Here is a 56,598-nt window from a genome sequence, read left to right on the forward strand (position 1 = left end):
AGAGCAGAGTGCCGCCACCAACGAAATCTCCCGCAACGTCCAGCAGGCCGCAGCCGGGACGCAGGAAGTGACTGGAAGCATCGTTCAGGTGACGCAGGCAGCCGGCGAGGCCGGCGACGCCGCCGGTCAGGTGCTGACCGCTGCCGGTGAGTTGTCCCGGCAGGCAGAACTGATGCGCCGGGATGTCGAATCCTTCCTGGGAGACATCAAGGCCGCCTGACCGCCGGCCTCGCAACCCCAAAAAAAAAGCCCCGCTTGAGCGGGGCTTTTCTTGTTCTGCAACAGACTGCCGAGATGGCGACCCCAGCTGGATTCGAACCAGCGACCTGCCGCTTAGAAGGCGGCTGCTCTATCCAACTGAGCTATGGGGCCTTATCCCGGTTTTCCAGCCGCTTGCCAGTGGCGACTCGAACCGACGCCGACTTCGCGCTGTCGATCAGAAGCGCGGACGGTCGGTGCGGAAGTTGTCGGCGTAATTGCGCGGACGGACGCGGCGGACAGCAGCCTCCTGCACGGTATAGCTCCAGCCCTCACGCTCCGCGAACGCAATGGCCTCTTCCTTCGTCTCGAAGGACAAGCGCACCTGGTTCAGCGTATCGCCCGAGCTGGTCCAGCCCATCAGCGGCTCCGGACGGCGCGGCGTCTCGATCTCGTAATCCAGCATCCAACGGTGAGTCTTGGCCCGGCCGGATTGCATGGCCGTCTTGCTCGGCTGATAGATCCGGACGTTCATGGCTCGCTCGTCTCCCCAAATGCCTGCCGTTGCGTCCTGGCACCATGGCTTGGACGCGGATTTGTCCTCTGGCGATGGTCGGGGCGCCCGGATTCGAACCGGGGGCCTCCAGTACCCAAAACTGGCGCGCTGACCAGACTGCGCTACGCCCCGTCGCCGCGTTGTGAGATACACGAACGCCACGCCCACGGCAAGCGGACGGGCACTGCTTTCGCGGTCTTTTCCATCCCGCCTGCCTTGTTGGTCGTTCAGTGCGGCATTCGGTCGCTCAACAGCCTGTCTTCAACACCGTTCCGGATCCGTTTCGTTGCCGTCACTCACCCCCGCACCGCTCGCCATCATCCTGTTCGTGCCGGACCTTGCCGACCGGCCGGACCGCCGCTCCGCCATCGGCCTCGCCCACGAACTGCTGCGAATGGGTGCGGCGGTGGATGTGGTGGCGCCGATGGGCGGCGGACCGCTCCGCGCGGAACTGGACCCCGCCGTCGGGCAGATCGACCTTGCCAAGCGCCATGCCTCCACATCCCCGCTCGCCCTGGCGCGCATGGTGGCGGAGCGGCAACCGGCGCTGCTGGCGGTTCCGCGGGAGGTGGGCTGGGTCGGCCGGCTGGCGTTGTGGCTGGCACGCAGCACGGTGCCGCTGGTCATATTGAAGGGCGAAGTTGAGGCCGACTTGGCGGCTATTCGTGCCGCAACGCCTCGATCGGGTTGAGGCGGGCAGCCCGTCGGGCGGGGTACAGGCCGAAGAACACGCCGACGATGCCGCTGACCACCACCGCCAGGACGACGGAGTCGATCTGGATCAGCGTCGGCCATCCGGCCAGAGTCGCGACGCCCATGGCGGTTCCGATGCCGAGCGCCACGCCGACGGCGGCGCCGATCAGCGACAGGGTGGTCGATTCGATCAGGAACTGCACCAGGATGTCGCGCCGCCGCGCCCCGATGGCAAGCCGCAGCCCGATCTCCCGCGTGCGCTCGGTCACCGACACTAGCATGATGTTCATGATGCCGATACCGCCGACCAGCAGCGAGACCGCCGCCACGGCGGCCAGCAGGAAGGACAGGGCGCGTGACGAGGCATCGCGGGTTGCCGACACCTCCGACAGGTCGCGCATCCAGAAATCGTCGTCCTGACCGGCAACCAGCCGGTGACGCTGGCGCAGCAGGTCTCGGATCTGCGCTTGGGCCTCGGCCATGTCGGTGCCGTCGCGCATCTTCACCACCATGGTGTGGATGAAGCGCGGGTTGCTTTTCGCCATGCCCGGAATGTTGCGCTTGGCGGTGGACAGCGGCACGAAGATGACATCGTCCTGGTCCTGGCCCTGCGTGTTCTGCCCTTTCTCCGCCAGCACGCCGACGACGGTCAGCGGGGTGGAAAAGACCCGCACCGGCTCCCCGATGGGATCGCCGCCGCCGAACAGGGTGCGCACCACCGTCTGGCCCAGCACCACCACCTTGTTGGCCTGCGCCACATCCTCGTCCGACAGGCCGCGCCCCGCCGCGACACTCCAGTCGCGGGCATCCATATAGTCGGGCGTGATGCCGAACAGCACGGTGCCCCAATTCTGGTTGCCGGCGACGATCTGCAATCCCCAGCGCACCGACGGCGCCGTCACCACCACCCCGGGGATATCCGCCAGCACCGCCAGCGCATCGTCCTCCGTCAGGGAAGAGGCGGTGCCGGCTCCCAGCTTGACCCCGCCGCGGGCGATGCTGCCCTGCCCCACCATGATCAGGTTGGTGCCCAGGCTGGCGATCTGGCGCAGCACCTGATCGCGCGCACCGGCCCCCACCGCGACCATGGCGATCACGGCGGCCACGCCGATGACGATGCCCAGCATGGTCAGCGCGCTGCGCAATGGATTGGCCCGCAGAGAATCGAGTGCTACACGCAAGGCATCCCAGGCGGTCATGCCGCGACCTCCGGCGTCTGGTTCAGGTCGTCGATCAGCCGGCCGTCACGGAAATGCAGGACTCGGGACGCGAAGCGCGCCACCTCCGGCTCATGCGTCACCAGCACGATTGTGATGCCGCGCCGGTTCAGACGCTGGAACAGGCCGATGATCTCCAGGCTGGTGGCAGTGTCGAGCGCGCCTGTCGGCTCGTCGGCCAGCAGCAGCAGAGGGTCGTTGACCAGCGCGCGGGCGATGGCGACACGCTGCTGCTGCCCGCCGGAGAGCTGGGTCGGCCGGTGCCTTGCCCGCTCGCGCAGCCCGACCGCCTCGAGGGCGGCGAGCGCCCGCTCGACCCGCTGGGCGTGGCCGACGCCGGCGTAGACCATCGGCAGCATGACGTTGTCGAGCGCCGTCTGGCGCGGCAGCAGGTTGAAGGATTGGAAGACGAAGCCGATGCTGCGGTTCCGCACCGCCGCCAGCGCGTCGGAAGATAGTCCGGCGACCTCTTGGCCCGCCACCTCCTGCCGATCCAGCCGGTAGGTGCCCGAATCCGGACGATCCAGGCAGCCCAGCAGGTTCATGAAGGTGGATTTGCCGGACCCCGACGGCCCCATCACCGCAATGAACTCGCCACGCTGGATGACGACGGAGACATCGTCCAGCGCATGGACGATCTGCGGCCCCATGCGGTAATGGCGGGTCAGGCGCTCGACCGCGATCAGAGGCACGACCTCAGGCTCGTCCGGTTCAGAAGCCAAGGCGCGGTCCCCGGCGGGTGTCGCGGTCGGCGGCGAGGATGCCGGTAATGACCTCCTGCCCCGCCCGCAGATCGCCGGACACCACCTCGGTGAAGCTGCCGTCGCCGATGCCGAGCCGAACCGGCACCCCGACAGGGCTCCCATTGCCGGGGCTGGGCACCCAGACGGTCCGCGTCGCTTCGGCTGCCCTGCCGGGATCGACCAGCGACTCGAAGCGGTCGCGCTGCGCCGGGTCGAGCAGTCCGGCCATCCGCTCGAGCGTCGCGGTGCGGATGGCGTTGGCCTCCACCCTGCGGCGTTCCGGATCGCCGCCGTCCGCATCCAGCGCCGCGAAGCGCTCGCGGGCCTCGGCGACCAGGGCGGCGATGTCGCGCCGCTTGGTCTCGTCCAGCTTCAGCCCGTCCGTCACCCGTTTGGCGGAAGCCTCCAGCGCCGCGGCGCCGCGCCCGCCATTCAGGCCGCCGGTGGTCGGTGCCGGCGCTTCGGCGGAAGACTCGACGCCCGGCGGACGAAAGCGCAGGGCGGCATTCGGCAGTTTCACCGCCGACGGCCGCTCGTCCACGGTGATGCGCAGGTTGGCGGTCATGCCCGGCAGCAGCCGCAGCTCCGGATTCTCCACCGTGATGACGACGATGTAGGTGACGACGGTCTGATCCTCCTTCGGCGCCAGCCGCACCTGCGCCACCCGGCCGGTGAAGCTGTCGCCGGGGAAGGCGTTGACGGTGAAGCGCACCGCCATGCCTTCGCGGACCCGGCCGATGTCCGCCTCGTCGATGTTGGCAAGCACCTCCATCTGCCGCAGATCCTGGGCGATGGTGAACAGGGTGGGCGCCGACAGGCTGGCCGCCACCGTCTGGCCGGTGCTGACCGCCCGGTTCACCACCACGCCGTCGATGGGCGAGCGGATGACCGAGCGGTTCAAATCGACACGGACCAGCTGCAAGGCCGCCTCGCGCTGGGCCACCTGGGCACGGGCGACATCCACCTGGGCGGCGGCAACCGCCAGCGATGCTTCGGCTGATGCCGCCGCCGCTTCCGCCTGCCGCTTCTGCGCGCGGGCGGCGATCAGCTGGGCCTGGGCGCTGTGGGCTGCGGTTTCCGCCTTTTCCAGATCGGCGGCGGCGACCACGCCACGGCCCTGCAGGTCACGCCGCCGACGCAGATCACGCTCCGCATCGCGCTGGGCAAGGTCGGCGCGGACGATCTGCGCATCGGCATTGGCGATGCTGGCCTCCGCATTGGCAAGATCGGCCCGTGCCTTGTCGAGCAGGGCCTGCTGCTGGATCAGCGCGGCCTTGGCGGAATCGACATCGGCACCGGCCTGGGCCAGCCGCGCGGCAAGCTGGTCGCCGTTCAGCCGGGCAAGGATCTGCCCGCTGGTGACCCGGCTGTTGAAATCGGCATAAAGCTCGGCGATCTGGCCGGAAAGTTGGGAGCTGACCTCCACCGTCACCAGGGCGCTCATGGTGCCGGTGGCGGTGATGGCACTGACCAGCGGGCCTTGCTCGACCCGCGCCAGACGATATGAGGGACTGGGCTCGGCCCGCGCCAGCACGACATAGGCGGACAGGCCGGCCGCGGCGCTGAGCGCCAGTCCGAGAAAAATCGCCGCCCGCCTGCCCATTGCGCCCCTCCGCACCGCGCCACCCACGCGATGAATCTGGGGGAGTTTACGCGAAAGTCATGGGCTGCGAGCCCTCTTTCAACGGCGGGGCTTTGGCCTCAAGGCTTGGCGATGTCCGGCGAGACCACCCGGTCGCCGGGACGGATGCCGAGCCGCGAGGCCATGCCGCCGTTCAGCTCCAGGATCGCCTTGACCGGACCGTCGGAGTTGACGGAGTCCAACGATTCCGGCACCGCCCGCTCATGGATGTTCACGATGCGGCCGTCGGCGGCGATGAACAGCATGTCGAGCGGGATCAGGGTGTTCTTCATCCAGAAGCTGGCGGGCTGCACCCGGTCGTAGATGAACAGCATGCCGGCATCGGCGGCCATCGACTGGCGGAACATCAGCCCCTGCGCCTGCTGGCCCGGTGTCAGCGCCAGCTCGATATCGAAGCGGAACTTGCCGCCGCCGGCCGTCTCGACGGTCAGCTTGGATTTCTGGAAGCTCTCCAATGCCAGGGCCGGAAAAGCGACCACCAGCAGCAGGAGTGCGGCAATCACACCCCGAAAACTCCGACCGACCATCATGCATGTCCCCGAAGGCTGACCCGACCCGTGGATGCGGGAGAGGCGCCAGTGAAGCACGGCGCTCCGCCCCAGCCAAATTAAGCCTGTTTAGGACTTCGCCAGACGGTCGAAGGCCTGGAGCTTCGCCAGCAGGGCCGGCATATCCTTAAGCGGGACCATGTTGGGGCCGTCGCTGGGGGCGCAGTCGGGGTTCTCGTGCGTCTCCATGAAGACGGCGGCGACGCCGACGGCGATGGCGGCACGGGCCAGGACCGGCACGAATTCCCGCTGGCCGCCCGAAGTAGTGCCCTGCCCGCCCGGCTGCTGGACGGAATGGGTGGCGTCGAACACCACCGGGAAGCCGGTCTCCGCCATGATCGGCAGCGACCGCATGTCCGACACCAGCGTGTTGTAGCCGAAGCTGGCGCCGCGCTCGCACAGCAGCACGCGCTCGTTGCCCGACGCGACCAACTTGGCGGCGACGTTCTTCATGTCCCACGGCGCCAGGAACTGGCCCTTCTTGACGTTCACCGCACGGCCGGTCTCCGCCGCGGCGATCAGCAGGTCGGTCTGGCGGCAGAGGAAGGCCGGGATCTGCAGCACGTCCACCGCCTCGGCGACCGGGGCGCACTGGGTCGATTCATGCACGTCGGTGATGACCGGGCAGCCGAACCGCTCGCGGATTTCCGCGAAGATCGGCAGGGCCTTGTCCATGCCCAGACCGCGCGCGGTGGTGATGGAGGTGCGGTTGGCCTTGTCAAAGCTCGACTTGTAGATCAGCCCCATGCCCAGCGCGCGGGTCATCTCCACCAGCGCGGACGCGGTCTCCATCGCATGGTCGCGGCTTTCCATCTGGCAGGGGCCGGCGATCAGGACGAAGGGACGGTCGTTGGCAATGGTCAGGTCGCCGACCTGAACGGCGCGCGGCGTGGTCATCGGAGTGCTCCAAAACAAATCGAGGCGAGAGGGCGCCGCCCTCCCGCGCTCACCCGACAGGGGTTCGGGCAAGGGTCGGAAGACCCTTGCATCCCACTATTCAGGAAATCGGTCAACGGCGCTGGCGTCAGGCCAGATGCGTCCGGAAGAACTCCACCGTCAGCCGGTTCGCCTCGTCGGCCGCATCCCGGTCGTAATGCTCGCCACCCGGCCGGGCAAAGGCATGGTCCATGCCCGGATAGACCTTGGCGGTCACCCACGTGTTGTCCTTCACCCCGGCGACCACCGCGTCGCGCTTCTCGGGGCTGGAGAACTTGTCGTTCTCGGCGATGTGCAGCAGCAGCGGCTTGGCGATCTTGTCGGCCTCACCCAGCAGCCCCTCCAGCCCGACGCCGTAATAGCCGACATTGGCATCGGCGTCCGACCGCGTCGCCATCATGAAGGCAAGCCGGCCGCCCAGGCAGTAGCCGACGCTGCCGGCCTTGCCGGTGCAGCCATCCTGCCCGCGCACCCAGGCCAGCGCTGCTTTGAGGTCGTCCACCGCCTTGTCCTGATCCATGCCGTTCAGCAGGGCGAAGGCCTGGTTCCACTCCTCTTGCGTCTTGTCGGTCAGTTGCACGCCCGGCTTCTGGCGCCAGAACAGGTCCGGGCACACCGCCAGGAAGCCCTGCGAGGCGTACCAGTCGCACATCTCGCGCATCACCGCGTTGACGCCGAAGATTTCCTGAATCACGACAAGCCCGCCGGCGGGGGCCACCGTGGGCTTGGCGACATAGGCTGAGAAACGGCCACCATCGGCGGCATCGATCATCACGTCTGACATGGCACTGCTATCCTCCCGTTGGCAAATCCGCCCCTGATATGGAGCGGACTTGTCCCCGGTCACCTGTCTTTCGTCAGAAACCGACGCTGACGCCGACGAAGCCGCCGTAATCGCGGCGGTTCTCCTCGCCCAGCCTGGCATTCAGGCCCAGCGTGCCGGTCACCGACTCCGCCAGCTTGAAGGAGGCGCCCGCCGTCAGGTCGACATAGCTGCGGTCCGGCTTCGCCACCGCCACATCATAGGCCAGCGTGGAAATGCTGCGGCTTTCCACCGTGATGGAGCGCTGGTCGTCCTTGAACTCCCGGTTCAGCGTCACCTTGGCATAGGGCAGGACGCTGCCGAAATCGTAGGCCGCCTGATAGCCGATGCTGCCGACCAGCGAATTGCGGGTCTGCGAGCGGTAGGTGAAGCCGAACAGGCTGTTGTCCTCACTGAATCCCTCGACCTCGACATGCTGGTATCGCAGGCCCAGCACCGGACCATGGGTCAGCCCGCCGGTCATGAACTCGTAGCCGCCCTCGGCACCGATGGACGCGTTGATCCCCTCGGTGTTGCCGCTGGTGGAATGGTCGGTGCCGTTGATGCTGACGCCGCGGCGCAGGTCGTAGTCGGCGAAGCCGATGGAGCCGACGCCGTTCACGAAGGCACCGCCCATGCGGTAGACGCCGTAGCCGCTCAGCACATACTCCCGCTGCTTGTAATCGCCGCCGGTGGAGAAGCTGCCGCGGTAATGCGACGCCGTGCCGGCCACGCCGAGCAGAAGATTCTCGGTGAAGCGCTTGTCGATGCCGACGCTGACCGACAGCGGCGTGCCGCGCACCTCCGCCTGACCGCCGGCCCCAGGGTCGCCAGTGCGGTCGCTGGTCAGCCGCCCGACTCCTCCGCTGATCCAGGCGCCGCTGGTGCCGGGCTTGCGGCTCCACAGGCTGGTCGCTGCCTGGGCCAGAATGGTGGAGGTCAGGCGGTCACGGGTATGGATCGGCGATTCGGCGAGCTGCGCGACATTGCCGGGAGCGGTCAGCGCGTTCAGCACGAAGTCCGATACCGCGCGATGCCCGGCGGTGGTCGGATGGACGCCATCGGCGAACAGATAGGTCTGCGCCGCGTTGGGCGCCACCAGAGTTCCGGAGGTACAGAGCAGCGAACTGCTGGTGGTGCAGGCGGTGCCGGTCACATTGGTGAAGCCGTAGGCCGCCGGATCGGCCACCGCCGCCCGCAGCAGGGAATAGGTGTCGATGGGAATGACCGATACGCCGGCATTCGCCAGCCCCAGCGTGACCAGCTGGTTATAGCCACTGACAAGTTGCGTGATCTGTGCCGCCGCGGCTGAGCCCTGCGCCCGCCCGAACGGCGTCGATCCAATGTCCGGCACCGTCGGTACCAAGATCGTGCGCGCCCCGGCGGCGCGCAGACGCGCCACCTGCGTCACCAGATCGCCGGCGGCCTGCGTCACCGTCGCCTGTGCGGTGGCGGGGTTGGTGAGTGCCGTGAAGATGTCGTTCGCTCCACCCCAGACGGTGTAGAGCGCATTCGGATCGGCCCGGCCGCCGCTGGAGGCCAGATAGCCGGAGATCTGTGTCGCCACGCTGGGGGCGAGCGCCGTCGGGCCGGTCGCTGGAAAGCCGACCGAGGTATTCACCCGCGCGCCGCCGACCGCATAGTCGGTGCCGCCCCGCGCCGCCGTGGTGGCTGAGGTCCCGAGCGTCCCGGCGACGGTCTCCGCCCACACCGGCCCCGGGTTGGTGGTGAACTTGCCGCCGACGGGCAGGAGCGACTGGAACACGCCGCTGTCGGTCAGGCTGTCGCCGAAGAAGATGGTGGAGGAGTAATCCGCCGCAACGGCCGGAACCGCGGCGACCGCGGTCAGACAGGTGGCGAGCGCGGCGATCCTGACGCGGTTCATAGCCCTTCCCCGATCATATTGTTTGATTGTCCGATTTTCAGACGATCGTCGCACAAGGGTACCGAACGCGCAAGAAACATGACGTATAGGGAAGGTTGCCGGCAGCAAAAAGCCCCGCCTGTGAGGACGGGGCTTTCCGTAACTGAGGACGGTCGATCTGAAACGGTCAGACCAGCCGGCTCTGATCGATGGCCGCCTTGATGAAGGCGGTGAACAGCGGGTGCGGCTCGAACGGCTTGGACTTCAGTTCCGGGTGGAACTGCACGCCGATGAACCAGGGATGGTCGGGGATCTCGACGATCTCCGGCAGTTCCCCGTCCGGCGACAGGCCGCTGAACCGCATGCCGCAGCGCTCCAGACGCTCCTTGTAGTACACGTTCACCTCATAGCGGTGACGGTGCCGTTCGGAGATATCGGTGGTGCCGTAGACCTCGGCGACCTTGCTGCCGTCCAGCAGCTTGGCCGGATAGGCGCCCAGACGCATGGTGCCGCCCAGATCGCCGACTTCGGCACGGCGTTCCAGCGTGTTGCCGCGCATCCACTCCGTCATCAGGCCGACGACCGGATTGCCCGGCTTGCCCAACTCGGTGGAGCCGGCATCCTCGATCTTCGCCATGTTGCGGGCGGCTTCGATCACCGCCATCTGCATGCCGAAGCAAATGCCGAAATAGGGCACCTTGCGCTCACGCGCAAACTGGGCAGCCCGGATCTTGCCTTCCGTGCCACGGGAGCCGAAACCGCCCGGCACCAGGATGCCGTGGACGTTTTCCAGCCGCTTCACCGCCGCGTCGTCATCCTCGAAGATCTCCGAATCGATCCAGTCAAGGTTGACCTTGACGTTGTTGGCGATGCCACCATGGGTCAGCGCCTCGGCCAGCGACTTGTAGCTGTCGAGCAGGCTGATGTACTTGCCGACCACCGCGATGGTGACCTCGCCCTGCGGCTTGCGCACCCGGTCCATGATGCGGGTCCAGCGCGACAGGTCCGGCTCCTTGTCGGTCGGCAGGCCGAAATAGCTCAGGACCTGGGTGTCGAAGCCTTCCTCGTGGTAGCTGATCGGCACCTGGTAGATCGAGTCGACGTCGAGCGCCGCGATCACCCGCTCCGGACGGATGTTGCAGAACAGCGCGATCTTCTTGCGCTCGTTCTCCGGAATTGGACGGTCGGCACGGCATAGCAGGATGTTGGCCTGGATGCCGACGCTCAGCAGTTCTTTGACCGAATGCTGGGTCGGCTTGGTCTTCAGCTCGCCGGCGGTCGGGATGTAGGGCAGCAGCGTCAGGTGGATGTAGAGCACATTCTCCTGGCCGACCTCGTTGCCGAACTGGCGGATCGCCTCCAGGAAGGGCAGCGATTCGATATCGCCCACCGTGCCGCCGATCTCGATGAGGACGAAGTCCTCGTCGGTGGCGTCGGCGCGGATGAACTCCTTGATCTCGTCGGTGATGTGCGGAATGACCTGGACGGTGCCGCCCAGGTAATCGCCGCGACGTTCCTTCGCGATCACGGTGGAGTAGATGCGGCCAGTGGTGATGTTGTCGCCCTTGCGGGCAGACACGCCGGTGAAGCGCTCGTAATGGCCGAGGTCAAGGTCCGTCTCGGCCCCGTCGTCGGTCACGAAGACCTCGCCGTGCTGATACGGGCTCATCGTGCCGGGATCGACGTTCAGGTACGGGTCCAGCTTGCGCAGCCGCACCTTGTAGCCGCGGGTCTGGAGAAGCGCCCCAAGCGCCGCCGATGCCAGACCTTTGCCCAGCGAAGAAACGACGCCACCGGTGATGAAGATGTAGCGAGTCATGTCCGTCCGAAGAGCTTGAGAGCTGTTCCATGTCCCCTGAGGGGACGGATTTGCCATGTCCCCTTAGGGGGCGGAGTTTTCACGCCCCCCGATGGAGGCGAATGTTCCAGTCCCCGGAGAGCCGCAGCGGCGCCAGCCGCAATCAGCCCTCAAAAGAAAGAGGCGGCTTCGGGGAGGCCGCCTCGCTGTCCGCTTCGCACCCGTGCGCTGGGAACTGTCCCGTTACTGGGACACCGGCGGCGCAGGTTGGGCCGGAGCGGCCGGCTGGGCCGGGGCCGTCGAAGCCGCCGGGCTCGCCGGCAGCGTGTCGATGATCGACGCCGGGCGCGAATGACCGCCGGCCAGGATCGCCAGCACGATGCTGGTGGCGAAGAAGCAGCCCGCCAGAATGCCGGTGGTCCGCGTCAGCAGGTTGGCCGTGCCGCGGGTGCTCATCATGCCGCCCATCGTGCCGCCGCCGATGCCGAGCCCGCCGCCTTCCGACCGCTGGATCAGGATCACACCGACCAGCCCGACGGCGATCAGCAGGTGAATGACCAGAATCACCGATTCCATGCGATGCTCACCCCACACCATCCCAAAAATCGAATAGCGCGCCACAGGCCGTCTTAAGGGCCCGTGGCGCGCGCCCATTGTTTGTACCGCGCCATCGCGCGATATGCCAGCGCCAAAATACCTGAGCCTTATCCGTTGGCGGCATGGCTGACACCGATGGGCGCCATGCCGACTGGAAAGGCCGGCATCAGCGGCAGGCGGTGCCGATGGCCCAGAAATCGTCGGCCTTCAGCGATGCACCGCCGACCAAGGCGCCGTCGACATTCTCCACCGCCATCAGCTCCGCCGCGTTGCCCGGCTTGACCGAGCCGCCATAGAGGATGCGGACCTTGGCGGACTCCGCGATCTTGCCGTCCAGTTCTGCGCGGATATGGGCGTGCATCGCCTTCACGTCGTCCGGGGTCGCGGTCTTGCCGGTGCCGATGGCCCAGACCGGCTCATAGGCGATGACAGTGTTGTCGGCCGTCGCATCGGCGGGGATGGAGCCGGCCAGTTGCCCCGACACCACGGCGTTGGCTTGGCCGGCATCGCGCTGCGCCTCGGTCTCGCCGACGCAGATGATGGTGACGAGTCCCTCCTTGTGGGCGGCCACCGCCTTGGCGTTCACCACGGCGTCGCTCTCGCCATGGTCGGCGCGGCGCTCCGAATGGCCGAGGATGACGAAGCGGCAGCCGGCGTCCTTCAGCATGGTCGGCGCGACGTCGCCGGTGTGGGCGCCGGACGTCTTCGGCGCGCAATCCTGACCGCCCAGCGCCAGCGGGCTGTCGGCGATCGCCTCGCCCACCGGGAACAGCAGTGGAAAGGGCGGGCAGACCAGCATGTCGAAAGCGACCGGCCCGGCGCCCTTCAGCCGCCCGGCGAGGTCGGAGGCGAGGTCCAGCCCGTCGGCCTTCAACCCGTTCATCTTCCAGTTTCCGGCGATCAGCTTCCGGTTGGCGGTCATGGTCGTTTCCTTCTTGTCTCGGCTTTATATGGGAACTTGTGGAACGTTCTTGGCCTCTCGTGGTCAAAGCCCATAGCAAGCCCGCCGCGGAATTTCCACTCACCCGACCGGCACATCTCCCCCCGAAAGCCATAAGAGACATCTTGTAGCAGTCCCCGGCGGAGGCCGGCCAGACGCCCTCCGGCAAGGCCGGATCACATCCTCGGCGGAGCCGCACCATACGAAGTGCCATGTTGCGGATGCCCCTTTCCGGAATAGCATCATTTGCAGCGCACCAACTCCCCGCGGCGAAGGCCTGACCACGATGAAGAACTTCTCGGACCTGACGGAAAAGGAACTGCTGGCACTCGCCATCGCGCTGGAGGAGGAGGACAGCCGCATCTACGACGAGTTCGCCCACGGTCTTGCCGACAAATACCCGGACACGGCGAAGCTGTTCCGCGCGATGGCGTCGGAGGAAAGCGGGCACCGTCATCGGCTGCTTGAACTGTTCCAGGCACGATTCGGTGACCACATCCCGCTGATCCGCCGCCAGGACGTGAAGGGCTTCGTCGAGCGCAAGCCGGTCTGGCTGACCCGCCCGCTGGGACTCGACACCGTGCGGCGGCAGGCCGAACTGATGGAGGCGGAAACCAAGCGCTTCTACACCCGCGCCGCCGAACGGTCGCAGGACACCGCAATCCGCCAGCTTCTGGGCGACCTGGCGGAAGAGGAACGGCGGCACGAGGCCAAGGCCGAGCGGCTGGAGGCGAAATACGTCTCGCCCCAGGTGCGGGAGCAGGAGCACGAATCGGAACGGCGTCTGTTCCTCCTGCAGATCGTGCAACCGGGTCTCGCCGGGCTGATGGACGGGTCGGTGTCCACGCTGGCCCCGCTGTTCGCCGCCGCCTTCGCCACCCAAAGCAGCCACGAGACCTTTCTGGTCGGCCTCGCCGCCTCCATCGGCGCCGGGATCTCAATGGGGTTCGCCGAGGCACTGTCCGACAACGGGTCGCTGACCGGGCGCGGCAGCCCCTGGCTGCGCGGGCTGGTCTGCGGCGCCATGACCACGCTTGGCGGGCTCGGCCACGCCCTGCCCTATCTGATCCCGCATTTCTGGACGGCGACCGCCGTCGCCATCGCCGTGGTGGCGGTGGAACTGGCCGTCATCGCCTGGATCCGCAACCGTTACATGGACACGCCGCTGTTGTCCGCCGCCTTCCAGGTGGTGGTCGGCGGGCTGCTCGTCTTCGGCACCGGCATCCTGATCGGCAGCGCCTGAGCGCGGGAGGAAAAGCCGTTTTCGGGAACGAGCTTGTTCTTGTAACCGGACGCACGATTGTTTATGTCTGAGTTGCTGTCCTAATTAGAACAAATCGAACCGACCGCGTCGCCATGGCTGACCTTAAAGCGGGTGTGAACCAGCTCTTTCTCCGTGAGGAGGAACTCCGAACCGGGATGGAGCTGCTTTTCTACGCCTATCGCGAATTCACCGCCGAGCCGGACGAAATTCTGGCAGAGATCGGCTTCGGCCGCGCGCATCACCGCGTGATCTACTTCGTCGGCCGTTATCCGAGGATCACGGTGTCGGAACTGCTGGCGATCCTGAAAATCACCAAGCAGAGCCTGTCGCGCGTGCTGGGCGAGCTGGTCCGCCAGGGCTTCATCGACCAGCAGACCGGTGCCCGCGACCGAAGGCAGCGGCTGCTGGAGTTGACTGAAAAGGGCGTGGAGCTGGAGCGCCAGCTGTCCGAGACCCAGCGTCAGCGCATCGCCCGCGCCTATCGCATGGCGGGGGCCGAGGCAGTGGAGGGGTTCCGCAAGGTGATGATGGGCATGCTGGACGAGGAGGACCGGGCGAAATTCGCGCCGCCCGTTCCCCCTGCCCGTCTTGCCGTCAAACGCTGATCCGGAAAACGTCGAAGCGGATCAGCCGGCTTTCGATTCGATGGTCTCCACCGGAGCTGCGGTTTGGGCCTCCGCCGGGGTTGCCTCGGTCGGCTTGGCTTCGGTTGCGCCGTCGGCCGGCTTTTCAGCGGCCGTCTTCGCCTCGTTGGGATTGCGGCGGCGGAAACCACCCTTGCGGTAAACCACGTTTTCGGAAGCGCCCGGTGGGCATTGAACGATATTCCCGCCCTTTGCCAGGAAGGCACGGGTCATGTCGGCGAGGTCTTGGGCGTCCAGGTCCCGGGGGTCGTTGGACCTGTTGTGGTCGGCCATCGTGATCGCTCCTCGTGTCTCTCGGCCCTCAGCGGAGGGCACATGGAGATTAACACGGATCAAGGCCAAAACGGCCAAGCGCTTACACGACTGCCCGCCATGCATACCCAAGATATGTTCCGCAGGCGCCTCTATGTCGATTGCGGGGAGCCGCGTTATAGTCCGGCCATGACCGAAGATCAGCCCCACATCCTGGTCGTCGACGACGACACCCGCCTGCGCGAACTCTTGCGCAAATACCTCGCCGGCAACGGCTTTCTGGTCAGCACCGCCCGCGATGCCGCCGACGCGCGGGCACAGCTGGGCGGGCTGGCCTTCGACCTGCTGGTGCTCGACATCATGATGCCGGGCGAATCGGGGCTGTCGCTGACCGAATCGCTCCGGCGCGAGCGGGACCTGCCGATCCTGCTGCTGACCGCGCGGGACGAGCCGGACGACCGCATCGCCGGACTGGAGGCCGGAGCCGACGACTATCTCGCCAAGCCCTTCAACCCGCGCGAGCTGCTGCTGCGCATCAACTCCATCCTGCGCCGGCAGGCGGCACGCCCGCCGGAACCGACGGCGCCGCCGGCTGCTCCGGTCCGGCTCGGTCCCCTCACCTACCTGCCCGACCGGGACGAGTTGCGCCAGGGCGACGAGGTGATCCGCCTGACCACGGCGGAGGCCAGCCTGCTGCGCATCCTCGCCACCTCGCCCGGCATCACCTTCACGCGCGACGAACTGACCGAACGCAGCAAGGTCGCCGGCAATGCCCGCACCGTCGACGTCCAGGTCACGCGTTTGCGCCGCAAGATCGAGGCCGACCCGCGCGAGCCGCGTTACCTCCACACCGTCCGCGGCGAGGGGTATGTGCTGAGGCCCGATCCGTGACCGCGAGCGGACAGGCCGGAGCCGACAATGCTGCGGCCAGGCGGGCGGCGGCCCGCCGGGCCGAGCGGCGGCGGCGTACACCGTTTCTGAAGAGGTTCCTGCCGCGCACCCTGTTCGGCCGGTCCCTGCTGATCATCGTCACGCCGGTGATATTGGCCCAGGCGGTGGCGACCTGGATCTTCTATGACCGCCATTGGGACACGGTGACGAACCGGCTTGCCTATGCGGTCGCCGGCGACATCGCCACCGTCATCGCCGTGCTGGAACACGACCCGACGCCGGAGGGTCGCGACTGGACGCTGGCCACCGCCGCCCGCACCACCGACCTGATCGTCACCCTGGAGCCTAGCCAGATCCTGCCGGAGCAGCGCCGCCAGCAGAGCGGCCTGCTCGGCGGCCTGCTGGAACGTACGCTGGGCAAGGCGCTGGAGGACCGGGTCGGCCGTCCCTTCACCATCAACACCCGCGTCGCCCATGAATGGTACGAGATCCGGGTGCAGATGGCCGACGGCGTGCTGTCGGTGATGTCGCCGGAGCGCCGGCTGTTCACGCCCACCAGCTACATCTTCATCCTGTGGATGGTCGGATCGGCCATCGTGCTGTTCGCCGTTGCCATCCTGTTCATGCGCAACCAGATCAGGCCGATCAAGCGGCTGGCAATCGCCGCCGATGCGCTGGGCAAGGGCCGCGACGTCTCGAACTTCAAGATGGAAGGGGCGACGGAGGTACGGCAGGCTGCATCCGCCTTCCTGCTGATGCGCGAGCGCATCCAGCGGCAGATCAACCAGCGCACCGAGATGCTGGCCGGCGTCAGCCATGACCTGCGCACGCCGCTGACCCGGATGAAGCTGGCGCTCGACATGATCGAGGATCCCGACCTCGACCCCGAGGTGGAGGAGTTGAAGGCCGACGTCGCCGAGATGGAGGAGATGATCGAGGGCTACCTCGCCTTCGCCCGCGGCGAGGGGACCGAAGCGGTGCAGCCGACCGACCTGACCCGCCTGCTGAACGAGGTCGCCGCCGGTGCCCGGCGCGAGGGAACCGAGGTGACGCTGACCGCACCGGAGGGACTGTCCCTTCCGCTGCGGCCCAATGCGGTCCGCCGCTGCATCGCCAACCTGCTGGTGAATGCCGGCCGCCATGCCGGCAGCGCCTGGGTCAAGGCGGACCGGAAGGATGGCGTGATCGAAATCACCGTGGACGACGACGGCCCCGGCATTCCCGCCTATCTGCGCGACGACGTGTTCAAGCCCTTCTTCCGCGTCGACAGCAGCCGCAATCTCGATACCGGCGGCTCTGGCCTGGGACTGACCATCGCACGCGACGTGGCGCGCAGCCACGGCGGCGACATCACGCTGGACGACAGCCCTTACGGTGGACTGCGCGCGGTCATCCGGCTGCCGATCTGATCCGATGAGGCGATGCCATGAAAAAGCCCGCCTTCATTCAGGCGGGCAATTCATGTCATGCAATGACTGCCTCGTCCCCCACCCTCCCTACGTGCAGTAATGCGCAGGCAGGAAAGGTGGGAACGGGGGCAATGGACGAGCGCGTGGTTACTGGTTCGCCGCCGCCGCGACGACATTGGCGCCGGCAAGCTCGCCGCCGATGCCGTTGTTCAGCGCCCAGATGGCGGCCTGGGTGCGGTTGGAGGCGTTGATCTTGCGCAGCAGGCTCTTCAGGTGAACCTTCACGGTGGCTTCCGTGATGTTCAGATGGTTGGCGATCATCTTGTTGCTGTTGCCATTCAGCAGGCAGCGCAGGATCTGCACCTCGCGCTGCGACAGGCCCTTGCGGCGGGTCGGCAGCTCGGCGCCCATGTCCTCGGTGCGGCCGCTGACCAGCAGCTCGGCGAGGTGGGTCGGGAACACCTTCTCGCCCATCATCACCAGCTTCAGCGACTGCATCAGCGCCTCGCAGGCGATGTCCTTCAGCAGGTAGCCGCCGGCGCCGGCGCCGAGCGCGGCCGACAGGCGGCGGGTTTCCAGGTCGTTGGTCAGGATCACGATCCGGATCGACGGGTGAGCTTCGCGCAGGCTGCGCATCGCCTCGACTTCCTCGTCGGCGCCGCTCGGCAGGTCGACGAGGATCAGGTCCGGGTTCCGGCCGGTCCCGAGCGTCGACAGACCCTCGCGCAGGCTGCCGGCCTCGCCGACGACGTTGAAGGGGGTGCCTTCGAACAGACGCTTCATGCCCTCACGGAAAAGCTTGTTGGCATCGATGAGGAAAACGTTGATGGCATCCATGGTCTCAGCCCGCCTTTTGTTCCGTTCCGATCAAAGTGGCGCCGGGTGGCGCTTCGGAGGCATCCCCGACCTTCCGCTCCTGCGTCCGGTCCGCTCCCCCTCAGGGTTCGGGGGTGCCTCCTTGTGATCCATAGATACCCCCGATTTGCGCCGCGCAAAATTTCGCTTAGGTAAATTTCGCGTCGAGCAATGGGCATATGCCGTAAGCCTGGATAAGACAAGAAGAGGACATAATGGAGTTTGCCCTGGTCGGGTGGAATAACTGTCTGTGACAGAAAAGGGGAAATCGTTAACGGTCATGCCGTGACTTCGTAAGGACACTGAATGATAGTGTTGGGTGACTTTCCTGACGAAGGGCCTCAGCCGGGCAGAACTACGTCATCGCCCGATGGTTGGAGTCCTATATCCCGGAAATTTGCCATTAGGCATAAGCCTGGCTGTGCCGCTCTCCGTCGCCGGGCGGGGTAGGCCGCCATCGACGGGGGTCGTGCCGGGGCGTTCTGTGCTGTATACGTTCCAGCCGCGACAGAGCATTCGCACGCTCGACCCGATTTTCCAGTCCATTCCCTTTCGTCCATCCCCAGGCCGGGACGCCATGTCAGACGCTTATGATGATGATCCGTTGAGCCACGCCGCTCCCGCCGCCGGTCCCGCTTCGGGATTCCCGGCGGCAGCGCAGCGCTTCGCCTATCTGGACGGGCTCAACCCGACACAGCGGGCGGCGGTCGAGGCTCTGGACGGACCGGTCCTGGTGCTGGCCGGCGCCGGCACCGGCAAGACCCGGGTGCTGACCACCCGGCTGGCCCATCTGCTGATGACGCGCCGCGCCGCCGCCTTCCAGATCCTGGCGGTGACCTTCACCAACAAGGCCGCCCGCGAGATGCGCGAGCGTGTCGGCCATCTGATGGGGATCGAACCGGAGGGCTGGTGGCTCGGCACCTTCCATGCGCTGGCCGCCCGAATCCTGCGCCGCCATGCCGAGCTGGTCGGGCTGAAGTCGAACTTCACCATCCTCGACACCGACGATCAGGTGCGCCTGATCAAGCAACTGCTGCAAGCCGAGAACATCGATTCCAAGAAGTGGCCGCCCCGCCAGGTGCTGGGCGCCATCGAGCGCTGGAAGGACCGCGGCCTGACGCCCGACCGGCTCGGCGACGCCGACGGCGGCGATGTGGCGGGCGGCCGGGTGGTGGCGATCTACCGCGCCTATCAGGAGCGCCTGCGCACCCTGAACGCCTGCGATTTCGGCGATCTGCTGCTGCACAACCTCGCCATCTTCCAGAACCATCCGGACGTGCTGGCGGAATATCACCGGAAGTTCAAATATCTGCTGGTCGACGAGTATCAGGATACCAACGTCGCGCAGTATCTGTGGCTGCGGATCCTGTCGCAGGCGCACAAGAACATCTGCTGCGTCGGCGACGAGGACCAGTCGATCTACGCCTGGCGTGGTGCCGAGATCGGCAACATCCTGCGCTTCGAGACCGACTTCCCCGGTGCGACCATCGTCAAGCTGGAACAGAACTACCGCTCCACCGGCCATATCCTGGCGGCGGCCTCCGGTCTGATCGCCAACAACCAGGGCCGTCTCGGCAAGACGCTGTGGACCGAGGCCGACGGCGGCGAGCCGGTCAAGGTCAAGGCAGTGTGGGACGGCGAGGAGGAGGCGCGCTGGGTCGGCGAGGAGATCGAGACCCTCCAGCGCAAGGGCACCTCCCTGGCGCAGATCGCCGTGCTGGTCCGCGCCGGCTTCCAGACCCGCGAGTTCGAGGAACGCTTCATCACGCTCGGCCTGCCTTACAAGGTGCTGGGCGGCCCGCGCTTCTACGAGCGGCAGGAAATCCGCGATGCGCTGGCCTATTTCCGTGTCGTCAATTCCGGCGACGACGATCTGGCCTTTGAGCGCATCGTCAATCTGCCCAAGCGCGGCGTCGGTCCAGCGGCGATGCAGAGCCTCTACACCGCCGCCCGCGCCCGCGGGCTGTCGCTGACCGAAGCCGGCTGGGCGCTGACCGAGACGGATGAGCTGAAGCCGAAGCTGCGCGCCACCCTGCGCGGGCTGTTGCAGGATGTCTTCCGCTGGCGGACGCTGATGGCGACGGTGCCGCACACCGAGCTTGCCCGCACCGTCCTGGACGAGTCCGGCTACACCCGCATGTGGCAGGAGGACAAGACACCGGAGGCTCCCGGCCGGCTGGAGAACCTGAAGGAACTGATCACCGCCATGGCGGAGTTCGAGAACCTGCCGGGCTTCCTGGAACATGTCGCGCTGGTGATGGAGAATGCCGAGGCCGCCGGCATCGAGCAGGTGACGGTGATGACCCTGCACGGCGCCAAGGGGCTGGAGTTCGACCATGTCTTCCTGCCGGGATGGGAGGAGGGCGTGTTCCCCAACCAGCGCGCGCTGGACGAGACCGGCATCGCCGGGCTGGAGGAGGAGCGGCGGCTGGCCTATGTCGGCCTGACCCGTGCGCGCCGCCGTGCCTATGTCAGCCATGCCGCCAACCGCCGGCTCTACGGTAACTGGGTCAGCGCCATCCCGTCCCGATTCGTCGAGGAGATCCCGCAAGACAATGTCGAGGCCGAGGCGGCCAACGGCCTGTTCGCCGGCAGCGGCGGCGGGCGCGGCGGTTTCGGTGGCGGGGCGGGGGGCTACGGGGCCGGCGGCTTCCAGTTCCGCGGCTCCACCCGCCAGGCGCCCGCGCCCAAGACGATCACGCTGGACCAGGGCGCCTATGCGGTGGCGCCGCGGCCGCGGCCCGATGCGCCCTTCGCCAAGGGCGCGCGTGTCTTCCACCAGAAATTCGGCTACGGCACCGTGGTCGGCGTGTCGGAGGACAAGCTGGAGATCGACTTCGACCATTCCGGCAACAAGAAGGTGATGGACAGCTTCGTCGTCCCCGCCGACAAGGCGGGCTGAGTCACAATGCCTGCCCGCCGACAAGGCGGGCCAGCCCTAGGCTGCGCCCGCCGGCAAGACGGGCTATGCCGGGACACGGCACTGTGGACGGCTTGCCGCACTGTGACGGCCGTCACAGCCGCAGCAGCCGCAGCCGCCCAAGATCGCAGCGGTGCAACGGAGCCGGAGGCCAACCACCGTGTTCGGAACGGGCAGCGTCAGTTACGAGGTTCAGAGCCGCCGCGAAGGCCGTTGGCGCATCGAGGGGGCCTATACCGACCAGGAGTCTGCGCTGTCGGCCGCCCGCTCGCAGCTGGCGGCGACGGGCGTGGAAGAGGCGAAGGTGGTGAAGTTCCGCACCGTCGCCGGCCTGTCGCTGGAAACGGTGATCCTGCACAAGACGGTGCCCCAGACCCAGTGCAAGGGCCTGACCCTGGGCGGCACTGCGGAGGGTGCGCCCTTCTGCCGCACGCCGGACGACCTGCGCGGGTTCGAGAGCCGGGTGGTGATCGGCCGGCTGCTGCGCCCCTATCTGGATGCCCAGCGCATCACCCCGACCGAGCTGCTGCATTCCTGGCCGCTGTTCCGCCGGCTGGAGGAGCAGGGGGCGTTGCTGGGCGCCGCCATCCATGCCGCCGCCCGTCACCATGCCGAGATCCATGGCGTTTCCCACGCCGCGCGTGCCCGCGAGTTGCGCCAACTGGTGGAGGCGGTAACCGGGGCTGCCCGCGACGCCCTGGCGGAACGGCGCCGGCTGCCGCACTTTAACGCCGCCGACCTGCCGGGCACCAGCAGCGCCATCGACGAAGCGGTCGGGCATGAGGGCCATGACACGCTGTTCCTCGTGCTGCTGGCCCAGCATCTGGAGGCCGGCGGTCCGCTCGCCGGGAAGCTGGACATACTGCTGGCGTTGATCGGCGACGATGTCGAGCCACGGCATCTGGTCCTGCTCGACGGCGTGATCGCCGACATCATGGGGTCCGCCGACACGGTCAAGGAACTGCTGGGCGCGCAGCCGAGCCTGCATGCCGGGCTCTGCGCCCTTGCCGACGCCCTGTTCGACCGCGATCCCGACCCGGCGCTGGCGACGATGGCCCCCTCGTTGCGCCGGGTCTGCCGCCTTGCCCTGGAGGGCCGCCTGCCGCAGAGCCGGGCCGTCCTTGTGGAGCGCCTGCGCCAGAGCATCGCCGGCGACCAGCCGCTCGACCGCCGCGATGCCAAGGTGGAGGCGGTGCTGACCCATGACCTTGCCGCCCGGTTGAAGGGGGCGGACGGCGCGACGCTCGGCGGAGCGGCCATGGAAAAGGCGCTGGAGCGCCGCCTGCTGCGCCATCGCCAGTCGGTCCTGCGCGCCCAGGGCATGCATGACATCGCCGACCGGCTGGCAGGTCGTTAGAAGGACTGTCGCTAAGGGTTTTCCTCGAAACGGGACGGGCTCCGGAATCCTTGGTCTCTTTCGGGCTTGATGCTAAAAACGCCGCTTCTGTTCTCGCGTCGTCGTCGGAAAGCCCCTGTCATGTCGCAAACCCCGCTCTGGCGCATCGCGCTGGTCGTTCCCGAAGCCCATGCGCCCGCCTTTGCCGAGGCCGTGGGCGACCATGCCGATGCGGTGTCGACCTTTGAACTTGAGGAAGGCGGCAACTGGCTGGTGGAGGCGACCCTGTACGGCGCCCCGGACGAGGCGCGGTTGCAGTCGCGCGTCGCCGTGCTGGCCAAGGCCCTGGGCATCGAGGAGCCGCGGCTGGCTGTCGAGAACCTGCCGCCGATCGACTGGGTGTCGCACAGCTACCAGGGCTTCCCGCCGATTCGTGCCGGGCGCTTCTTCGTCCACGGCTCCCACCATGAGGGCATCGTGCCGGCCGGCAGCATCCCGCTGCTGGTCGATGCCGCCACCGCTTTCGGCACCGGCGAGCATGGCTCGACCAATGGCTGCCTCCAGGCGCTCGACCGGCTGTCGCGCCACCTGAAGCTGCCGCGCGGCGGCCGGCGCGGCGCGCTCGACATGGGCTGCGGCTCGGGCATCCTGGCGCTGGCCGTTGCCAAGCGCTGGCGCGTGCCGGTGACGGCGGTCGACATCGACCCGGAGGCGGTGCGCGTCACCCGCATCAACGCGGCGCTGAACGGGCAGAAGGGCATGATCCGCTCACAGGGCGGCGACGGCTATCACACCCGCATCGTCGGCCAGCACAAGCCCTACACCCTGATCACTGCCAACATCCTGGCCCGCCCGCTGTCGCGCATGGCGCCGCAGCTGCGCCGCCACCTGAAGAAGGGTGGTTATGCCGTGCTGGCCGGCCTGCTGAACCGCCAGGAACGCCACGTCATCCAGGCCCACCGCAACCATGGCCTGCGGCTGGTCGCGCGCATCCCGGTTGGGGAATGGACCACTCTTGTGGTGAAGCGTTGAAACCAAAGGGCCGTGATGCGACTTCCCATAGGGACGATGTTCCGACACGTTTCTGGGGAGCCACCATGCTGAACCGCATCCGGTCCTTGTTCACGGGCGAGCATGACGGCGCCGAGCCGGGTGAGGACGCCCTGCAGGCCGCCGCCGCCGCCCTGATGGTCGAGGCCGCGCGTACCGACGACACCATCTCCGAGGCCGAGCGCGACCGCATCCTGTCGGTCGTCCGCCGCCATTTCAAACTGAGCGAGGAAGAGGCGCAGGACCTGCTGTCCGCCGCGGTGTTCGACACCGAGGACGTCTCGCCCTATCTCCGCTACGTCAGCGTCATCATGGACCGCTGCCCGCCCGGCCACCGCCTCTGGATCATCGAGATGCTGTGGGAGGTCGCCTACGCCGACGGCGTGCTGAACGATCTGGAATCGAGCCTGCTGCGCCGGATCGGCGGCCTGCTGCACATCTCCGACGTCGAGCGTGGCGAGGCCCGCAAGCGCGTGCTGGCGCGCCTGGGGCTGCCGGACGACGCCGGGCTGCCGGTGTGACGGATCGGGTGGAAGCCGGAACCGCGCTTCCATCCCAACCGGCCCACTCCAACCGGCATAGCCACCACCCCGCCGCTTGCACAGGGCCGGCGGGGTGCCTAGCCTGTGTCCACAGGATTCACTCTTCCGAGGAACAGGTTCCGTGCCCAGCGCGATTCCCTCCGCTGCCTATCGCGGCGACGACGCCCTTGCGACCCTGCTGACCGAGGCCGGGACCGGCCGGTCTCCCGCCGATGTCCGCGCGCTGCTGGCCGGCGTGCTGGCGGCGCCGGAGGGAGAGGAACCCGCCGCCTGGGCCGTCCTGGTTGGCGAAAACCTCCCGCCGGCCCTCAGTGAACAGCTCCAGGCGCTGAAAGCGCAGCTCGCCGCCGAGGCGCCGACGGCCAATCCCGGCCCGGCGCAGCGGCTGGACGATCTGCGCGCCGCGCTGAAGCGCCGCGACCTCGACGGCTTCATCGTGCCGCGCGGCGACGAGCATCAGGGCGAATATGTGCCGCCGCGCGCCCAGCGGCTGGGCTGGCTGACCGGCTTCACCGGATCGGCCGGCAACGCGGTGGTGACAGCCGACCGTGCCGCGATCTTCGTCGATGGCCGCTACACCCTGCAGGTCCGCAGCGAGGTGCCTGCCGACCTGTACGAGTACAGGCATCTGATCGAGGACCCTCTGGCCGACTGGATCGTCGCGGCGCTGCCCGAAGGCGGACGCTTCGGCTTCGATCCCTGGCTGCACACCATCGGCTGGGTGGAGAAGACCCGCGCCGCCCTGGAGCGCGCCGGCATCCTGCTGGTGGCGTGCGAGGACAACCCGCTCGATTCGGTGTGGCAGGGGCAGCCGCCGGCACCGCTTACCCCCGTGGTGCCGCAAGACGAGACGTTCGCCGGCGAAAGCTCCGCCGACAAGCGGGCGCGGCTGGCCGACGAGCTGGGGCAGAAGGGCATCGCCGCCGCCGTGCTGACCCAGCCGGACAGCATTGCCTGGCTGCTGAACATCCGCGGCGCCGACGTGCCCTGCACGCCGCTGCCGTTGTCCTTCGCCATCCTGTCCGCCGATGCGTCGGTGGAGCTGTTTCTCGACCCGCGCAAGCTGGCGCCGCAGACCCGCGCCCATCTGGGCAATCGGGTGCAGGTGCGGCCGGTCGAGGAGTTCGGCGCCGCGCTCGACGCCGTCGCCCGCGGTTCCGCCCGCGTGCTGGCCGACCCGACCTGCACCTCGGCCTGGATCGTCGACCGGCTGCATCTGGCCGGCGCCAGGGTGGAGCGCGACGGCGACCCCTGCGCCCTGCCCAAGGCCTGCAAGAACGCGGCGGAACTGGACGGCACCCGCGCCGCCCATGTCCGCGACGGCGCCGCCCTCGTCCGCTTCCTGCACTGGTTCTCGGAAGAGGCGCCGACCGGCCGCCTGACCGAGCTGGCCGTGGTGGAGCGGCTGCTGGCCTGCCGGCGCGAGAACGAGCGCTTCCGCGGCGTCAGCTTCGACACCATCGCCGGGGCCGGGCCGAACGGCGCCATCGTCCATTACCGGGTGACGCCGGAGACCGACCGCCGGCTGGAGCCGGGCAGCCTGTTCCTGCTGGACAGCGGCGCCCAGTATCTGGACGGCACCACCGACGTCACCCGCACGCTGGCGGTCGGCGAGCCCGACCCGGCGATGGCGGCGGAGATGCGCGACCGCTTCACCCGTGTGCTGAAGGGCCACATCGCCCTGTCCACCGCGCGCTTCCCGCGCGGCACCACCGGCTCGCAGCTGGACGTGCTGGCGCGGCTGCCGCTTTGGCAGGCGGGGCTGGACTACGACCACGGCACCGGCCACGGCGTCGGCAGCTTCCTGTCGGTGCATGAGGGGCCGCAGCGGGTGTCGAAGGTCGGCAACACCGTCGCCTTGCAGCCGGGCATGATCCTGTCCAACGAGCCCGGCTATTACAGGACCGGCGCCTATGGCATCCGCATCGAGAACCTGATCGTCGTCCAGCCGGTGGAGCCGGAAGGCGAATTGGCGGGCGCGGAGCGCCCGATGCTGGAGTTCGAGCCGCTGACCCTGGTGCCGATCGACCGTGCGCTGATCGAGCGGCCGCTGCTGAGCGATGCCGAGGCCGCCTGGGTCGATGCCTATCATGCAAAGGTGCGCGAGTCGCTGTCGCCGCTGCTCGACGATGCGGCCCGCCGCTGGCTGGATCGGGCGACCGCACCCCTGTGAACCGAGCGGGCGGCTGTATCAAATTGCGGCTTGGGGCTGGGGGCGCCCCTGATTCCGCAAGATGTTGCCGCCCGTGGTAACACGTTCTTTACTCAGCTGCTTCAGTGTGACCCAAGGGGATGACTTTTGGCGGCAGTTAGGGCACTACAGTCGGCATCACTTCCCGGATTACGGCGCAGCCCCCGCGCCGGGTGGGCGTAACGGCCGGTCAGACACCGGCAACGGATTATTGCGGAGACGTCTAGATGAAGATCCTCGTCGTCGATGATTACGCCACCATGCGGCGCATCGTGCGGAACCTGTTGACCCAGATCGGCTACACCGACATCGACGAGGCCGGCGACGGCGTGTCGGCGCTGGCGAAGCTGCGTGAGAGCAAGTTCGGCCTCATCATCTCCGACTGGAACATGGAGCCGATGACCGGCTTGCAGCTCCTGAAGGAAATCCGCGCGGACGCGAAGCTGGCGGCGACGCCCTTCATCATGGTCACCGCCGAGAGCAAGACCGAGAACGTCATCGCCGCCAAGCAGGCCGGCGTGAACAACTACATCGTCAAGCCCTTCAATGCCGACACGCTGAAGCAAAAGATCCAGGCCGTCATCGGCGGCTGATCTTCGGGCTTAGCGATGTGGGGTAGCAAGGACGGCACCCGCCGTCCGGCGCCCGGTTCGGCCGCCCGGGTCAGCAGGGCGGCCGGCTGATCCAGTTTGGGGAGTGGACCGGTTTGGAGCAGCTTCCGCAGCTGTCCGATGAAGAGTTCGAGCAGATCGAGGACGCCATTGCCCGATCGGCGAAGGGCAGGGCATTCCTGCGGCGGCTCCACCGGCGGTCCCTCGGGGCCGCGACGGAGGAAGTGCGCGCCATGCTGCAGGAGTTCCGCGACTCCTGGAGCCGGCAGAACGAAGCGGTGGAGGCCGGCAAGCATGTCGGCGTTCTGCGCCGCGAGCTGATGGAAATGGCCGCCTCGATCGAGCAGGCGAGGCGGGAGGTGGCGGCGCTGCGTCCCCCCGACGGATCGGGCGACAAGATTCTGTCGGCAACCAACGAGCTGGACGCCATCGTCATCTCCACCGAACGCGCGTCCTTTGAAATCCTGAACGCCGCCGAGCGGCTGATGGATCTGTCGGGCAAGCTGCGGGCCGGCGGCGCCGATCCGGCGATCTGCAGCGATATCGACACCCAGGTGAACGACATCTTCACCGCCTGTTCGTTCCAGGATCTGACCGGCCAGCGCACCAGCAAGGTCGTCAACGCGCTCCGCTACATCGAACAGCGCGTCATGGCCATGATCAGCATCTGGGGCGAGGACGGGCTGGCCGGCATCATGGTCAAGGAAGAGCAGACGGACACCCGTCCGGATGCCCATCTGCTGAACGGTCCGCAATTGGATGGCCATGGCGTCAGCCAGGCCGATGTCGACAGCATGTTCGACAGTCCGGCTCCGGCCGCTCCGCCGCCGCCGCCACCGCCGCCGCCGGCACCGGCGCCGGTGCAGTCGAGCCAGGCCGACATCGACAGCATGTTCGACGCGCCCACCCCCGCTGCGGCACCCGCGGCTGCTCCGGTCAAGGCCAGCCAGGCGGACATCGACAGCATGTTCGATGCTCCGGCGCCGGCAGCCGCCCCCGCGGTGGCGAGCCAGTCCGACATCGACAGCATGTTCGATGCGCCCGCTCCCGCGAAGAAGCCGGTTCCGAAGCCGCCGGGCGCCGCCCCGAAGGCAAAGGCCGCCTCCAAGCCCGCCCCGCCCCCGCCGCCCGCGGCGGCGGAACCGCCGCCCCCGCTGGATCAGGCGGCCATCGACGCCCTGTTCGGGTAAGGGCCGGCCGCAAGCCGGCGACTTACGAAACGACAGCCTGTGCCGACAGAACCTCATGGGTTTCCCGGATTGACCGTCCCGGCCCGCCGATGGCCGGATGGGGCACGGTCAGCCGATCAGAACGCAGAACCGACGCGCGACCAGACATCCATCACCACAGGCCACAAGGCGGCCGTTTCCGAGAGGCGGGACCGAGGATGAAGCAGATGACCAAGCCCTTCATGGCCGAGCTTCAGAAAGCCCGCAAATCCGGGCACCCGTTCCAGGCACTGATCGAAGATGGCGCCGCCGTGGCGGCGCTTCCGGTGCCGACGCAGGTGGTTCAGGCCGACAACACCGAGGTGCTGCGCGCCGTCAGCGACCTGGGCGCCAAGCTCGACCGCTTCCTGGCGATGGACGCGGCGCAGATCGACCAGATCCAGGTGGAGATCGCCGACATCTCCGGCCGGATCAAGGCGACCAAGGTGGAGATGGCCGCCATCCGCCACCCGCTGGCCGGCGACGACAAGTTCCAGCAGGCCAGCCAGGAACTGGGCGCCGTCGTCGCCGCGACGGAGGCCGCGACCAACACCATCATGGCCTGCGCCGAGGAACTGGAAGAGGTGGTGTCGGAGCTGAAGTCGTCCTTGCCGGAGGGCTATCACAACGACCGCGTCAACGACATGGTCGATGTGATCGTCCGCATCTATGAGGCCTGCAACTTCCAGGATCTGACCGGCCAGCGCATCACCAAGGTCGTGCGCGCCATGTCCTTCATCGAGGAACGCGTCGACGCGATGATGGGCCTGTGGAACAGGCGCGAGTTCGAGGCGATGCCTCTGCCGCCGTCCGTCACCAAGAAGGACGAGAACCTGGACCTGCACGGTCCGGCCGAGGCGACGCCCGACAGCGGCAACATCAGCCAGGCCGACATCGACGCGCTGTTCGGCTGAGGCGCTTCCGATCCGATTTCCGTCGCGGGCGGGGAGGGGCATATCGCCCACCCCCGCGTTACCGCTTGCGGCGCCCTTACCCCGGCGTGCTATACAGGGGCAACTTCGAAAGCGCCCAAGACGACGATGCTTCCTCGCCCGTACCGCCTGCCGCTGACGGCCATCCTCCTGTCCGCCGCCCTCTCCGCCTGCTCCTCCACCAAGGAGGACGCCTATGTCGAGCGTCCGGCCGACCAGCTCATGTCGGAAGCCGACGCGGCGATGCGCGAGGAGTCCTACAAGAAGGCCGCGAAGCTCTACGACGAGGTGGAGCGCCAGCATCCCTATGCGGATGCGGCCAGCAAGGCGCAGCTTCTTGCCGCCTACGCCCAATACCAGGATCTGAAGTACGACGACGCCATCCTGGCGCTCGACCGCTTCATCCAGCTTCATCCGGGCAGCCCGGATGTCGATTATGCCTATTACATGCGGGCTCTGTGCTATTACGAGCAGATCACCGACGTGCGCCGCGACCAGCGGATGACGCGCCGGGCGCTCGACGCCCTGCAGGAGGTGGTCCGCCGCTTCCCCGACAGCAAATATGCCCGCGACGCGAAGCTGAAGATCGACCTGACCAACGATCACCTTGCCGGCAAGGAGATGGAGGTCGGGCGCTTCTACCTGCGTCAGCATCAGTACACCGCCGCGATCAACCGGTTCCGCGCCGTCGTTGAAAACTACCAGACCACGTCCCATGTGCCTGAGGCGCTGCACCGTCTGGTGGAGTGTTATCTGGCGCTGGGCGTGACCGACGAGGCGAAGGCCGCCGCGGCCGTGCTCGGCCACAACTTCCCCGGCAGCGAATGGTACACGGACAGCTACGCACTGCTGGTGGACGCCAATCTGCGTCCCGAGCGAAACGAGAAGTCGTGGCTCAATCGAGCCTGGAACTCCCTGTTCTAGGACGCTCCATGCTCGTGTCGCTGACGATCCGGGACGTCGTCCTGATCGAGCGATTGAGCCTGTCCTTCCGCAAGGGCCTGTGCGCCCTGACCGGTGAGACCGGCGCCGGCAAGTCGATCCTGCTCGACGCGCTGGGGCTGGCCCTCGGTGCACGCGCGGATTCGGGCCTGGTGCGCCACGGCGCCGATCAGGCCGCCGTCACTGCGGAGTTCGAGCTTTCGGGCGACCACCCGGCCTTCGCCATCCTCAAGGAACAGGGGCTCGACTCCGATTCCGGCGATGGTGCACTGGTGATCCGCCGCACCGTCAACACCGATGGGCGCAGCCGCGCCTGGGTGAACGACCAGCCGGTCGGCGTCGGCCTGTTGAAGACGTTGGGCGCCGAACTGGTCGAGGTGCATGGGCAGTTCGACACCCATGGTCTGCTGAACCCGCAGACCCACCGCGGCGTGCTCGACGCCTATGCCGGCCTGTCGGCCCAGGCGGCGCAGGTCGCCGCGTCCCACCGTGCCTGGAGGCAGGTGGAGGATGCGCGCCATTCCGCCGCCGCCGACATCGCCCGCGCCCGCTCCGAAGAGGAATATCTCCGCCACGCCGTGGCCGAGCTGGACGCCCTCGCCCCCAAGGCCGGCGAGGAGGAGGAACTGTCGGAGACCCGCGCGGTGCTGATGCATCGCGAAAAGCTGGTCGACGGCATGAATGCCGCCTATGCCGAACTGTCGGGCGACCGTGGCGTCGAGCGCGCCCTGTCCTCGGCCATCCGCACGCTCAGCCGCATCGCCGACCGGGCCGGCGGCACGCTGGATCCGGTGATCGCCGCCCTCGACCGCGCGGCGACCGAGGCGGGGGAGGCGATTGCCGCCCTCCAGGCCGTCTCCAGCGGTGTCGACATGGACCCGCGGGCGCTGGAAAAACTGGAGGAGCGGCTCTTTGCATTGCGCGCTGCCGCCCGCAAGCATGGCGTGGATGTCGATGCGCTGGCCGCCCTCCGGGAGGAGATGGCCGGACGCCTGCTGCTGATCGAGGATCAGGGCGACCTGCTGGCCAAGCTGGCGAAGGAAGCCGAACAGGCCCGCGCCGTCTTCCACAAGGCGGCCGAAGCGCTGGGCGCCGCCCGCCGCGAGGCCGCCGGCCGGCTGGACGTGGCGGTCGCCGGCGAACTGGCGCCGCTGAAGATGGAGAAGGCGAAGTTCCGCACGCTGGTCGAGCCGGTCGACGAGTCGGAATGGAGCGCGTCGGGCATCGACCGCGTCGCCTTCCAGGTCGCGACCAACCCCGGCTCGCCGCCGGGGGCGCTCAACAAGATTGCGTCGGGCGGTGAGCTGGCGCGCTTCATGCTGGCGCTGAAGGTGGTGCTGGCCCAGACCTCCACCGTCGGCACGCTGGTGTTCGACGAGGTGGACACCGGCATCGGCGGCGCCGTCGCCGCCGCGGTGGGCGAACGGCTGGAAACGCTGGGCCATGGCCTGCAGGTGCTGGTCGTCACCCACAGCCCGCAGGTCGCGGCGCGCGGTGCCGTCCATCTGAAGGTGCAGAAGTCGCAGAAGGGTGAGCAGGTCACCACCGGCGTCGCCGAACTGGATGGTGACGAGCGGCGCGAGGAGATCGCCCGCATGCTGTCCGGCGCCACCGTCACCGCCGAGGCCCGCGCCGCCGCCGACAGCCTGATCGCCGGCCGCGGCTGATCCCTCAGAGCGTGCGCTCTTGAAAAGAAAGGCTATTCCGCTGCCAGCGCCTCGGCATGGCGGCGGAACAGCCGGACGAGGGCATCCACCACCGCGGCCACGGCCGGAGCATCGCGCCGGTCGCGGTGGACCAGCAGATGGACGTCTTCGCGAAGCTCGGCCGGCGGATCGACGACGCGGACCAGCGCCGGTTCGGCATCGCCCAGCACGCAGGGCAGCAGCGTCAGCCCCATCCCGCGCCGGGCGGCATCGAGCCGCATCGGCAGTTCGCTGAGCCGGGCGACGATGCGGGCGCCGCGCTCCCGGACCGTATCGTCCACCCATCCGGATTGCGATGGCCGCCGCCGTGTCTCCGGCAGCCCGACCACGGCCGCGCCGTCCCAACGTCCGGACCAGTCGTCGCGCAGCCCCCGCATCGCATAGAGGGTGAAGCCGAAGGCACCCAGCCGGCGGGTTACCAGGTCCCCTTCGGGCGGCACCCGGTCCATGCGCAACGCGATGTCGGCCTCGCGCTGGGCCAGATTCAGGGTGTTGCGGGTGCTGAGGATGGTCAGGTCGGCGCCGGTTTCCGCCAGCAGCTCGGCCAGATGCAGGGTAAGAAAGGCGGAGACGGAGGTCGTCGCCGTCACCCGCACCGGCTGTGCCGTCGCGGCCAGCCGGTCGGCGTTGCGGGCGAAGGCAGCGGCCGCATCGCCCATGGCCGTGGCGCTGTCCAGCACGGAGCGGCCGAGCGCCGTCAGCTCCAGCCGGTTGGGCAGCCGGTCGAACAGCGGACCGCCCACCGCGTCCTCCAGCCGTTTCAACCGGCGGCCCAGGGTCGGCGGGCTCAACCGCAGCCGCTGGGCGGCACCGGTCAGGCTGCCGCACCGTGCCGTGGCCAGGAAGGCGCGGATGTCCTCCCAGTCGAGGTCGCCGTCGTCGATCATCCAGTCCCCGTCCGAATCGCCTGGTCCCAATCCTTCCGGCCTGGCGGGGCGGGGGAATGCCGTCACCGCGGCAACAGGCCGTGAAGGGCGGCATATTGCAACAGCATGATGGTCTTGCCGTCCAGGATCGCCCCGCTGCCGACCATCGCAAGGGCATCGGCGAAGGTCAACTCGACCACCTCGATGTCCTCGCCCTCCTCGGCGAGCCCGCCCCCCTCGTTGCGGTCGGCGGCGCGGTATTCGGCGACGAAGAAGGCCAGCCGCTCCGTCACCGAGCCGGGGCTCATGAAGGCGTCGAACACCCGGCGCGGCGCCTGGACGGTCACGCCCAGCTCCTCTGCGGCCTCGGCCCGGATCGCCTCCTCGGGGCTGCGGTCGTCGAGCAGGCCGGCGCACACCTCCAGCAGCGGTTCCGGATGGCCGTTGACGTAAGCCGGGAAGCGGAATTGCCGGGTCAGCAGCACAGTGCCGCGGGTCGGATCGTAGAGCAGCAGGGCTGCCCCGTTGCCGCGGTCATACGTCTCCCGGCTTAGGGTCTGCCAGATGCCGTCACTCCGTCGATAGTCGAAGGTGGTTTTCTTCAGAACATACCAGTCGTCGGACAGCAGCGTGACGTTGCGGATGCGGATGCGCTCGTCCGAGGCAATGGAATCGTCGGCAGGGAAAAGGATTGTCATGGCGCATCCCGATGGTCATTGAACGACCGTTACCCTGCGTCATGAGCAGCTTGCGGGCAGCCCGCCGAAGATGAAAGGGACCCTTGCGGAAATTTATGGCTGCCGCCGACCTTCGGCAACGATGTTTATTTGCAGTTGAAGAAAAGTTGCGGCGAAGCGAGAGCGCTGCCGGTGCAGCCAAGCTCTGATGGTCATTATCATACGCAAGCACGTTGCAAATCTTATCCTATGTTAAGTTAACGGCCTTTAATTAGAACGTAGGAATAGCCATTTTGGAGCGTTGCAGCGTTCCAGACTCCTGCCTAAATTGTTGATGAATTCCCTCGGCTGCGCGTGACAAACGACGCCGGTCCAGCTTCCGCTAGAGGTCGCGTTTGTCTGAAGTCTTCGTTCGATGAGTGGGCCGGTTCCTATGGGGTCTGTCGACCTCACCGATTGCGACCGGGAGCCCATCCACCAGCTGGGCCTGATCCAACCGACCGGTTTCCTGATCGCCGTCACGGCCGATTGGATTGTCGTCCATGTCTCGGACAACATCGGACGCTGGCTGGGTGTCGAACCCGACGATCTGCTGGGGCATCCGCTGGCGGCCTTCATTTCAGGCGAGGCGTTGCACACCATCCGCGGCCGGTTGCAGGTCGCCCACATCAACGGCAGCGTCGAGCGCGCCTTCAGCGTCCATCTGTCGGACATCGCCCCGGTTTGCGACGTGGCGGTCCATCTGTCCGGCTCCACCATCGTCATCGAGGCGGAGCCGAGCGAGGGCGAGGGGCCGCAGGATTCGGGATCGCTGCTGCGCTCGATGATCGCACGGGTCCAGAACACCCGCGGCTTCGACGGTTTCTGCCGCGAGGCGGCGCGCCAGATGCGGGCGCTGACCGGATTCGACCGGGTGATGGTCTACCGCTTCGCCGACGACGGAGCGGGGGAGGTAATCGCGGAATCGGCGGTGCATGGCATCGGCAGCTTCCTCGGCCAGCGATACCCTGCTTCCGACATTCCGCAGCAGGCCCGGCGCCTGTATGAGCGCAGCTGGCTGCGCTGCATTTCCGACGTGAACGCGCCGCCGGTGCCAATCGTGCCGACGGTCGATCCGATGGGCCAGCCGCTGGACCTGTCGCTCAGCCTGCTGCGCAGCGTCTCGCTGATCCATGTCGAATATCTGCGCAACATGGGGGTGAACGCCTCGCTGTCGGTGTCGATCCTGCGGCACGGCAAGCTGTGGGGACTGTTCGCCTGTCACCACCGCCATGCCCGCTCGCTCTCCTTCGAGCGCCGGACCACCGCCGAACTGTTCGGCCAGATGGTCTCGCTGCTGCTGGAGGGGCGGGAGCGCGAGCAGGAAAGCCAGCAGGAGGCGCAGGCCCGCCGCGCCCATGTCCGCATCATGTCGATGCTGGCCGACAGCGAATCGCCGCTGGACAGCCTTGTCAGCTTCGCGGCGGAGTTGCGGGCGCTGATCGATTGCGACGGCTTCGCCTGCTGCATCGACGGCCAGCTGCATATGGAAGGGGAGACGCCGACGCGGGAGGAGACGCTGGGCGTCATGCGCTTCCTGCACCGGACGCCACCCAGCAAGGTCTATCTGACCGACCATTTGGGGATGGTGCATCCGCCGGCCCGCGACTTCACCGAACGGGCCTGCGGATTGCTGGCGATTCCGGTGTCGCGGATGCCGCGCGATTATCTGGTTTTCTTCCGCAAGGAGCTGGTCCGCACCGTCACCTGGGGCGGCGACCCGACCAAGCCGGCGCAATACGGTCCCAACGGGCCGCGCCTGACCCCGCGTAAGAGCTTCGAGGCCTGGAAGGAGACGGTTCATGGCCGCTCCAAGCCCTGGACCGAGCTTGACGAGCGCAACGCCGAATCGCTGCGGGTGACCCTGCTGGAGGTGGTGCTGCGGCTGGCCGACGTCGCCGGCCGCACCCGCAAGGAGGCGACCGAGCGGCAGGAGCTGCTGATCGCCGAATTGAACCACCGCGTCCGCAACATCCTCAGCCTCGTCCGCGCCCTGGTGCGGCAGAGCGAGTCGGGGGCGGAAACGGTGCAGCAGTTTGCCGCCATCGTCGCCGGCCGCATCGAGGCGCTGGCCCGCGCCCATGACCAGATCACCGCCGACAATTGGGGGCCGGCTTCGTTGCGAGCCCTGATCGCGGCGGAGATCGGCGCCTATCTGTCGGCAAAGAGCGAGCGGGTGCGGCTGACCGGGCCGGAGGTGCTGCTGGCGCCGCAGGCCTTCTCCGTCTTCGCGCTGGTGGTGCATGAGCTGACCACCAATTCGGCGAAGTACGGCGCGCTCAGCGACAGCAGCGGCTGGGTCGAGGCCGACTGGTCGATCGACGAGGGTGGGCGGTTGCTGATCGACTGGCAGGAGAATGGCGGCCCGCCGGTGCGGGCGCCGTCGCGCACCGGTTTCGGCACCACGGTGATCGAGCGCTCGGTCCCGCACGACCTGCAGGGCGAGGCGGAGGTGACCTATGCCCTGTCCGGCCTGCGCGCCCGCTTCATGATCCCGGCGCGGTTCGTCACCATCGCCGACAGCCTTCCCACCGGCAACCGGCGCAGCCTGCCGGTTCCGGCTGCCGATTTCTCCATCGGCGGCCCGGTGATGCTGCTGGAGGACAACATGATCATCGCCATGGCGACGGAGGATGTGCTGCTGAGCTTCAACGCCAGCCGCGTCAACACCGCCGCCAGCGTCCGCCATGCCCTGCGCCTGATCGACGATGACCCGCCGGTGGTCGGCGTGCTGGACATCAATCTGGGCAACGAGACGTCGGTCGCGGTCGCCGAACGGCTGCGGGAACTGGGCATCCCCTTCGTGTTCGCGACGGGGTATGGCGAGAGCGCCGCCGTGCCGGAGCGGTTCGCCGATGTGCCGGTGCTGAAGAAGCCCTACGGGTCGGATCAGGTGGTCCAGGTGCTGGCGTCGGTGATGGGGTAGGGCGCCCGGTCAGCGAACCATCGTCGCCTGTTCTCCCGATCCCCGCCTATCCCTTGGCAGCCGCATAGCGCGCGAACAAAGCCACGCTGACCGCAACGGTGGCGTTCAGCGACTCCACCGCCCCGGTCGTCGGCACCGACAGCCGCGTCGCCGGGCAGTCGGCAGGCACGCCCTGGCCTTCCTCGCCCAGGATCAGCCGCATGTCCGCCGGCCAGTCGAAGCGGGTCAGGTCCTCTCCCCCGCCGTCCAGGGCGTAGAGCGGCCCGGCCGCCTCGTTCACCGCCGTCCAGCGCGGTCCGCGCAGCATGGTCAGCGTGAACTGCGCGTTCGACGCCGCCCGCAGGCATTTGGGGTGGAAGGGATGCGCCGCCCCTTCCAGCAGGACGATCCGCGAGACGCCGAAGGCCGCGGCGCTGCGCAGCAGGGCGCCGAGGTTGCTGGGATCGCCCAGCGCACAGAGCAGTTCCAGCCCCTGCGGCTGCTGCGACAAATCGATGGCCGGCATCTTCGGCACGGCGCCGACCAGCAGCGGGAAGCCGGTGCCCGACACATCCAGCATGCGGAACAGGGCAGGCGCCAGCTGCACCGGCTCCACTCCCGCCGGCAGCCGCCAGGAGGCGATCTGCGCCGGGTCGGTGAACAGCACGCGCTCGAACCGCGCGGGATGCTGGCGCAATGCCTCGGGAACGGTCTTCAGGCCGGCCAGCAGGAACTTGCCGTTCTTCTTCAGCCCACGGCTTTCCAGCGCCGATTCCCACAGCTTGAACTGAGGATTCTGCGGGCTTTCGATCAGCAGGGGCAGACGGGTCATGGCAGCAGGCTTTCCGGCAGGGAGATGTCCCTGCCTAGCACAGCAGCGCCGCGGAAGTCAGGTGTTGAGGCGGCGGCCGAGGAACAGCAGGGGGCCGCGCTGGCAGGCGTCGGTGAAGCCGGCGCGCTGGTAGAACTCGACATTGCGGGCGAAGACGGCGGTGACCAGATGGACGCCGGGCAGGCCGTCGTCCCGGCAATCCTCGGCAAACCGGTCGACCAGCCGCCGCCCCAGCCCATGTTCCCGCCATCCCGGCCGGACATTGACGTGAAGATGGGCGGGGTAGGCGGCGAAATGATCGGCGAAGACCTCGTATTTCGGGATGCGCCGGGCCAGTTCGACCGAGCCGGCGCTGTCCTTGCAGCCGGTGAGGTAGCCGACGACCTGTCCGTCGGCCGCCACCGCCATCCAGATGTCCTGCGGTGCCTCATCCACGAACCAGCCGGTCCAGGTGGCGAGGAAGGCGGCGCGCTCGGCAGCGGACGCGAACTCCGTCCGGGTGGTGGAGGCGAAGAAGATTTCCTCCAATGCCGCCAGGGCCGCCCCACGGTCGGGCAGGGCGGTCAGCCGTTCCAGCCGGATGCGGTCCTCTGCGGTCATTTCCGTTGGGCGGTCTCGACCGACAGGTTGCGCGGCGCCAGCATGGTGTAGTGACCGCGCGCCTTCATCACGCCGGCCCCTTCCTCCGCCTGCGGGCCGTGGCCCCAGAACAGGTCGCCGCGCACGGGCCCCTTGATGGCGCCGCCGGTGTCCTGCGCCATCACCAGCCGGTTGATGGCGCCGCCGGGAACCGGGGCGTCGCGCACCTCCAGCCACAGCGGCACGCCGAGCGGGATATGCTCGGCATCCACCGCAAGGCTGCGGCCGGGGGTCAGCTCCATGTTGCGGGCACCGCGGGCGCCGACCTCGGGCTTCACCTTGAAGAAGACGTAGGAAGGGTTGAGGTTCATCACCCGCTGGGCCTCGGCCGGATGGTCCTTCAGCCAGCGCCGGATCGTCTGCAAGGACATCTGTTCCGGCGTGGCGTCGCCGATGTCGATGATATGGCGGCCGATCGGGTAATAGCTGTGACCGTTCTGGCCGGCGTAATGGATGCCGACCACAGAGCCGTCGGCCATGATCGCCCGGCCGGAACCCTGGATTTCCAGGAAGAAGGCGTCGACCGGGTCGTCCACCCACATCAGTTCCAGGCCCTTGCCCTTCAAGGCGCCGTTGTCGATGCGGGCGCGGCTGGGCATGCCGTTCTTGCCGCGGGCCGGCATGCGGTAGAGCGGGACGTTGTAGCGCTCGGTCCGGGTCCAACTGCCGCGCAGCTCGATCTCGTAATAGCCGGTGAAGAGGCCGTTCTCGCCGTTGCTGACGTCGCGGGGGGTGAAGAAGGTCTCGAAGAAGCGGCGCGCCGCCTCGCTGTCGCCGGGGGGCAGGTCGCGGGCGGCGGCACAGATGGCGCGCCAGTCGTCGGTGGTGCCGGCGGCGCGCAACTGCCCCAGCGACTTGCCCGGCGGCTGGTTCTTCACCCAGCCGCAGGTCCGCTGCACCGCGGGGACCGCCTGGGCGTGGTCGTCGTCGATCCAGCCGGCGAGGTGGCGGAAATCGGGCGAGACCTGATTCCAGGTCGGGCGCTGGGCGGTCCGCCGCTGCCCGTCCACCGTCGGGGCGGTGCCGGCGCAGGCCGCCAGTGTCGCCAGCAGCCCTCCGATCAGCGCCATCCGCAGGCCGCGGCCGGCGGCTTTCCTCACGTCACGCGCACACGTCACCCCAGCCGCAGCCGCCATCGCGCACTCCGCCACCAGCATCCGATCTGTCCGTCGAAGACCTCCGACCGGTCTCCCGCCCTGGCGGTCCGGTCACGACAAGGTCACATCACCCGATTGTTTGTGCCGGTGGTTACCCCGAGTCGTCAATCCCCAACCTGCACTTTCGGATAGGTCGCGTCCGCTTGTCACGGGCGTGGGCGCGACAGAGCCGCTCGGGGGCCAAGCGGAGCTGCCGCGCGGCGGCAGGACGTGACAGAACGCGGCAAACGCGGTATCGACAGCCCATACGTGAAGGACCGTCCGCGATTTGCATCCCGTCCCCCACCCGCAAGGGGGAACATGCGGGCGGCCGGTCCTGTTCGCCGCCATGTGACACCCCAAGGGACCAGACGCCATGACACCCGCCGCCCGCCTCCAGGCGGTCATCGATCTGCTGACCGAGATCGACGAGACCCCTCGCCCCGCCGACGCGGTGATGAGCGCCTATTTCCGCAACCGCCGCTACATCGGCTCGAAGGACCGTACCGCCATCGCCCAGATGGCCTACGCGATCCTGCGCCGCCATGCCCGGCTCGGCTGGTGGATCGAGCGCGGCGGCTACGAGCGCCCCACTCCGCGCGCCCGCGTCCTGGCCTATCTGCTGCTGGAGGAGAACCGCAACGCCGGCGTCGTGCTGGAGATGTTCAGCGGCGGCAAGTTCGCCCCGGCCCGCCTGACCGACGACGAGCTGGCGATGGTCGGCAAGCTGGAAAGCCACACGATGGACCATCCCGACATGCCGGAGACGGTGCGGGTGGAATGTCCGGACTGGGCCGAAGCGGCCATGCGCGCTTCGCTGGGCGACCGGTTCGGGGTCGAGATGGAGAAGCTGCTGGAGGCGGCTCCGCTCGACCTGCGCATCAACCCGTTGAAGGCGAACCAGCAGAGTGCCATCAAGGCGCTGGCCAAGGCGCAGATCACGGCGGAGACCACGCAATGGTCGCCGCTGGGCCTGCGGGTGAAGGGCCGTCCGCCGCTCGGCAGCGTCGACGCCTTCAAGGACGGTCTGGTCGAGATCCAGGACGAGGGCTCGCAGCTGGTGGCACTGGCGGTGGCGCCCAAGCCCGGCCATCAGGTGGTGGATTTCTGCGCCGGGGCCGGCGGCAAGACGCTGGCCGTTGCCGCGCTGATGAAGAACAAGGGCCGCGTCGTCGCCTGCGACGTGCTGGACAAGCGCCTGAAGCGCGCCGCCGAGCGGTTCCGCCGCGCCGGCCTGCACAACATCGAGGCGCATCCGCTGACCAGCGAGCGCGATCCCTGGGTGAAGCGCCACAAGCGCAAGTTCGACCGCGTGCTGGTCGATGCGCCGTGCTCCGGCACCGGCACCTGGCGCCGCAACCCCGACGCCCGCTGGCGCCAGCTGGGTCCGGGGCTGGAGCAGCTGCTGCCGCTTCAGGCCAACATCCTCGACAGTGCGGCACGTCTGGTGAAGCCAGGCGGGCGGCTGATCTACGCCACCTGCTCCATGCTGCATGACGAGAACGAGGCGCAGGTCGAAGCCTTCCTGCAGACCCACCACGACTTCATCGTCAAGCCGGTCGCCGAGGTCTGGGCGGAGGAGGAGGCCGGCGCGCCGCCGCCGGTCGACGGTCCGTACCTGCGGCTGACACCGGCCAAGCACGACACCGACGGCTTCTTCGCCGCCGTGCTGGAACGTCGCGCCGAGGAGACGGTGTCGGAGGAGAGCGTTTCGGACGTCGGCATCGAGCAGGGCGAGGTCGATCCGGTCGAGCTGGGCAAGGCGATCGATGCGTGAGCGAGGGGGAGGGGGCGTCTCCCCCCTCCCACCCTTGACAGCCGGGGTGGCGCGCTCCTTATCGGTGGGGTAGGCTTTCCGCTGTTGAGACAATCCGGGCGCGTTCGCCCAACCCCTCAAGAGGACCAGATGAAGTTCTCCTTCGCCAAGCTGTCCCTGCCGGCCTCCGGCGTGCTGGCCGTGACCGTCGCCGCCGACCGCAGCCTCGGCCCGATCGGGCGCGAGCTGGATCAGAAGACCGGCGGGGCGCTGGCCCGCGCCATGGCCGCCGCCCGCTTCAACGGCAAGAAGGACGAGACGCTGACGCTGCTCGCCCTGGCCGGGACCGAGCTCGACCGCATCCTGCTGGTCGGCATCGGCAAGGGCGCCGACCTGACCGATCTGGTTCTCCAGTCCGCCGGCGGCGCCATCGCCGTGCAGCTGGACAAGGCCGCCGACGAGGCCGCCCTGCTGGTCGAACTGCCGGAGGGGACCGCCCTGTCGCCGGCATCCGCCGCTGCCGAGATCGCCTTCGGCGCGCAGCTGCGCTCTTACAAGTTCGACAAGTACCGCACCAACGACCGGAAGTCCGACAAGAAGGAGCCGAAGCCCAGCCTGCGCAAGCTGACGCTGCTGGTCGAGGATGACGGCGCGGCCAAGTCGGCCTTCAAGAAGCTGGACACGCTGGCCGACGCCATCCGCTTCACCCGCGATCTGGTGTCGGAGCCGGCCAACGTCATCTATCCGGAAAGCCTCGCCGAGAAGACGAAGGAGCTGGAGCAGTTCGGCGTCGAAGTCGAGATCCTCGACCAGAAGAAGCTGCGCAAGCTCGGCATGGGCGCCCTGCTGGGCGTTGCCCAGGGCAGCGCCTGCGAGCCGCGCGTGGTCGTCATGCGCTGGAACGGCAACCCGGAGGCCGACGACAAGCGTCCGGTCGCCTTCATCGGCAAGGGAGTGACTTTCGACAGCGGCGGCATCTCGATCAAGGGTGCGGCCGGCATGGAAGACATGAAGTGGGACATGGGCGGTTCCGCCACCGTGATCGGCACCATGTACGCGCTGGCCGCCCGCAAGGCGAAGGTCAACGCCGTCGGCATCGTCGGGCTGGTCGAGAACATGCCGTCCGGCACCGCGCAGCGTCCGGGCGACATCGTCACCTCGGCATCGGGCCAGACCATCGAGGTCATCAACACCGACGCCGAAGGCCGACTGGTGCTGGCCGACTGCCTGTGGTACGCGCAGGACGTCTACAAGCCCAAGCTGATGGTCGACCTCGCCACCCTGACCGGCGCCATCATCGTGGCGCTCGGCCACGAGCATGCCGGCCTGTTCTGCAACAACGACGATCTCGCCATGAACCTGACGGCCGCCGGCCTGAAGGTGGGCCAGCCGGTGTGGCGCATGCCGATGAACGACGCCTATGACAAGGAGATCGAGTCGCCGGCCGCCGACATGAAGAACACCGGTTCGGGCGGCGGCGCCGGCAGCATCGTCGGCGCGCAGTTCCTGAAGCGCTTCGTCAACGACACGCCGTGGGCGCACATCGACATCGCCGGCGTGGCCTGGGCGAAGAAGGACGGCGCCACCGTTCCGAAGGGCGCGTCGGCCTTCGGCGTGCGGCTGCTCGACCGCTTCGTGGCCGACTTCCACGAAGCCTGATGGCAAAGGCTTGATGCGTGCGTGAAGGGGCCATGACCGAAGTCCGCTTCTACCACCTGCAACGGCGCACGATGGAACAGGCGCTGCCCAAGATCCTCGAGAAGGTTCTTGAGCGGAACTGGCGTGCCGTCGTGCTGGCCGGCTCGGCCGAGCGGGTGGACATGCTGAACCAGCATCTGTGGACCTACGATCCCGGCTCCTTCCTGCCGCACGGGGCTGTGCGCGACGGCTTCGCCGAGCGCCAGCCGGTGTGGCTGACCGACACCGACGAGAATCCGAACAGCGCCACCGTGCTGGTCACGGTGGATGGCTGCGTCAGCGACCGGATGGATGGCTACGACCTCGTCTGCGACCTGTTCGACGGCAACGACGAGGAGGCGGTGCTGGCCGCCCGCCAGCGCTGGAAGGCCTGCAAGGCGGCTGGCCACAGCCTGACCTATTGGCAGCAGACCGACCGCGGCGGTTGGGAAAAGCGCGCCTGAGCCGCGGCCTTTGACGGTGTCCGTTCATTTCCATTGCATTCGATCCGTTCAGAAGCAAAATTGATTGCCTATGCGGACGGTTCAAAGGTGCATGCTCCGATGAACAGGAGCCAGATCGACCCGGCGCTCGCCCAGCAGGTCAAGGACGCGAGCATCCTGATCGTGGACGACAACCCGTCCAACGTCGAACTCCTGCGGGAAATCCTCAGCCATGACGGGTACAGCCGGGTCCGCGGCGAGACCGACCCGCGCAAGGTTCCCGACCTCTGCGCGGCGGAACCGTTCGACCTTCTGCTGATCGACATCCGCATGCCGCACATGAGCGGCTTCGACCTGATGGAGCGGCTGAAGCCGGTCTTCGGCGACGATTACGTGCCGATCCTGGTGCTGACCGCCCAGACCGATCAGGAAACCCGGCGCAAGTCGCTGGAGCTGGGCGCCAACGATTTTCTAACCAAACCCTTCATCGCCTGGGAGCTGCTGCACCGTGTCCGCAACATGGTGGAGATCCGCAAGCTCTACCGCCGCGCCGCCGAACAGAACCGCGAGCTTGAACACCGGGTGTCGGAACGCACCGCGGAGCTGTCGGACGCGCTGGAGGCGGCGCGCAAGGCCGACCGCGCCAAGCTGGACTTCCTGGCGGTGATGAGCCACGAGTTGCGCACCCCGCTCAACTCCATCATCGGCTTCGCCGACGTGCTGGCGGCCGAGGGGATGGGCAAGCTGGGCCATCCCGATTACCTGGAATATGTGAAGCTGATCGAGGAAAGCGGCCGCTCGCTGCTGACCATGGTCAACAACATCCTCGATTACACGCGCGGCTCCACCGGCTCCATCGAGATCCAGGAGAGCGACGTCAACATCCCGCAACTGCTGGCCGGCTGCGCCGACATGCTGGCGCCGAAGGCTGTGGGCAAGCAGCTGTCGCTGACCGTCCAGCCCTGTCCGTCCTTCCGCATGCGCATCGACCGCCGGCGGCTGCGCGAGATGGTGCTGAACCTGCTGGACAATGCGGTGAAATTCACCCAGTCCGGCGGCCATGTCGCGGTGACGGTGGAGGATCGTGGCGAGTTTGTCGGGCTGACCGTGCGCGACGACGGGCCGGGCATCCCCACCGAACTGATGGGCCGCATCTTCAACCCCTTCACCCAGGCCGAACGCTCTCTGGTGCGCCAGCATGAAGGGGTTGGGCTCGGCCTGCCCATCGTGCGGCGCTTCGCCGAACTGCATGGCGGCGGGGTGGAACTGGACAGTGTGTCGGGCCGCGGGACGGCGGTGACGATCCTGCTGCCGAAGGACCGGCTGCTGTAAGGGAAGGGGAGAGAGCCGGACGCTTCCCTCTCCGATCCTGGCTGCTCAATGAAAGGTGAACATCTCCGGCGCGGCGCCGACGCGTGCCACCAGCCCGCCGCTGGGCGGTACCGGGCGCCACTGGTCGCGCTGGGAATCGACCGGTTCCGACACCACGACCAGCCCGTTCTCGCCGCGGCGCCAATAGAGGCTCGGCGGCTTGTCGTCGGACGCCCAGCGCACCGCCCACACCCGGTCGCCGTCGGTCCAGGTTGCGGTGAAGCGCAGGGGAGCGGTGATGTCCAGCGCCCGCATCTCGTCGCGGATGGCGTGCAGCACGCGCTGGAAGGCGCCGACCGAATCCCGCTCCAATCCCTGGCCGAGCGCGGCGAGGAAGATCGCCTCGCTGTCGGTGGTGCCGGTGCGGGTGCTGTACAGCTCGTCCGGGATCATCGCCTCGACCCGGCGGCGCAGGCGCGGCCAGTCGCCGACCTGCCCATTGTGCATGAACAGGAAGCGCCCGGCCTTGAAGGGGTGGCAGTTGGCCCGGCTGACCGCGGTGCCGGTCGCCGCCCGCACATGGGCGAAGAACAGGTGGGAGCGGACATGGCTGCAGATCGATTGCAGATTCTCGTCCGACCAGGCCGGGCGGATCTCGCAATAGCGGCCGGGCTCGGTCCGCTCGCTGTACCAGCCGACGCCGAAACCGTCGCCGTTGGTCTCGGTCTTCGCCTCCGCGGCGTGCATCGACTGTTCGATCAGGGAATGACAGGGCGTGCAGACCAGCGTTTCCAGGAACACGGGCTCGCCGCAATAGGCAAGAAACCGACACATCGACCGACGCACCATGGCAGCCGCGACAAGGACTGCGTCAATTTGACCCGATGCGCCGTGTGAAACAAGATGCCCCGGTCACGGAACCGTCATGCGTCCCGGCAGGTGTTGCATTTCCGCCGTTCGGACAGGGTCTGCCCCGTTTTTGTCACCAGACGAGCTTGGGCAGGGCGGCGACGCGCAGCGGTCCGACGAACAGCGAGCGGTCCTGCACGGTGACCGGGGCGGTGACCACCGGCTCGCCGTTCGGGCCGGTCGGACGGGCCAGCATGGTCAGCACGGTCCTGGCGATGGCCGCCTCGTTCGGGCGCATCATCGGCTTCACCGCGTCGAGAATCGCAGGAGCGCCGCGGATCTCCGCGGTCAGCGCCGCCTGCGGCTGCAACTGGGCGTCCAGCGCCAACGTGCCCGACAGGACAGCCGCCAGCGGCCCCCAGTCCAGCGCCAGCCGGTCGACCTCGACCGTGCCGCCGTCGCGGCTCCAGGCCGACAGGCTGGCCGGCTCCGGCCGCGGCGGGGTTCCCATGACCCGCAGGGTCAGCTCGGTCCGCTTCACCTCGCGCCCCAGGTTCGGCGGCATGCCGTCCGGCAGGGTTAGCCCGTCGGCGGTCAGGGTCAGGGTCAGGCCGGCGATGCCGCGTTCGGCCGGCGGCTGCTCCGGTTGGGCGGCGCCGACGTCCAGTGCGGCGACCGGTACCGTCTGACCCGCGACCTGTGCGGTCAGGCCGGTGAAGCGCAGGGCGAGCCGCTCCAGCGTGCCCGACATCCGCATGGTCAGGTCGCCGTTTCCGCCATTCGGGGCCAGGATGTCGACCGGCGGCTGGCCGGGCTGGACGACCGACAGGCGATGTTCGCCGGGAAAGGTCAGCGCGATGCGGGTGGGGTTCCAGGGGGCGGCCTCCGCCACCAGACGCGCGCCCTGCCACTCGGCGCCGCGTGTGGCGAGGTGGGGCTTGTCCAGCTCCGCCCGCAGGGTGAAGGGGAAGCCGTGGACGGTCAGTCCGCCATGCTCCACCACCGCGCCGTTGGCGCGCTGGTCGGCGACCCAGTTCTCCAGCCCGTCGCGCACGGTGCGGGCCGCCTGCCACCACCACAGCGAATAGGCAACGGCCGGCAGCAGTACCATCATCAGCACGAGGATGGTCGCGATCCGGCGGCCGGTCAGCAGGCGGCGGGGCGTGGCAGAAAGCGCGTTGGGTTGCATCGGTGGCATGTCCGTTCCATCTCCGTACCGTTATAGCGACCCCGGAACCCGCATGCTAGGCTCGGTGGCTGCCGATTCGGTTCTGTCTTTCCCTGCGCATTTTCCCAGCGATCTTCCTCAGCGACCCTCAATGGCCCCCGACTCCTCGCTTCCGCATCCCGCCTGGACGCACGACATCGCCGTCGAGCCTGGTGCCGACCTGTGGGTCTTCGGCTATGGCTCGCTGATGTGGAACCCCGGTTTCCCCTTCGTGGAGCGGCACGCGGCGACCCTGCCGGGATACCACCGCAGCTTCTGCGTCGCCTCCCACCGCTACCGGGGGACGCCGGAGCGGCCGGGGCTGGTGCTGGGGCTGGACCGCGGCGGCTCCTGCCGCGGCATCGTCTTCCGGGTGGCGGCAACCGATGTGCCGGCCACGTTGGATTATTTGTGGGAGCGGGAGATGGACAACCGGGTCTATCTGCCGAAGATGCTGCGGGTGCGGCTGCGCGACAGCCGGCCGGCGCAGGGGGCGGCGCAGGGGCTGGACTTGGTCAGCGCCTGCTGCTTCATCGTCGACCGCGGTCATCCGCAATATTGCCGCGGTCTGGACGAGGCGTCGGTTGTCTGCCGCATCGCCGACTGTTGCGGCCAGCGCGGCCCCAACATCGATTACCTCGCCAACACGGTCGAGCATTTGAAGGAGCTTGGCATCTGCGACGCCCGGCTGTCGAAGCTGTATGACCGGGTGCGTGACGTTCCGGGGTGATCCGGCGGCCAGCGAAGACACAGGCAGCATCCGTGCGGCATGACGCCGTGCTGGCGCTCCGCTGTCCAGGCGACCATCTTCATGGGCATGACGAATCTCCGCATCCCGGCTCTGGCCTTCGTGGGAGCGATGCTGTGCCTGGGCATGGTCGCCCCGGCCGGTGCCGCTCCGCTGCATCACGACATCGAGCTGATGCTCGATCCCGCCGCCGGACGGATGGAGGCGGTGGACCGGTTGACCCTGCCGGCCGGAGCCCAGTCCCTGCGGCTGGACCCGGCCCTGACGGTGCAGGAGGTGCGGGCGGGCGGCAGGCCGGTTCCGGTGGACCGGCACGGCGACCGTCTCCGGCTGGTGGTGCCGGAAGGCGTGGACGCGGTGACCATCCGCTATGGCGGGCGGCTGCCGGGCTTTACAACCGGTACCGGTCTGGCGCTGGATGGCGAGGGCGCGTTCCTGCCGGGGCTGGGCGGCTGGCTCCCCGATCCGGCATCCGCCGCTGACGAGCCGCCGAGCTGGCGCCTGTCGGTGCGGGTGCCGTCCCCCTATGTCGCGGTCGCCACCGGTCGGCTGGAGGAGGAGGAGCGCGAGGCCACCGGCTACCGCGCGGTGTTCGCGGAGGATCGCAGCGTCGAGGAACCCTCGGTCTTCGCTGGTGCCTGGACGGTGGAAGAGCGGCCGGCCGGACCCTTGCGCCTGCGGCTCTACCGCCATCCGGAACAGGCCGGGCTGGCCGACGGCTATCTTGAGCTGTCGGAGCAGGCGATTGCGGCCGGGGCGGCGCGCATCGGTGCCTATCCCTTCGACGGATTCAGCATCGTCTCGGTTCCGCCGCCGGTCGGGCTGGGCTTTCCTGGCCTGACCGCCATTGGCCGCGCCGTGCTGCCGCTGCCCTTCATCCGCAGCCAGTCGCTGACCCACGAGATCATGCACAACTGGTGGGGGAACGGTGTCCGGGTGGGCGAGGGCGGCAATTGGGCGGAGGGGCTGACCACCTACATGGCCGACTATGCGGCGGCCCAGGCGCGCGGCGCTGATGCGGCAAAGGCGATGCGGCTCGACTGGCTGCGCGACTATGCCGCCCTGCCGGCGGAGCGCGACCGGCCGCTGACCGGCTTCCAGTCCAAGACGCACGATGCCTCGCAGATCGTCGGCTATGGCAAGGCGGCGATGCTGTTCCACATGCTGGAGGCGGAGATCGGCCGCGACGCCTTCGACGCCGGCATCCGCAAATTCTGGAGCGGCTTCGCCTTCCGCGCTGCCGGCTGGTCCGACCTGCGCCGGTCTTTCGAGGCGGCGTCCGGCCGCGACCTCGGCGGGCTGTTCGGCCAATGGGTGGAGCGGCGGGGTGCGCCGATGCTGACCCTGGCGGATGTCCGCGCCGACGGCGACGGCGTGCTGCTGACCCTGCGGCAGGAGGCCGACGCGCCCTATGCCCTGGCGGTGCCGGTGCGGCTGGAGACCGCGGCCGGGGTGGAGGACCATAGCGTCCGCCTCGACGGCCGGCAGGTTACACTGCGGCTGCCTGCCAAGGCGGCGGTAAAGGCTGTGTCGGTCGACCCCGATTTCGACCTGTTCCGCCGTCTGGCGCCGGGGGAAGCGCCGCCGATCCTGCGCGACGTCACCCTTCGCCCGGGTGCCGAGCGGGTGATCGTTGCGGATGGTGACGCGGCGGAGGCGGCGCGGGCGCTGGCTGGCCGTCTGATGGACGCTACGGGCCGGGAGAGCGGCGACAAGAAGTCTGCACCGCTGCTGCTGGTGGGGACCGACGCGGCGGTGGCGCGGGAACTGGCGCGGCGCGGGCTGGCGCCGGTGCCGGCGGAACTGGCCGGGCGCGGCAGTGCCAGGGTGTGGGTGTCGCGTGCGGCGGACGGGCGGACGGCGCTGGTGGTGTCGGGAGCCGATGCCGAGGCCCTGCGTGCGCTGCTCCGGCCGTTGCCGCATTACGGACGTCAAAGCTGGCTGGTGTTCGAGGGGGCCAAGGCGGTGGATCGCGGCGTGTGGGCCGCCGGCGACAGCCCGCTGCGCCGGGTGGTGGGGCGGTAGAAGAGGGAGCGGGCGCCAAACCTGCGGCGGGTGTGGCGCCCCGCCTTCGACCTTATCCCTCTTTCCCTTCGCCCCAGACCAGACCGTTGAACAGCGGTTCGATCACCGTCTGGCCGACGTCGCGGGTGATGAAGACCAGCTTGGTGCGGTGGTCGTCGCTGGGCCAATCCTCCAGACGGACCGGCGGGTGGAACATGTGCTGGACGCCGTGGACGACCACGGGCAGCTCGCTTTCCTGAACGTTTAGCAGGCCCTTCACCCGCAGCAGGTTCTCGCCGGCCTGGGCGATCAGCGCCTCCATGAAGTCGACGAAGCCGTTCCAGGGGATCGGCCGGTCGATCACCATGCAGAAGGCGCGGATGTGGTCGTCATGGCGGTTGGCGTCATGGTGGTGATGCTCGTGGCCGCAGTCGGGGCCGCAATGGTCGCCATGGTCGTGATCGTGGTGATGATCGTGATGGTCATGGTCGTGATGCGCATGCCCATGGTCATGATGCCCATGGTGATGCTCATGCGCTTTGGCCTGCTCGTCGCGATAGGCCTCCTCGCGCAGCCAGCGGGCGACGTCGGGGCTCTTGGTCTCCGGATTGTAGAGACCGGCATCGAACAGCTTGGCCGGGTCGATGTCGCCATGGGCGGCGGGAATGACCGGGGCGGCCGGGTTGATGGCGGCAAGGCGCTGCATCAGCGCGACGGTCGCCGCCGGGGTGGCGACGTCGGTCTTGGTCAGCACGATGCGGTCGGCGACGGCGGCCTGCTTCACGCTTTCCGGCTGACGGTCGAGCTGGAGCGAGCCGTGCGCCGCATCGACCGTGGCGATGACGCCGTCCAGGCGGAAGCGGGCGGCCAGCAGCGGGTCCGACATCAGGGTGTGGATGATCGGGGCCGGGTCGGCGAGGCCGGTCGTCTCCACCACCACCCGGTCGAAATCGGGGATCTCCCCCTTCACCCGCTTGAGGAACAGGTCGCGCAGCGTGTCGACCAGATCGCCGCGGATGGTGCAGCACAGGCAGCCGCTGTCCATCAGCACCATGTTCTCCGACGCCTTGGCGACCAAGAGATGGTCGAGCCCGACCTCGCCGAACTCGTTGATGACGATGGCGGTGCGGGCCATGGCCGGGTTGCGCAGCAGCGCCTGGAGCAGCGTGGTCTTGCCGCTGCCGAGGAAGCCGGTCAGCACCGAGACGGGAAGACGGGCGGGAGGGGCGGCGGGAGCGCTCAACGGGGATTCTCCTGACAGGATTTGCACAGGCCGCGCACCTCGACGGTGGGGCGCTGGACACGGAAGCCGCGCCCGGCCGCCGCGGCGTCGATGGCGGCGCCGACACCCGGATCGTCGATCTCGGCGGCGTCGCCGCAGGCCTCGCACACCAGGAACTGCCCGGAATGGACATCCCCCGGTGCGGCGCAGCCGACATAGGCGTTTAGCGATTCGATGCGGTGTACCAGCCCCTGTTCGACCAGGAACTCCAGCGCGCGGTAGACGGTCAGCGGTGCGGCCGCCTTGCCCTCCTGCTGGCTGAGATCCTCCAGGATCGCATAGGCGCCGCGCGGCCGGTGGCTGGACCACACCAGCTCCAGCACGCGGCGGCGCAGCGCGGTCAGCCGCGCCCCCCGCTCCGCGCACAGCGCGTCGGCACGGGTCAGGGCATCGGCGATGCAGTGGGTGTGGTCGTGAAGCGCGGACATGGGTGTTACTTTATAACACCCTGTCGGCCGTTGCAACCCGGCCAAGGGAAAAGGCGGCCCCGGGGGAGGGACCGCCTTGCCGAGTGGCGATTGTTTTTCTTGGGGCCGTCTTTTTCAAGAGCCGGGACGTGGCACGACCGCGGGGCAGGGGTCGACGTCCTTCTCGCTGGCCCATTTGGGACGGGCAGGGCGGCCGCACCGGGCCGCTGTTGGCACGATAACGGGCCGGCGTGACCGTTTGCGGGCGTGCCGGTGACCGTTCGATGAAGATTGCCCGTCAGTCCTCCGTCTCCGCCTTGCCCTTGCGCTCGTTGTAGAGGGCCAGCGCCCGGTCGCGCGCAATGGCATGGTCGAGGATCGGGTGCGGGTAATCGTCGCCCAGCTTGACGCCGGCCTGCCGCAGGACCTCGGTCGGTGCCGCCCAGGGCTGATGGATCCAGCGCGGCGGCAGCCGGTCGAGTTCTGGCACATAGCGGCGGACGTAATCGCCCTGGGGGTCGAACTTCTCGCCCTGCAGGACCGGATTGAAGACGCGGAAGAAGGGAGAGGCATCGGTGCCGCAGCCGGCCACCCACTGCCAGTTGCCGGCATTCTGGGCCAGGTCGCCGTCGACCAGCGTGTCCCAGAACCAGCGCTCGCCCTCCTGCCAGGGCAGCAGCAGGTCCTTGATCAGGAAAGAGGCGACGATCATACGCACCCGGTTGTGCATCCAGCCGGTCTCCCACAGCTGGCGCATGCCGGCATCGACGATGGGATAGCCGGTACGCCCGCGCTGCCAGGCCCGCAGGCCGGCAGCGTCCTCGCGCCAGGGGAAGTCGGCGAAGCGGCGGTCGAGCGGGCTGTCGGGAAGCTCCGGCGCATGGTGAAGCAGATGATGCTGGAATTCGCGCCAGCCGATTTCGCGCAGGAAGACTTCGACTCCGGGCGCCAGCTCCGGCCGGGCGTCGGCGGCATGGCGGGCGGCGTGCCAGACCTGCCGCGGCCCGATCTCCCCGAAGGCCAGATAGGGCGACAGGGCCGAGGTGCCGGGATGGTCCGGCCGATCACGCTCCGTCCCATACACCCCGACCGGCCCGTCGAGGAAATCGGCCAGCCGCGACCGCGCGGCCGTCTCCCCCGGCACCCAGCGCTTGCGCAGGCCGGCGGCCCAATCGGGCTTGGCCGGCAACAGGGCCCAGCTTTCGAGCGCGTCGCTGGCCGGTGCGGATTTCGGCGCTGTCAGCGCGGTGGGCGCGCGGGTCGGCAGCGGTGGGTCGAGCGTGGCCGACAGGTGGCGCCAGAAGGGGGTGAAGACCTTGAACGGGCCGCCGCTCTTGTTCTTGACGGTCCAGGGTTCGGCCAGCAGTCCGGCGTTGAAGCTGCGGGCATCGACACAGCGTGCCTTCAGCCGCTCCTTGATCGCCGCATCGCGGGCGGTCTGGGCGGGGGCGTAGCGGCGGTTCCATAGCACGCACTCCGCCCCGGTTTCCGCGATCAGCGTTTCCAGCACCGCCCCCGGCTCGCCCCGGCGCAGCACCAGCGGCGAGCCGTGGCGGGCGCAGCAGGTGGCGAGCCGTTCCAGGCTGCCGTGCAGCCACCAGCGCTGTGCTCCGCCCAGCGGCCAGGGGTCGCCGGTCTCCTCTTCCAGGATGTAGAGCGGGATGACCGGCGCGCCGCGCTCGGTGGAAGCCTGGGCGGCGGCGGTCAGCGCCGGGTTGTCGGCAAGGCGCAGGTCGTTGCGGAACCAGACGATGATGGGAGAGGCGGACATGCACAGCGCTCGGTTGGATGTCTCCGGACCACCCGATATAGGCTGCGCTCACGCTTCGGCCAGAGCATTCGGCCGAGTCAGCGCGCGCGGTCCGGCGACAAACGGGCGCAGGGGAAGCGGTAGACCCGGCCGCGCGCCGTCATCAGTACCTCGAACCCCGGCGCCAGCAGCCCGTCAAAGGCGGCGTCCAGCACGTTCAGCCCGCCGGTGAAGCTGCCGAAGGCCGGCAGGATCAGCTTGGCCCCGTCATGGGCGAAGCAGCGCTCGCGCACCCGCCGCCCGGCGAGCGCCACCGCGGCGGCCGGATGCAGGTGGCCCGACAACTCGCCGACGGCGCCCGGCTCGGCCTCGTGCCGGAAGGTCAGCGGGCCGATGGACAGCTCTTCCACCACCCGGCCGCCGAAGCCCTGCGGCGGTTCGGGATCGTGGTTGCCGGTGATCCACACCCAGTCGGCGACGGAATCGGTCAGGGCGCGCAGCCGTGCAACGTCCGCCGCGTCCATCCGCTCCGCGGCCCTGCGGTCGTGAAAGCTGTCGCCCAGGCACAGCACGCGCGCCGGCCGCGCAGTCGCGATCAGCCCGGCCAGCCGGTTCAGCGTCGCCCGCGTGTCGTAGGGCGGCAGCATCCGTCCGCGCGCGGCAAAGGCGGATCCCTTTTCCAGATGCAGGTCGGCGACGGCGAGAATGCCCTCCGCCGGCCACAGCAGCGCGCCAGACGGATCGGCCAGCAGTTCGGCGCCGAGGAAGGTCAGTGCGGCGCGGCTGTCATCGCCCTGACAGCCGGAGCCAAGAGTTTGGGGGGAAGCTGACAACATTCGTTTACCGGCGATCATCGGAATCGGCCAATATCCATGGAAAAGTTGTGGGCATGATGTTTGCAGCCGGACGGGCCGCCGCCGTGGAGGCATGGCGGATCACAACCATACCCGGAGGATACCCATGGCCACAGTGACGTTCACCGGCCTGACGCTGCCCAAGGACATGACCGTCTACGCGGTCGCCGGCGACACCGGCACTCTGCTGGCGCTGGCGAAGAAGCACGACATCCCGATCCCGTTCCAGTGCCAGGACGGCGAGTGCGGATCCTGCCTCGTCAAGGTGACCTATCTCGACGGGAAGACTCCGATGGCCATCGATCTGACCGAAAAGGAGAAAGTTACCCTGTCCGTCAACGGCAAGCTGAACCGGGACCTGTTGGAGGCGGCCGAGAACGCCCATCGTCCGCCGCCCTACCGTCTGGCCTGCCAGTTCATCGTCCGCGACGAGACCATTCTTGTCGAGTTCAGCGGCGAACCGGGCGTGGAGCCGGAACTGCGCAAGTAACCTGCGGTCGGCATGGGGCGGCGTCACAACGACAACCGTCCCTGCTGCGGGCGCCACGTTTCCAATTTCGCAGGCCGCGGCGGAGCCAGTTCCGGCATCGCCTCGGCCAGCAGTTCGGCCTCGGCGGCGGCGAGCAGCTCATCGGTGGCGCTGCCGTCCACCCGCTCGCGGCCGATCTCCAGGATCACCGGCACCGCCAGGGGAGAGATGCGGTCGAGGTTCTTGTGGGTGATACGCCCGCGCACCCGCGCCAGGAAATCGGACAGGCGGCGGATGTCGGTCAGCCCGCCGGCCGCATCGGCCCGCGTCGCCCGCAGCAGCACATGGCCGGGGTCGTGCTTGCGCAGCACGTCATAGATCAGGTCGGAGGAGAAGGTGACCTGCCGCCCGGTCTTCTCCTGTCCCGGATGGCGACGGTCGATCACTCCGGCGATCAGCGCCACATTGCGGAAGGTCCGCCGCAGCATCGACGATTCGTCCATCCAGGCTTCCAGATCGTCGCCCAGCATGTCCTGGTCGAACAGCGCGTCCATGTCCGTGGGCGAGCGCAGCGACCACACCGCCAGCACATAGTCGGTGGCGACGAAGCCCAGCGGCCCCAGCCCGACCCTTTCCATCCGCCGGGTCAGCAGCATGCCCAGCGTCTGGTGGGCATTGCGCCCCTCGAAGGCGTAGGCGACGAGGAACTGCTTTCCGGCCTTGGGGAAGGTTTCGACCAGCAGCCCGTCGCGGTTGGGCAGGACCGAGCGGTAACGCTGAAGCCGCAGCCATTCCTGCACATCCTCCGGCAGACCGTCCCACTGGCGCGGATCGGCCAGCATGGCGCGCACGCGCTCGGCCAGATGGGTGGACAGCGGCAGCCGCCCGCCGGCATAGGCGGGAACCTTCGGATCACCGGTGCCGCCCTTGGCGACCTGCGCCTCCATCTCGCGCACGCCGAGGAATTTCAACAGCTGTCCGGCGAACAGGAAGGTGTCGCCGGGCGTCAGGCCCTGAATGAAATACTCCTCCACCTCGCCCAGCACCGGGCCGCGGTTCAGGCGGACGCGCAGCAGCGCCTCCTGGGTGATGGTGCCGACATTCATGCGGTACTGGCGCGCCACCGCCGGGCCGGCCACCGCCATCCGGCCGTCCTCGCGCAGCTTCAAACGCTGGAACCGGTCATAGGCGCCGAGCGCGTAACCGCCGGTGGTGACGAAATCCAGCACGTCGTCGAACTCGTCGCGCGTCATTGCGGCATAGGGGGCGGCGGAGACCACCTCCTCATACAGCTCGTCGGGCAGGAAGGGGGCGGCGCAGGCCATGCCGAGCAGATGCTGGGACAGTACGTCGAGCCCGCCCGGCCGCGGCGCCTCGCCGTCCAGCGTGAGGTCGTGCACCGCCTCCAGCGCGGCGCGGCATTCCAGCACCTCGAAGCGGTTGGCGGGGACCAGCAGGGCGCGGCTCGGCTCGTCCAGCCGGTGGTTGGCGCGGCCGATGCGCTGGACCAGCCGGCTCGACCCCTTCGGCGCGCCGATCTGCACCACGAGATCGACCGCCGCCCAATCGATGCCGAGATCGAGCGAGGAGGTGGCGACCACCGCCCGCAGCTCACCGCGCGCCATGGCGCCCTCGACCTTGCGGCGCTGCTCCACCGCCAGCGAGCCGTGGTGGAGCGCGATGGGCAGATTGTCGTCGTTGACCCGCCACAGCGCCTGGAACACCAGCTCGGCCTGGGCGCGGGTGTTGACGAACAGCAGGGTGGTGCGCTGGCGGCGGACGCGCTCGTAGATTTCCTTCATGGCATGCATCGCCATGTGGCCGGCCCACGGCACCCGTTCCTGCGAGGTCAGGATCTCGACCTCCGCCTGGGCGCCGCTGCGGCCCAGCACGAGGCGCACGTCGTCGGAGTCGCTTCCATCATGCCGGCCGCGGCGCGACAGCCAGGCCAGCAGCCGTTCCGGTTCAGACACCGTGGCGGACAGCCCGACGCGGCGGGCGGCGGGGGCGAGCCGCGACAGCCGGGCCAGCCCGAGCGCCAGCAGGTCGCCGCGCTTGGATCCTGCCAGCGCATGCAGCTCGTCGACGATGACGCAGCGCAGAGTGCGGAAAAGCTTGTCGGCGTCGGTGTAGGACAGCAGCAGCGCCAGGCTTTCCGGCGTCGTCATCAGCATGTGCGGCGGATGGGTGCGCTGGCGCCGGCGCTTGGCCTCCGGCGTATCGCCGGTGCGGTTCTCCGCCCGGATCGGCAGCCGCATCTCGGCGATCGGCTGTTCCAGATTGCGCTGGATGTCGACCGCCAGCGCCTTCAGCGGCGAGATGTAGAGGGTGTGCAGCCCCTCGCGCGGCCGTTCCGCCAGTTCGATCAGCGAGGGCAGGAAACCGGCCAGCGTCTTGCCGCCGCCGGTCGGTGCGATCAGCAGCGCGCTTTCGCCCCGTTCCGCTGCCTCCACCATCGCGACCTGATGCGGGTGGGGTGCCCAGCCGCGCGACCGGAACCACGCGGCGACGTTGGGCGGGATCAAGGCAGGGGGGGATGCATCCATGACGGCCGGACTGTACCGGATCGCCTGGAACGTAGAAAGAACGAAAGTGTGGAAGAGGGCGTTACACCGCTGCCGCCTTCTTCATCCCGAAGCAATGCTCCGGTCCGGGGAAGGAACGGGCCCGCACCTCGGCGGCGTAGGTCGCGGCGGCTTCGCCGACCGTCTCGCCCAGATTGGCGTAGCGCTTGACGAATTTCGGCTGGAAGGCGCCGAACAGCCCCAGCATGTCGTCGGTGACCAGGACCTGACCGTCGCAGGCCGGCGAGCCGCCGATGCCGATGGTGGGGATCGCCACCTCTTCGGTTATGCGGCGGGCCAGCGGCTCCATTGTGCCTTCGATCACCAGGGTGAAGGCGCCGGCCTCGGCGATGGCGCGGGCGTCGTCGGCGATCCGCTCCGCCGCCTCGGCGTCGCGGCCGACCGCCTTGTAGCCGCCCAGCGTGTTTACGGATTGCGGCGTCAGACCGACATGCCCCATCACCGGGATGCCGCGGGCGGTCAGGAAGGCGACCGTCTCGGCCATCTCGATGCCGCCTTCCAGCTTGACCGCCTGGGCGCCGGTCTCCGCCATCACGCGGGCGGAGGCGCGGAAGGCCGCCTCCTTGCTTTCCTGATAGCTGCCGAAGGGCAGGTCGACGACGACGCACGCGCGCTCCGACGCGCGCACCACGGCGGCGCCATGGGCGATCATCATGTCCAGCGTTACCGGAAGCGTGCTGTCCAGCCCATAGACCACCATGCCCAGCGAATCGCCGACCAGCAGGATGTCGACATGCGGGTCGAGCAGCCGGGCGACCGGGGCGGTGTAGGCGGTCAGGCAGACAATGGGCTCGCCCCCCTTGCGGGCGCGCAGCGCCGGGACCGAATGACGGGCGGTGAGGTTGGAAGCGCTCATGATCGGGCCTTTCCAAGGC

General features: G+C 68.4%; 49 protein-coding genes, 2 tRNA genes and 1 pseudogene. 24 read left to right on the plus strand and 28 right to left on the minus strand.

What is annotated here, in order from left to right:
- Window positions 1-220: pseudogene (locus TSH64_RS24790) on the plus strand (methyl-accepting chemotaxis protein); the annotation flags it as partial.
- 75 nt (window positions 221-295) lie between these two features.
- Here the strand turns inward: TSH64_RS24790 and TSH64_RS24795 are convergent.
- From TSH64_RS24795 to TSH64_RS24805, 3 genes are all read right to left on the minus strand, one after another.
- Window positions 296-372 (minus strand) — tRNA-Arg (locus tag TSH64_RS24795).
- A gap of 64 nt (window positions 373-436) precedes the next feature.
- Window positions 437-733: an ETC complex I subunit gene (locus TSH64_RS24800; RefSeq protein WP_109050332.1), complete on the minus strand. Its 297-nt coding sequence runs from the start codon at window positions 731-733 to the stop codon at window positions 437-439.
- Between the two features lie 75 nt (window positions 734-808).
- Window positions 809-886, minus strand: a tRNA-Pro gene (locus TSH64_RS24805).
- 154 nt (window positions 887-1,040) lie between these two features.
- Here TSH64_RS24805 and TSH64_RS24810 point away from each other — a divergent pair.
- Window positions 1,041-1,445, plus strand: a complete 405-nt coding sequence (locus tag TSH64_RS24810) for a hypothetical protein (RefSeq protein WP_109449116.1) — start codon at window positions 1,041-1,043, stop codon at window positions 1,443-1,445.
- On the opposite strand, the gene TSH64_RS24815 is transcribed toward TSH64_RS24810, so the two are convergent.
- From TSH64_RS24815 to tpiA, 10 genes are all read right to left on the minus strand, one after another.
- On the minus strand, window positions 1,414-2,646 hold the full coding sequence (locus TSH64_RS24815; RefSeq protein WP_109449118.1) for an ABC transporter permease: 1,233 nt from the start codon (window positions 2,644-2,646) through the stop codon (window positions 1,414-1,416). The genes TSH64_RS24810 and TSH64_RS24815 overlap by 32 nt on opposite strands.
- Window positions 2,643-3,356 (minus strand): ABC transporter ATP-binding protein, encoded by a 714-nt coding sequence (locus TSH64_RS24820; protein ID WP_282188122.1) that lies wholly within the window; start codon window positions 3,354-3,356, stop codon window positions 2,643-2,645. Before TSH64_RS24820 ends, TSH64_RS24815 begins: the two co-directional genes overlap by 4 nt.
- Before the next feature lie 19 nt (window positions 3,357-3,375).
- On the minus strand, window positions 3,376-5,010 hold the full coding sequence (locus tag TSH64_RS24825) for an efflux RND transporter periplasmic adaptor subunit (RefSeq protein WP_109449120.1): 1,635 nt from the start codon (window positions 5,008-5,010) through the stop codon (window positions 3,376-3,378).
- A 98-nt stretch (window positions 5,011-5,108) separates the two neighbouring features.
- On the minus strand, window positions 5,109-5,552 hold the full coding sequence (locus TSH64_RS24830; protein WP_247873133.1) for a DUF192 domain-containing protein: 444 nt from the start codon (window positions 5,550-5,552) through the stop codon (window positions 5,109-5,111).
- Window positions 5,553-5,666: 114 nt separating this feature from the next.
- On the minus strand, window positions 5,667-6,494 hold the full coding sequence (kdsA, locus tag TSH64_RS24835; RefSeq protein ID WP_109449122.1) for a 3-deoxy-8-phosphooctulonate synthase: 828 nt from the start codon (window positions 6,492-6,494) through the stop codon (window positions 5,667-5,669).
- A gap of 127 nt (window positions 6,495-6,621) precedes the next feature.
- Window positions 6,622-7,317 (minus strand): dienelactone hydrolase family protein, encoded by a 696-nt coding sequence (locus tag TSH64_RS24840; RefSeq protein WP_109449124.1) that lies wholly within the window; start codon window positions 7,315-7,317, stop codon window positions 6,622-6,624.
- A gap of 73 nt (window positions 7,318-7,390) precedes the next feature.
- On the minus strand, window positions 7,391-9,220 hold the full coding sequence (locus TSH64_RS24845) for an autotransporter domain-containing protein (RefSeq protein WP_109449126.1): 1,830 nt from the start codon (window positions 9,218-9,220) through the stop codon (window positions 7,391-7,393).
- A gap of 166 nt (window positions 9,221-9,386) precedes the next feature.
- Window positions 9,387-11,018, minus strand: coding sequence for a CTP synthase (locus tag TSH64_RS24850; protein ID WP_109449128.1), 1,632 nt, complete (start codon window positions 11,016-11,018; stop codon window positions 9,387-9,389).
- 222 nt (window positions 11,019-11,240) lie between these two features.
- Complete coding sequence (gene secG, locus TSH64_RS24855; protein ID WP_109449130.1) at window positions 11,241-11,573, minus strand: preprotein translocase subunit SecG; 333 nt, start codon at window positions 11,571-11,573, stop codon at window positions 11,241-11,243.
- A 187-nt stretch (window positions 11,574-11,760) separates the two neighbouring features.
- Window positions 11,761-12,516 carry a triose-phosphate isomerase gene (gene tpiA / locus TSH64_RS24860; RefSeq protein WP_109449132.1) on the minus strand — a complete coding sequence of 252 codons (756 nt, stop codon included), beginning with the start codon at window positions 12,514-12,516 and terminating at the stop codon, window positions 11,761-11,763.
- Window positions 12,517-12,820: 304 nt separating this feature from the next.
- Here tpiA and mbfA point away from each other — a divergent pair, with 304 nt between their 5' ends.
- Both mbfA and TSH64_RS24870 read left to right on the plus strand, forming a co-directional pair.
- Window positions 12,821-13,777 carry an iron exporter MbfA gene (mbfA, locus tag TSH64_RS24865; protein ID WP_109449134.1) on the plus strand — a complete coding sequence of 319 codons (957 nt, stop codon included), beginning with the start codon at window positions 12,821-12,823 and terminating at the stop codon, window positions 13,775-13,777.
- A 113-nt stretch (window positions 13,778-13,890) separates the two neighbouring features.
- Complete coding sequence (locus TSH64_RS24870) at window positions 13,891-14,403, plus strand: MarR family transcriptional regulator (protein WP_042695353.1); 513 nt, start codon at window positions 13,891-13,893, stop codon at window positions 14,401-14,403.
- Window positions 14,404-14,424: 21 nt separating this feature from the next.
- Here TSH64_RS24870 and TSH64_RS24875 read toward each other — a convergent pair whose 3' ends face one another.
- Window positions 14,425-14,715, minus strand: a complete 291-nt coding sequence (locus TSH64_RS24875) for a hypothetical protein (protein WP_247873134.1) — start codon at window positions 14,713-14,715, stop codon at window positions 14,425-14,427.
- Window positions 14,716-14,883: 168 nt separating this feature from the next.
- Here TSH64_RS24875 and TSH64_RS24880 point away from each other — a divergent pair, with 168 nt between their 5' ends.
- Window positions 14,884-15,585 (plus strand): response regulator, encoded by a 702-nt coding sequence (locus tag TSH64_RS24880; RefSeq protein ID WP_098739701.1) that lies wholly within the window; start codon window positions 14,884-14,886, stop codon window positions 15,583-15,585.
- Entirely contained in the window at window positions 15,582-16,994 is a 1,413-nt protein-coding gene (locus tag TSH64_RS24885; RefSeq protein WP_109449136.1) for an ATP-binding protein, read from the plus strand. The genes TSH64_RS24880 and TSH64_RS24885 overlap by 4 nt, the downstream gene beginning before the upstream one ends.
- Window positions 16,995-17,141: 147 nt before the next feature.
- Here TSH64_RS24885 and TSH64_RS24890 read toward each other — a convergent pair whose 3' ends face one another.
- Window positions 17,142-17,831, minus strand: coding sequence for a response regulator transcription factor (locus TSH64_RS24890; protein ID WP_109449138.1), 690 nt, complete (start codon window positions 17,829-17,831; stop codon window positions 17,142-17,144).
- Between the two features lie 595 nt (window positions 17,832-18,426).
- On the opposite strand from TSH64_RS24890, the gene TSH64_RS24895 reads away from it, so the two are divergent.
- The 10 genes from TSH64_RS24895 (at window position 18,427) to recN (ending at window position 31,248) form a co-directional block, all read left to right on the plus strand.
- Window positions 18,427-20,751, plus strand: coding sequence for a UvrD-helicase domain-containing protein (locus TSH64_RS24895; protein ID WP_109449140.1), 2,325 nt, complete (start codon window positions 18,427-18,429; stop codon window positions 20,749-20,751).
- 178 nt (window positions 20,752-20,929) lie between these two features.
- On the plus strand, window positions 20,930-22,126 hold the full coding sequence (locus tag TSH64_RS24900) for a hypothetical protein (protein ID WP_109449142.1): 1,197 nt from the start codon (window positions 20,930-20,932) through the stop codon (window positions 22,124-22,126).
- A 120-nt stretch (window positions 22,127-22,246) separates the two neighbouring features.
- Window positions 22,247-23,137 carry a 50S ribosomal protein L11 methyltransferase gene (locus TSH64_RS24905; protein ID WP_109449144.1) on the plus strand — a complete coding sequence of 297 codons (891 nt, stop codon included), beginning with the start codon at window positions 22,247-22,249 and terminating at the stop codon, window positions 23,135-23,137.
- A gap of 65 nt (window positions 23,138-23,202) precedes the next feature.
- Complete coding sequence (locus tag TSH64_RS24910) at window positions 23,203-23,676, plus strand: TerB family tellurite resistance protein (RefSeq protein WP_109449146.1); 474 nt, start codon at window positions 23,203-23,205, stop codon at window positions 23,674-23,676.
- A gap of 142 nt (window positions 23,677-23,818) precedes the next feature.
- Complete coding sequence (locus tag TSH64_RS24915) at window positions 23,819-25,870, plus strand: aminopeptidase P family protein (protein ID WP_109449148.1); 2,052 nt, start codon at window positions 23,819-23,821, stop codon at window positions 25,868-25,870.
- A gap of 245 nt (window positions 25,871-26,115) precedes the next feature.
- The gene (locus TSH64_RS24920) at window positions 26,116-26,481 is read left to right on the plus strand and encodes a chemotaxis response regulator CheY (RefSeq protein ID WP_012974572.1); all 366 of its coding nucleotides are present in this window, start codon (window positions 26,116-26,118) and stop codon (window positions 26,479-26,481) included.
- 113 nt (window positions 26,482-26,594) lie between these two features.
- Window positions 26,595-27,689 carry a protein phosphatase CheZ gene (locus TSH64_RS24925; RefSeq protein WP_109449150.1) on the plus strand — a complete coding sequence of 365 codons (1,095 nt, stop codon included), beginning with the start codon at window positions 26,595-26,597 and terminating at the stop codon, window positions 27,687-27,689.
- Between the two features lie 206 nt (window positions 27,690-27,895).
- Complete coding sequence (locus TSH64_RS24930; RefSeq protein WP_247873135.1) at window positions 27,896-28,621, plus strand: protein phosphatase CheZ; 726 nt, start codon at window positions 27,896-27,898, stop codon at window positions 28,619-28,621.
- A 126-nt stretch (window positions 28,622-28,747) separates the two neighbouring features.
- Window positions 28,748-29,563, plus strand: coding sequence for an outer membrane protein assembly factor BamD (locus TSH64_RS24935; RefSeq protein ID WP_109449154.1), 816 nt, complete (start codon window positions 28,748-28,750; stop codon window positions 29,561-29,563).
- A gap of 8 nt (window positions 29,564-29,571) precedes the next feature.
- Complete coding sequence (recN, locus tag TSH64_RS24940; protein WP_109449156.1) at window positions 29,572-31,248, plus strand: DNA repair protein RecN; 1,677 nt, start codon at window positions 29,572-29,574, stop codon at window positions 31,246-31,248.
- Window positions 31,249-31,280: 32 nt separating this feature from the next.
- On the opposite strand, the gene TSH64_RS24945 is transcribed toward recN, so the two are convergent.
- Together TSH64_RS24945 and TSH64_RS24950 are read right to left on the minus strand one after the other, a co-directional pair.
- Window positions 31,281-32,174 (minus strand): LysR family transcriptional regulator, encoded by an 894-nt coding sequence (locus tag TSH64_RS24945; protein ID WP_109449158.1) that lies wholly within the window; start codon window positions 32,172-32,174, stop codon window positions 31,281-31,283.
- A 62-nt stretch (window positions 32,175-32,236) separates the two neighbouring features.
- Window positions 32,237-32,851 carry an NUDIX domain-containing protein gene (locus TSH64_RS24950; protein WP_109449160.1) on the minus strand — a complete coding sequence of 205 codons (615 nt, stop codon included), beginning with the start codon at window positions 32,849-32,851 and terminating at the stop codon, window positions 32,237-32,239.
- Window positions 32,852-33,263: 412 nt separating this feature from the next.
- Here TSH64_RS24950 and TSH64_RS24955 point away from each other — a divergent pair, with 412 nt between their 5' ends.
- Window positions 33,264-35,795 carry an HWE histidine kinase domain-containing protein gene (locus TSH64_RS24955; RefSeq protein ID WP_199237660.1) on the plus strand — a complete coding sequence of 844 codons (2,532 nt, stop codon included), beginning with the start codon at window positions 33,264-33,266 and terminating at the stop codon, window positions 35,793-35,795.
- A 46-nt stretch (window positions 35,796-35,841) separates the two neighbouring features.
- Here the strand turns inward: TSH64_RS24955 and TSH64_RS24960 are convergent, their stop codons facing one another.
- The 3 genes from TSH64_RS24960 to TSH64_RS24970 are packed head-to-tail and all read right to left on the minus strand — an operon-like array spanning window position 35,842 to window position 38,381.
- Window positions 35,842-36,606 (minus strand): RNA methyltransferase, encoded by a 765-nt coding sequence (locus tag TSH64_RS24960; protein ID WP_109449164.1) that lies wholly within the window; start codon window positions 36,604-36,606, stop codon window positions 35,842-35,844.
- Window positions 36,607-36,663: 57 nt separating this feature from the next.
- Complete coding sequence (locus TSH64_RS24965) at window positions 36,664-37,206, minus strand: GNAT family N-acetyltransferase (protein ID WP_109449166.1); 543 nt, start codon at window positions 37,204-37,206, stop codon at window positions 36,664-36,666.
- On the minus strand, window positions 37,203-38,381 hold the full coding sequence (locus TSH64_RS24970) for a murein transglycosylase A (protein WP_247873136.1): 1,179 nt from the start codon (window positions 38,379-38,381) through the stop codon (window positions 37,203-37,205). The genes TSH64_RS24965 and TSH64_RS24970 overlap by 4 nt, the downstream gene beginning before the upstream one ends.
- A gap of 376 nt (window positions 38,382-38,757) precedes the next feature.
- On the opposite strand from TSH64_RS24970, the gene TSH64_RS24975 reads away from it, so the two are divergent.
- The 4 genes from TSH64_RS24975 (at window position 38,758) to TSH64_RS24990 (ending at window position 43,589) form a co-directional block, all read left to right on the plus strand.
- Window positions 38,758-40,158, plus strand: a complete 1,401-nt coding sequence (locus TSH64_RS24975; protein WP_109449170.1) for an RsmB/NOP family class I SAM-dependent RNA methyltransferase — start codon at window positions 38,758-38,760, stop codon at window positions 40,156-40,158.
- A gap of 129 nt (window positions 40,159-40,287) precedes the next feature.
- Window positions 40,288-41,796, plus strand: a complete 1,509-nt coding sequence (locus tag TSH64_RS24980; RefSeq protein ID WP_109449172.1) for a leucyl aminopeptidase — start codon at window positions 40,288-40,290, stop codon at window positions 41,794-41,796.
- 32 nt (window positions 41,797-41,828) lie between these two features.
- The gene (locus tag TSH64_RS24985; protein ID WP_109449174.1) at window positions 41,829-42,278 is read left to right on the plus strand and encodes a DNA polymerase III subunit chi; all 450 of its coding nucleotides are present in this window, start codon (window positions 41,829-41,831) and stop codon (window positions 42,276-42,278) included.
- 99 nt (window positions 42,279-42,377) lie between these two features.
- A complete protein-coding gene (locus TSH64_RS24990; protein WP_109449176.1) occupies window positions 42,378-43,589 on the plus strand; it encodes an ATP-binding protein in 1,212 nt (403 codons plus the stop codon).
- A 45-nt stretch (window positions 43,590-43,634) separates the two neighbouring features.
- Here the strand turns inward: TSH64_RS24990 and TSH64_RS24995 are convergent, their stop codons facing one another.
- On the minus strand, window positions 43,635-44,402 hold the full coding sequence (locus TSH64_RS24995; RefSeq protein ID WP_109449178.1) for a class II glutamine amidotransferase: 768 nt from the start codon (window positions 44,400-44,402) through the stop codon (window positions 43,635-43,637).
- 148 nt (window positions 44,403-44,550) lie between these two features.
- Window positions 44,551-45,615, minus strand: coding sequence for a DUF2125 domain-containing protein (locus TSH64_RS25000; protein ID WP_109449180.1), 1,065 nt, complete (start codon window positions 45,613-45,615; stop codon window positions 44,551-44,553).
- Between the two features lie 121 nt (window positions 45,616-45,736).
- Between TSH64_RS25000 and TSH64_RS25005 the strand changes: the two genes are divergently transcribed.
- Complete coding sequence (locus tag TSH64_RS25005) at window positions 45,737-46,354, plus strand: gamma-glutamylcyclotransferase (protein WP_109449182.1); 618 nt, start codon at window positions 45,737-45,739, stop codon at window positions 46,352-46,354.
- Window positions 46,355-46,393: 39 nt separating this feature from the next.
- Window positions 46,394-48,397 carry a M1 family aminopeptidase gene (locus TSH64_RS25010; protein ID WP_247873137.1) on the plus strand — a complete coding sequence of 668 codons (2,004 nt, stop codon included), beginning with the start codon at window positions 46,394-46,396 and terminating at the stop codon, window positions 48,395-48,397.
- Window positions 48,398-48,449: 52 nt separating this feature from the next.
- Here the strand turns inward: TSH64_RS25010 and TSH64_RS25015 are convergent, their stop codons facing one another.
- The 4 genes from TSH64_RS25015 to pdeM all read right to left on the minus strand — a co-directional run bounded on the left by TSH64_RS25015 (window position 48,450) and on the right by pdeM (window position 52,651).
- The gene (locus TSH64_RS25015; protein ID WP_109449184.1) at window positions 48,450-49,646 is read right to left on the minus strand and encodes a GTP-binding protein; all 1,197 of its coding nucleotides are present in this window, start codon (window positions 49,644-49,646) and stop codon (window positions 48,450-48,452) included.
- Window positions 49,616-50,086: a Fur family transcriptional regulator gene (locus tag TSH64_RS25020; RefSeq protein WP_098739505.1), complete on the minus strand. Its 471-nt coding sequence runs from the start codon at window positions 50,084-50,086 to the stop codon at window positions 49,616-49,618. The genes TSH64_RS25015 and TSH64_RS25020 overlap by 31 nt, the downstream gene beginning before the upstream one ends.
- A 277-nt stretch (window positions 50,087-50,363) precedes the next feature.
- Complete coding sequence (locus TSH64_RS25025; protein WP_109449186.1) at window positions 50,364-51,836, minus strand: deoxyribodipyrimidine photo-lyase; 1,473 nt, start codon at window positions 51,834-51,836, stop codon at window positions 50,364-50,366.
- Window positions 51,837-51,913: 77 nt separating this feature from the next.
- Window positions 51,914-52,651 (minus strand): ligase-associated DNA damage response endonuclease PdeM, encoded by a 738-nt coding sequence (gene pdeM, locus TSH64_RS25030; RefSeq protein WP_109449188.1) that lies wholly within the window; start codon window positions 52,649-52,651, stop codon window positions 51,914-51,916.
- Between the two features lie 124 nt (window positions 52,652-52,775).
- Between pdeM and TSH64_RS25035 the strand changes: the two genes are divergently transcribed.
- Window positions 52,776-53,159, plus strand: coding sequence for a 2Fe-2S iron-sulfur cluster-binding protein (locus TSH64_RS25035; protein ID WP_109449190.1), 384 nt, complete (start codon window positions 52,776-52,778; stop codon window positions 53,157-53,159).
- A 23-nt stretch (window positions 53,160-53,182) separates the two neighbouring features.
- On the opposite strand, the gene TSH64_RS25040 is transcribed toward TSH64_RS25035, so the two are convergent.
- Window positions 53,183-55,684, minus strand: a complete 2,502-nt coding sequence (locus TSH64_RS25040) for a ligase-associated DNA damage response DEXH box helicase (protein ID WP_109449192.1) — start codon at window positions 55,682-55,684, stop codon at window positions 53,183-53,185.
- Between the two features lie 61 nt (window positions 55,685-55,745).
- A complete protein-coding gene (panB, locus tag TSH64_RS25045; protein ID WP_109449194.1) occupies window positions 55,746-56,579 on the minus strand; it encodes a 3-methyl-2-oxobutanoate hydroxymethyltransferase in 834 nt (277 codons plus the stop codon).
- Window positions 56,580-56,598: the final 19 nt, after the last annotated feature.

The sequence above is a fragment of the Azospirillum sp. TSH64 genome, assembly GCF_003116035.1.
In the GTDB taxonomy this organism is placed as follows: Bacteria; Pseudomonadota; Alphaproteobacteria; order Azospirillales; family Azospirillaceae; genus Azospirillum.

Bases quoted from the DNA above. Each gene is read 5' to 3' on its own strand.
- TSH64_RS24800 (WP_109050332.1), bottom strand. From the start codon at position 733: ATGAACGTCCGGATCTATCAGCCGAGCAAGACGGCCATGCAATCCGGC.
- TSH64_RS24815 (WP_109449118.1), bottom strand. From the start codon at position 2,646: ATGACCGCCTGGGATGCCTTGCGTGTAGCACTCGATTCTCTGCGGGCC.
- TSH64_RS24825 (WP_109449120.1), bottom strand. From the start codon at position 5,010: ATGGGCAGGCGGGCGGCGATTTTTCTCGGACTGGCGCTCAGCGCCGCG.
- kdsA (WP_109449122.1), bottom strand. From the start codon at position 6,494: ATGACCACGCCGCGCGCCGTTCAGGTCGGCGACCTGACCATTGCCAAC.
- TSH64_RS24840 (WP_109449124.1), bottom strand. From the start codon at position 7,317: ATGTCAGACGTGATGATCGATGCCGCCGATGGTGGCCGTTTCTCAGCC.
- TSH64_RS24845 (WP_109449126.1), bottom strand. From the start codon at position 9,220: ATGAACCGCGTCAGGATCGCCGCGCTCGCCACCTGTCTGACCGCGGTC.
- TSH64_RS24850 (WP_109449128.1), bottom strand. From the start codon at position 11,018: ATGACTCGCTACATCTTCATCACCGGTGGCGTCGTTTCTTCGCTGGGC.
- secG (WP_109449130.1), bottom strand. From the start codon at position 11,573: ATGGAATCGGTGATTCTGGTCATTCACCTGCTGATCGCCGTCGGGCTG.
- tpiA (WP_109449132.1), bottom strand. From the start codon at position 12,516: ATGACCGCCAACCGGAAGCTGATCGCCGGAAACTGGAAGATGAACGGG.
- mbfA (WP_109449134.1), top strand. From the start codon at position 12,821: ATGAAGAACTTCTCGGACCTGACGGAAAAGGAACTGCTGGCACTCGCC.
- TSH64_RS24870 (WP_042695353.1), top strand. From the start codon at position 13,891: ATGGCTGACCTTAAAGCGGGTGTGAACCAGCTCTTTCTCCGTGAGGAG.
- TSH64_RS24875 (WP_247873134.1), bottom strand. From the start codon at position 14,715: ATGGCCGACCACAACAGGTCCAACGACCCCCGGGACCTGGACGCCCAA.
- TSH64_RS24880 (WP_098739701.1), top strand. From the start codon at position 14,884: ATGACCGAAGATCAGCCCCACATCCTGGTCGTCGACGACGACACCCGC.
- TSH64_RS24890 (WP_109449138.1), bottom strand. From the start codon at position 17,831: ATGGATGCCATCAACGTTTTCCTCATCGATGCCAACAAGCTTTTCCGT.
- TSH64_RS24895 (WP_109449140.1), top strand. From the start codon at position 18,427: ATGTCAGACGCTTATGATGATGATCCGTTGAGCCACGCCGCTCCCGCC.
- TSH64_RS24905 (WP_109449144.1), top strand. From the start codon at position 22,247: ATGTCGCAAACCCCGCTCTGGCGCATCGCGCTGGTCGTTCCCGAAGCC.
- TSH64_RS24910 (WP_109449146.1), top strand. From the start codon at position 23,203: ATGCTGAACCGCATCCGGTCCTTGTTCACGGGCGAGCATGACGGCGCC.
- TSH64_RS24920 (WP_012974572.1), top strand. From the start codon at position 26,116: ATGAAGATCCTCGTCGTCGATGATTACGCCACCATGCGGCGCATCGTG.
- TSH64_RS24930 (WP_247873135.1), top strand. From the start codon at position 27,896: ATGACCAAGCCCTTCATGGCCGAGCTTCAGAAAGCCCGCAAATCCGGG.
- TSH64_RS24935 (WP_109449154.1), top strand. From the start codon at position 28,748: ATGCTTCCTCGCCCGTACCGCCTGCCGCTGACGGCCATCCTCCTGTCC.
- recN (WP_109449156.1), top strand. From the start codon at position 29,572: ATGCTCGTGTCGCTGACGATCCGGGACGTCGTCCTGATCGAGCGATTG.
- TSH64_RS24945 (WP_109449158.1), bottom strand. From the start codon at position 32,174: ATGATCGACGACGGCGACCTCGACTGGGAGGACATCCGCGCCTTCCTG.
- TSH64_RS24950 (WP_109449160.1), bottom strand. From the start codon at position 32,851: ATGACAATCCTTTTCCCTGCCGACGATTCCATTGCCTCGGACGAGCGC.
- TSH64_RS24955 (WP_199237660.1), top strand. From the start codon at position 33,264: ATGGGGTCTGTCGACCTCACCGATTGCGACCGGGAGCCCATCCACCAG.
- TSH64_RS24960 (WP_109449164.1), bottom strand. From the start codon at position 36,606: ATGACCCGTCTGCCCCTGCTGATCGAAAGCCCGCAGAATCCTCAGTTC.
- TSH64_RS24965 (WP_109449166.1), bottom strand. From the start codon at position 37,206: ATGACCGCAGAGGACCGCATCCGGCTGGAACGGCTGACCGCCCTGCCC.
- TSH64_RS24970 (WP_247873136.1), bottom strand. From the start codon at position 38,381: ATGGCGGCTGCGGCTGGGGTGACGTGTGCGCGTGACGTGAGGAAAGCC.
- TSH64_RS24975 (WP_109449170.1), top strand. From the start codon at position 38,758: ATGACACCCGCCGCCCGCCTCCAGGCGGTCATCGATCTGCTGACCGAG.
- TSH64_RS24980 (WP_109449172.1), top strand. From the start codon at position 40,288: ATGAAGTTCTCCTTCGCCAAGCTGTCCCTGCCGGCCTCCGGCGTGCTG.
- TSH64_RS24985 (WP_109449174.1), top strand. From the start codon at position 41,829: ATGACCGAAGTCCGCTTCTACCACCTGCAACGGCGCACGATGGAACAG.
- TSH64_RS24990 (WP_109449176.1), top strand. From the start codon at position 42,378: ATGAACAGGAGCCAGATCGACCCGGCGCTCGCCCAGCAGGTCAAGGAC.
- TSH64_RS24995 (WP_109449178.1), bottom strand. From the start codon at position 44,402: ATGTGTCGGTTTCTTGCCTATTGCGGCGAGCCCGTGTTCCTGGAAACG.
- TSH64_RS25000 (WP_109449180.1), bottom strand. From the start codon at position 45,615: ATGCCACCGATGCAACCCAACGCGCTTTCTGCCACGCCCCGCCGCCTG.
- TSH64_RS25005 (WP_109449182.1), top strand. From the start codon at position 45,737: ATGGCCCCCGACTCCTCGCTTCCGCATCCCGCCTGGACGCACGACATC.
- TSH64_RS25010 (WP_247873137.1), top strand. From the start codon at position 46,394: ATGACGCCGTGCTGGCGCTCCGCTGTCCAGGCGACCATCTTCATGGGC.
- TSH64_RS25020 (WP_098739505.1), bottom strand. From the start codon at position 50,086: ATGTCCGCGCTTCACGACCACACCCACTGCATCGCCGATGCCCTGACC.
- TSH64_RS25025 (WP_109449186.1), bottom strand. From the start codon at position 51,836: ATGTCCGCCTCTCCCATCATCGTCTGGTTCCGCAACGACCTGCGCCTT.
- pdeM (WP_109449188.1), bottom strand. From the start codon at position 52,651: ATGTTGTCAGCTTCCCCCCAAACTCTTGGCTCCGGCTGTCAGGGCGAT.
- TSH64_RS25035 (WP_109449190.1), top strand. From the start codon at position 52,776: ATGGCCACAGTGACGTTCACCGGCCTGACGCTGCCCAAGGACATGACC.
- TSH64_RS25040 (WP_109449192.1), bottom strand. From the start codon at position 55,684: ATGGATGCATCCCCCCCTGCCTTGATCCCGCCCAACGTCGCCGCGTGG.
- panB (WP_109449194.1), bottom strand. From the start codon at position 56,579: ATGAGCGCTTCCAACCTCACCGCCCGTCATTCGGTCCCGGCGCTGCGC.